Source organism: Anoxynatronum sibiricum (genome assembly GCF_039414295.1).
In the GTDB taxonomy this organism is placed as follows: Bacteria; Bacillota; Clostridia; order Peptostreptococcales; family Tindalliaceae; genus Anoxynatronum; species Anoxynatronum sibiricum.
This window is the reverse complement of sequence record NZ_JBCITM010000021.1, coordinates 1-57,671: the sequence shown is the minus strand read 5'-3', so window position 1 is coordinate 57,671 and position 57,671 is coordinate 1. Positions and strand designations below refer to the sequence as shown.

The following is a 57,671-nucleotide window of genomic DNA, read 5'->3' as shown; positions in this document are numbered from 1 at the left end:
CAATGGCAAGCATGGAGAGGTTTCCAAACATTTCTCTTATGATGAACACACCATGATTCCTGATATTCTTGTGGTCAGCGCCAGAGTATGGGACAGCCTGACAGATGCTCAAAGAGCCATTATTGAAGAAGCGGCAGTTGAATCCACTGAGTTTCATAAGCCGCTATGGGACGAGGCCATTGCCGAAGCTGTCAAAGAAGCCACAGAAGAAATGGGAGTCACCTTCCATGAAGTTGAAAAAGGCCCATTCCGTGATGCCGTGGCATCGATGCTGGACGATTACGGTGCCCAGTATCCTGAAGTGAGAACTCTGCTGGACAGCTTCAAGGCATTGGAGTAACCATCACTATCCCCGCCAGCTCCACAAGCTCCAAAAGCTCCAAAAGCTTCACAAGCTTCAACAGCTGCTTGCGGTCGCTTTGTCGGGAAGCGTCAGTACGGTTGAAAAAGTCCTGGCTCAAAGCACTTCAGCTTTGAGCTGGGACTTTTACTGAAAAAAACACATGCAAGATGACATAATGGAATCCATGGGAGTGATAGGACATGCTGTATCCTCAATTAACAAGTTCAAGAAACCTCATCAGCTTATCGGGCATTTGGAATTTTAAAGCGGATTACAAGGAAGAAGGCTATGTAAATCAGTGGTACTTGAAGGGATTAAAGGAATATGACCTGATGCCGGTACCAGCCAGCTACAATGATATTGCAGTTGATGCAGCGTTGAGAGATTTTGTGGGCGATGTCTGGTACGAGAGAAAAGTGGTTATTCCAAAACAGTGGGAAACTGAAAACGTGATGATCAGGGTGGGAAGTGCCAGCCATCATTCCAAGATATGGGTGAATGGTGTTTTGGTGAAGGAATACACCGGTGGATTTTTGCCCTTTGAAAGCACTATTAATGAAGCCATTCAATTTGGCGAAGAAAACCACATTGTGATTGGTGTTAACAATGAACTCACCTGGCAAACCTTACCTCCTGGAGAAGCTTATTACGTGGAAGATGCCGACGGCAACAGGAAGAAGAAGCTGAAGCAGCAGCATGACTTTTTTAATTACAGCGGCATTCACAGACCCGTTTATCTCTACACAACACCGCGGACTTATATGGAAGATATCACTGTTCAGACAGACTATGAAGGCGATCAGGGGATCATCAGCTACCAGGTGGTCATGAACCAGCCGGATGAAGAAAGCAGAGAAGCGGTAACGGTCAAAATAGAAGTATATGATGAAGAAAACCAGCTGGTAGGGGCGGCAGCAGGCGAAAAGGGCAGCCTTCAAATTGACAGGGTGACCTTATGGCAGCCTCAAAATGCCTACCTGTATAAATTTGTGGCAAAGCTTGTTTCAAAGGAACACACGCTGGATGAATACAGCTTAAACATTGGCATCCGAAAGGTGCAGATCGAAAACGGTCAGTTCCTGATCAATGGAGAACCCTTCTACTTCAAGGGCTTTGGCAAGCATGAAGACATGGATGTGAAAGGCAAAGGGCTGGATGATGCCATGAACATCAGGGACTTCAACTTACTGAAGTGGATTCATGCCAACTCCTTTAGAACCTCCCACTACCCTTATGCGGAAGAAGTGCTGGATCTGGCGGATCGATATGGCATCGTGGTCATTGATGAAGTGCCGGCTGTTGGCATGCTGGGACAGGCTGTTCCGGCCATTGGTGAGCTGGATGGCGTCTTTACGGATGAAAAGATCAATGATGAGACCTTAAAAGAGCATATTCGACTCACCAGAGAGATGATTGCCAGAGACAAAAACCATCCGTCGGTGGTGATGTGGTCCCTGGCCAATGAGGCCTCTGTGATGGAGCCAAGGGCAGAAGCATACTTTAAAGAGCTGGCAGAAGCAGCGCGAAAAATGGATGACAGACCCCTTCTCAATGTGAACTTGATGTTGATTGAACCTGGAAAATGCAAGGTCTCCAAGTATTTTGACGTGATTGGACTCAACCTGTACTTTGGCTGGTACTCTGAAAGAGGCGACATTGACGCTGGAAAACGGCGTCTGAAGCAATGGCTGCAAGAGTGCCATGAAGCTGAGAAAAAACCGATTCTCTTGTCTGAGTACGGGGTGGATACCATCGCAGGACTCCATAAGGAGCCGGCCATTATGTTCAGTGAAGAATTTCAGGTACAGTTTTTAAAGGCATACCACGAAGTGTTTGATCAACTTCCCTTTGTCATTGGAGAGCATGTGTGGAACTTTGCAGACTTTATGACGGGACAGGATCTTGTCAGGATTGACGGGAATAAAAAAGGCGTGTTCACCAGACAGCGGCAGCCTAAAATGGCCGCCCATTATTTAAGAGAACGATGGGGAAGCATCACCAATACCCACAGCAAGTAGGGGCTGAAAAACCCCCGGCGGCAGTCTGTTGCCGGGGGGAGAGCCACAAGAGGTTCAGATCATTTGGAATGGGAGGTAAAAGAATGCACAAGTTCAAAAGCGGTATGAATACCGTGCTGTCTTACCTGACGGCCTTCATGCTCATCGTGATGACGATTCTTGTCATCTGGCAGGTGTTTACCAGGTATGTACTCAATAACCCAAGCGCCTTCACAGAAGAGCTGGTTAGAATCATTCTAATCTGGTCATCCTTTTTCGGGGCCGCCTATGCATTTGGAACAAGACAGCACATGGCTTTGGTGTTCTTCAAGGAAAAAACTGCCGGCCTTAAAAGAAAGTTCATTTATGTGTTTATCGATGTGGTGATTTTGTGCTTTGCAATCCTGGTGTTAATCCGGGGAGGATACCAGCTGGCATCAGGAGTGATGACCATTAAGACGCCCATTTTAGGCATCTCCAGGGGCCTCATCTATATGATTGCTCCTTTTTCTGGGATCATCATATCCATTTATCAGTTAATGAACATCAAAGAGGATGTTGAAATGGCCGGTTAGTGACCAGCAGGCTTGGTGGGCTTTTTTGAAGAGGCGTCATTTTCATCGAATTTAAAGGAGTGGAGCAAAATGGAGGTAGCCTTACAGGCAGCATTGGTACTCTTTATCACATTTATCATTCAACTTGGCATTGGTATTCCCATCTCCATCAGTATTGTTATTTCGACCCTCATTACAGCACTCACGGCCATTCCGCTGGATATTGTCCTGTTTACGGCGGCGCAAAAAATGGTGACAGGAATTGACAGCTTTTCATTACTGGCGGTGCCCCTGTTTATCCTTTCTGGCAATATTATGAACAACGGCGGCATTGCCAGGCGACTGGTTAATTTTGCACAGGTGATCGGTGGCCGGTTGCCAGGCTCCCTGGCCCAAGCGAATGTTCTTGGAAACATGCTCTTTGGGTCGCTGTCCGGGTCTGCAGTGGCGTCTGCAGCGGCTATTGGCGGCACCATGATTCCCATTCAAAAAAGTGAAGGCTATGACGTGCCCTTTTCAGCGGCGGTAAACATTGCATCATCGCCAACGGGCATGCTGATTCCACCCAGCGGCAGTCTGATCCTATATTCTTTGGTGGCTGGCGGCGTTTCCATTTCTGCCCTGTTTATTGCGGGGTACATACCAGGATTCTTAATGGGACTGGCAACCATGGTGGTCGCCTATATTTATGCTAAAAAGAATAAATATCCGGTTTCTGCCAAAGTGACCTTTGCAGAAGGGTTTAAAATATTTTTGAAAGCGATCCCCAGCCTGATGCTGATTGTCATTGTGATTGGCGGTATTGTCTTTGGTGTTTTTACCGCCACTGAAGGGGCAGGGGTTGCCGTCGTCTATACCCTTGGCTTATCCCTCATCTATAAGAGCATCAATTGGCAGGACATGCGTGACATTTTGCTGAAAACGGGTGTGACCACAGGTGTGATTATGTTTTTGGTGTCGGCCTCTTCAGCCATGTCATGGGTGATGGCTTATACAGGCATCCCCCAGGCCATCAGCCAGGCGATCATGTCCATATCAGAAAACCCGATTATTATTTTGCTCATCATGAACATTACCCTGCTGATTGTAGGCACATTTATGGATTTAACCCCGGCAATTCTTATTTTTACGCCCATCTTTTTGCCCATTGCCACTCAAATTGGATTACATCCGGTTCATTTTGGGATTATCCTGGTATTCAATCTGTGTATCGGGATCATGACACCCCCTGTGGGCAGTGTCTTGTTTGTCGGATGCAGCGTGGCTGAAATTCCCATTGAAAAGGTGATTAAACCCTTGCTGCCTTTCTTTGCAGCGCTGGTGGCAGTCCTGCTGTTGGTGACCTATATACCGGCAATCAGTTTGTTTTTGCCCAGGCTGTTTGGCTTAATCTAACGATGTGAGGAGTGCGGAAATGATACTCAGGAAATATCCTTTTCACTTGGTGAAGGAAGAAAACAATGTGTTGACGTTTCAGCTGAACCATGAAGAGACCTTTGTGAAGGTGTTTGTGCTGGAAGAAAACATCATTCGCGTCATGCTCATCGAAAAAGAGCTGTCACTGGACAAAAGCTGGCTGGTGGCACCGGGGATGGACGACATCGCCAAAGAAGGCCGGGACAGACTTGATCTTTCCCCCTTTTCACTTCCGGCTTTCACCCATGAGCTGACAGATGATCAGTACACCATCACCACGGCGAAGCTGAAGGTGGTATTTGACTTAAACGGCATGAAGGCAACCTGGTATGCCAGGCTGGAAGGCGGCGACATTGAGTTTGCGAAAGACAGAAGAACACAGGCATACAACCTGAACCATTCCCTTGGGAAAGGCCCCTGCCATTACCTGGCCCGCAACCTGAATGAGCAGTATTTTGGCCTGGGTGAAAAGTGTGGCGGCAATGACCGGCACGGCAGGCGGTATCGAATGATGAGCGTTGACCCCATGGGATACGATGCAGAACTGACAGACCCACTCTACAAGCACATTCCCTTCTACATCACCCGAAACACGGAAACCGGGATTTCTTTCGGCCTGTTCTATGATAACTTATCCACCGCCATTTTTGACATGGGCAATGAGCTGGACAACTATCACGGTTATTACCGCTATTATCAGGCAGAAGACGGCGACTTGGACTACTACGTGATTCTGGGACCCCAGTTAAAAGCAGTGACCGAAACATTTTCATGGCTGACAGGGAAAACCAGCTTTTTTCCCAAGTGGAGCATTGGCTATTCTGGTTCCACCATGTCGTATACCGATGCCCCCAATGCCCAGGAGCAGCTGCAGCAGTTCATTGAAGACTGCGAAAAGCATGATATTCCCTGTGATTCCTTTCAGCTGTCTTCAGGGTACACCTCCATTGGTGCCAAACGGTATGTTTTCAACTGGAACTATGACAAAGTGCCCACACCCCAAAAAATGGCAGATAATTTCCATGAAAAAGGCATACGGCTGTGTGCCAATATAAAACCGGCCCTCTTGGTGGATCACCCCATGTTTGAAACACTGAAAAACAATCACATGTTTGTGCGGGATCAGGAAGGAAAAGAACCCGAAATTGTGCAGTTCTGGGATGAGCTGGGAGCGTATGTTGATTTTACAAACCCACAATCCTATGACTGGTGGAAACAGCAGGTCACAGAAAAGCTGCTGGAATACGGCATCGATTCCACCTGGAACGACAACAACGAATACGAAGTCTGGGAAGCAGATGCCAAAGCCCATGGATTTGGAAAAGAAATCAACATCTCTCAAATCAGACCCCTGCAGCCTCTGCTCATGATGAAAGCCTCCTATGAAGCCCAAAAGGAGTATGCGCCTGCGCTGAGACCTTATTTGATTTCCCGGTCCGGCTGCCCGGGAATGCAGCGATACGTTCAAACCTGGTCGGGGGATAACCGAACCAGCTGGAAAACGCTGAAGTACAACATTAAAATGGGCATCGGACTGAGCCTGTCAGGCATTTACAACATTGGCCACGATGTGGGCGGCTTTGCAGGGCCGGCACCAGAGCCGGAGCTTTTCGTCAGATGGGTGCAAAATGGCATCTTTCATCCCAGGTTCACCATTCATTCCTGGAATGATGACGCCACGGTGAACGAACCCTGGATGTACCCCTCAGTGACCCACTACATTCGAAATTTGATTAAGTTCAGAACGAAAATCACCCCCTATCTTTACAACCTGCTGTATCGCTCATGGAAACACTACGAGCCCATGGTCAGACCCACCTTCTATGATTTTGAAGAAGATGCCAACACCTTTGAAGAAAATGACGACTTTATGCTGGGTCAAGATCTGCTGGTGGCTTCAGTGGTTGAAAAAGGCGTCTTTGAGAGACAGGTATACTTACCCAGAAACCAGGAAGGCTGGTACGACTATCACACCGGATTCTGGTATGAAGGCGGCCAAAAAGTGACGATTCCCGCCCCCCTGGATTACACCCCCCTGCTGGTAAAAGCGGGTGCGGTTATTCCCACCAACGAGGCAACGGTTCATTTTGCAACAAAAGAGAAGGATGAGCGGGGATTCCATTTGTTCCCCCACCGGGAAAATGGGGAGCGTGTCTATGAGCTGTATGAAGACGACGGCATCAGCAATGACTATCTCGATCATATCCATGCCCTGGTAAAGGTGCGCATGATTTCCTCCAGCGAAGCGATTCATGTGGAACTGCGGAAAGAAGGCACCTATCAGCTGCCTTATCAGGAAGTCAGGCTGTACCTGCCCAAGGGTGAGACAAGAAGTCTGACCATCAACGGAAAACCCTGCCCGCTGAACAACGATCATGTGTATACCGTATCAATAGACTAAACCTGAAGGTGATGGAATTGAAAACATTCATGGACGAAGATTTTTTACTCACCAACGAAGTGGCAAGACAGCTCTATCATGAATATGCCAAAGAAATGCCGATTTACGATTATCACTGCCATCTGTCACCAGGGGAAATCAGTGAGAATAAGCCATACAGCAACATGACGGCGTTATGGTTGAAGGGTGATCATTACAAATGGCGAGCCATGAGAAGCAATGGCATCGACGAAAAATTCATCACAGGTCAGGCAGATGATTTTGAAAAAATGATGGCCTGGGCCAAAACCGTCTCCATGTGCATGGGAAACCCGCTGTTTCACTGGACTCATCTGGAGCTGCAGCGTTATTTCGGTATTCATGAGGTGCTCAGTGAAAAAACCGGAGAGGCCATCTGGCACAGATGCAACGAACGCTTGAAGGAAAGCGATTTTCGGGCCAGAGGGTTCATCGAAAAATCAAATGTCAAAGTCATCTGCACCACAGATGATCCCGTGGACTCTTTGGAGGAGCATCGCACAATCAAAGAAGACAGCACTTTTCACACCAAGGTGCTGCCCACATTCAGGCCCGATAAAGGCCTGAGCATCGAGAAAGACACCTTTCCCCAGTGGCTGCAGGCACTTTCAGAAGCATGTCACATGAATATCGAAACGTATCATGAGTTTCTAAGTGCGCTGGATCAACGGATTCATTATTTTCATGAAGCAGGCTGCCGAATTTCTGATCACTCGCTGGAAGAAGTGGTTTATGTGGAGACCACACCAGAAGAAGTCGAAAAGATCTTCCGAAAAAAGCTGCAAAAAGAAGACCTGAGTCCGGAAGAAGTGCAGAAATTTAAAACCCAGACCCTCCATTATCTGGGAGGAAAGTATCATGAATACAATTGGGTGATGCAGCTTCACATAGGGGCGCTTAGAAACAATAATTCGCGAATGTTCACCCTCCTTGGGGCAGATGCAGGCTTTGACTCCATGAATGACCAGTGCATTGCAGTGCCCCTGTCGAAAATACTGGATGCCTTGGATCGGGAGAACCGGCTGCCAAAGACAATCCTCTATTGCCTGAACCCAAAGGATAATGATGTCATAGGCACCATGATTGGCAATTTCCAGGGGGGGACGATTCCTGGTAAAATTCAGTTTGGTTCCGGTTGGTGGTTCAATGATCAAAAGGATGGGATGATCAGGCAAATGACCTCCCTGGCCAATCTGGGCTTGCTGGGCAGATTTGTGGGCATGCTGACGGATTCAAGAAGCTTTCTTTCGTATACGAGGCATGAATATTTCAGAAGAATCCTCTGCAATATGATTGGGCAGTGGGTCGTGGATGGAGAAGCCCCCAATTGTTCGGAATCGCTGGAGCGCTTGGTGAAGAACGTCTGTTACAACAATGCGGTTAACTACTTTGAAATAGAATGATTTTGAAATAGAATGATGAGGGGCTGATAACTGTGGAAATGACCTTTCGGTGGTATGGGGACAGTGATCCCATTCCACTTCAATACATTAAGCAAATACCCAAAATGGCAGGCGTTGTTTCGGCCATCTACGATATTCCCGTGGGCGAAGCCTGGCCGCTGGAAAAGATCATGGAGCTGAAGCAGAAAGTGGAGGCTGCAGGGCTAAAGCTGTCTGTGATTGAAAGTGTGCCGGTGCATGAAGATATTAAGCTGGGGAAACCAACGAGAGATCAGTATATCGCAAACTACCAGACAACCATCAGAAGGCTGGGGGAAGCCGGCATCAAAGTGGTGTGTTATAACTTCATGCCGGTGTTTGACTGGACAAGAACAGATTTGGAGCACCAGCTGCCCGATGGTTCCACTGCCTTAATTTTTGATGAGGAACTGGCAGGAAAAATGGACCCGTCAACGGGGGAGCTGAGCCTTCCGGGGTGGGATTCCAGCTACACAAAGGAATCCATGAAGGCACTGCTGGCAGAATATCAAACAGTGAATGAAGAAAAACTTTGGGAAAACCTGGCATACTTTTTAAAGGCTATTATTCCTGTGGCAGAGGCGTCAGATGTGAAAATGGCCATTCATCCCGATGATCCGCCATGGTGTATTTTTGGACTACCCAGAATCATCACCAAGGAAGAGAATCTGGAACGGCTGCTGAACCTGGTGGATAACCCCTATAATGGCCTGACCCTTTGCAGTGGTTCTCTTGGTGTTGCGAAAGATAACGACATGGTTCGACTGGTCAAAAAGTTTGGCAAGCGGATTCACTTTGCCCATATGCGAAATGTGAAAATCACAGGACCCCGTTCCTTTGAAGAAGCAGCACACCCTTCGGAGTATGGTTCTTTGGATATGGTGGAGATCTTAAAAGCCTATCATCAGGCGGGTTTTGACGGGCCCATGAGACCGGATCACGGCAGAATGATCTGGGGAGAGCGGGGAAAACCGGGGTATGGCTTGTATGACAGGGCCCTGGGTGCCATGTATCTCACGGGAATTTGGGAAACACTGGAGAAAACCGGACTGTAAGGAAAGTCAGATTGCAAAAAAAACAGACAGTAAGGGGTGAACACATGAGATTAAACGAAGAAACACTTAAAAAGACTTCTCTTTGGGAAGCGGCGGGATTCGATCTGCCTCAGTTTGATCGGGATCAAGTGAGAAAAAACACGGCGAAAAATCCCGGGTGGATTCACTTTGGAGCAGGGAATATCTTTAGAGCACTGATCGCACATGCCCAGCAAACCATGCTGAACAAAGGAGCCGACGACAAGGGCATCATTGTCGTGGGCGGAGAAGTCATCGACAAACTTTACCAGCCCCGGGACAACCTAACAGCCCTTGTGACCATAAAAGCAGATGGCAGCATTAACAAAACAGTGATTGGGAGTATTGTGGAGTCCCTGAACATGGATGATCAGCAGGAAGAAATCTGGGACCGGCTCAAAGCCATTTTCACCAGTGAAAGCCTGCAGATGGTCAGCTTCACCATTACAGAAAAAGGATACAGCTTACAGGATGCCAAGGGGGAATACCTGCCCAGTGTGGCCAACGACTTTCAAAAAGGCCCGAAAAGCCCGGAAAGCTATCTGGGAAAAGTGGCAGCGCTCCTGTACCAGCGCTATGAAAAAGGACAACAACCCGTGAGTCTGGTGAGCATGGATAACTGCTCCCATAACGGCACCAAACTTTATCACGCCATCAGCGCCTTCGTCGCCCAGTGGGTGAAGAACGGCCTTGTGGAAGCAGGGTTTGAAGAATACATCAGTAATCCAGCCCTTGTGGCATTTCCATGGACCATGATCGATAAAATCACCCCCCGGCCAGACCCTAAAATCAAAGCGATGTTAAAGAAGGATGGCTTTGAAGACCTGGAAGATATTGTCACCGCCAGAAACAGCTTTGCATCCTCTTTTGTCAATGCTGAAGAGCCGGAGTATTTGATCATCGAAGATGCCTTTCCCAATGGAAGACCCAAGCTGGAAGAAGCAGGCGTTATTTTCACACAGCGGGAGACCGTCGATAAAGTGGAAAAAATGAAAGTATGCACCTGCCTGAATCCCCTGCATACAGCCCTTGCCATATTTGGCTGCCTGTTGGGGCACACGCGCATCTCTGAGGAAATGAAAGATCCCGAGCTGAAAAGGCTGGTGGAAAGAATCGGGTATGAAGAAGGCTTGCCAGTGGTGGTTGATCCGAAGATCGTCAATCCCAAAAGCTTTATTGATGAAGTGCTGCAGGTACGTTTTCCCAACCCCTTTATGCCTGACACCCCGCAACGAATCGCCACTGACACCTCGCAAAAACTATCCATCCGTTTTGGCGAAACCATCAAAGCCTATGCATCAAGAAACGATCTTGATGTGACAGCACTTCAAATGATCCCCCTGGTATTGGCGGGATGGTGCCGATACCTGATGGGAGTGGATGATGAAGGCAATGCCATGGAGCTGAGCCCAGACCCCCTGCTGGAAGAAGTCACAGCCCATGTGGCATCGGTTCAACTGGGGGACAAGGGCGATTTTCATCAACAGCTGCAGCCCATTCTCTCCAACAAGGCTATTTTCGGTGTGAATCTGTATGAGGTGGGACTGGGCAGCAAGGTGGAAGAATACTTTGCAAAACTGGTGGCTCATCGGGGTGCTGTACGTGCCACTTTAACAAAATATGTGTCTTAAGGCAGTAACCTGCCGAAAGCTGCTGAAGGCAACAGAAAGAGGGACGGCTCACGCCGTCCCTCTTTCCGTGCTTTAAAAAGGACGATGAAGCATGAAGAAGGCATTCGAGAGTTAATTTTTCAGAACATTAAGGAGGAAATGGCGGAAAGCCGGTGTATGATGAACGGGGGATTTTGGTGTTGCAGCTTGCGAATATATTGCATACCGCAATACAAAGTGATAAAATGAACATATCAAGAAGGAGGCGATATGTATGGCTAAGACCGCAAGTATTTTTGCTCGCGTTGAGCCGGAAATAAAAGATCAGGCAGAGGCGGTACTAAACAAACTGGGCATACCCATGTCAAATGCGGTTAACATTTTTTTAAGACAGGTTGTTCTGCATAACGGACTGCCTTTTGAGGTTAAAATGACAAACAATAAACCCCTTGGGTACGGGGATTTAACAACGGAAGAGTTTAACACAGAAATTGAAAAAGGGTTTAATGATTTACGGGCAGGCAGGGTTGTACCTGCAGATAAGGTAGCTGAGCGCATCACGAAGGAATACGGGCATGAGCTATAAAGTCATTTATACGGAAAAATCAGAGTGGGATCTCGTAAATGTCTACAGGTATATTGCAATGGACTTATTAGTGCCAGAAACTGCCAGAAATCAAGTCAATAAAATCATGAAAGCAATTAAAGACTTAGATACACTACCCTTTCGACATAAACGATACAAAGATGAACCATGGCACAGCAAGGGGTTGAGAGTTCTTCCAGTTGATAACTACCTTGTGTTTTACACAGTTATTGAAGAAGAAAGTACGGTGGCAATCATAAGAATAATGTATGCTGGACGAAACATAGATTTGCAATTGTCAACGACACAGAAAGTGGATTGATCATGACACTCTTGAAGGCACCTTTAACCGGGTGCTTTTTTCATGCCTATTTTAGGAAGTGATAATCGTTGAGAATACCCCTGTTATCTGCGGTGTTTGAGCAATGTGAGAAGTTAAAAGATGATCTCGGTAGTTGGATAAAATCACAGAAACGACAATGCTGCAAAATAGGCTTGACTTTTTGTCCTTAATACATTACGATATACAGAAATAGAGTTACTGCGAAATGAATTGAGGTGTCTTGTGAAAAAAGCGATCAAACACATAGCTACTGTTCAGATGGGGTACTCCTTCAGATCTCGGCTGGAAGCCTCTGCGGATGGAAGGGTTTCGGTCATTCAAATGAAGGATCTTCAGGATGACAATATAGTCAGCTGTAATGATCTGGTCAAAATTGAGCTGGATGATGTCAAAGAGCATCATATCGCCCGAAAGAATGACCTTGTTTTCAGATCGAGAGGCCTTGTGACTACTTCGGCGATGCTACACGAAGATCCAGGTAAAGCAGTGATAGCCGCTCCGTTATTGCGGATTAGAATAACCATGCCGGATAAAGTGTTGCCTGAGTATCTGAATTGGTATATCAGCCAGCGGGAAGCACAGATATACTTGACCAGCAGAGCCAAGGGTACAGTTCAGAAGATGATCAGTAAACAGGCCATTGAAGAGATGGAAGTGACGCTGCCAACACTGGAAAAACAGAAAAGCATTGCAGCCTTGGCGAAGCTGTCAGCCCGTGAACAAACCCTGCTGAAGCTGTTGGCTGATAAACGGGAACAATACGTGAGCGCGATACTCATGCAAATGGCCAAAGGAAAACACGAATGAAGGCTGCAAAGAATGCCAATGGAGCCGAAATACATGGTCTCTCCCAGGGGGATGAAAATCATTCCATTGGAAAACCCGATGTTCCCTCACTGGAAAGTCCGGCGAACAAAAAAACGACAGGAAATGGGAGATAAAAATGAATAAGATTGAGCAGAAAGACATCAACAATGCGGCATGGGCGGCGTGTGACACCTTCCGGGGTGTTGTTGATCCGGCGCAATACAAAGACTACATCCTTGTGATGCTGTTTTTGAAATACATCTCTGATGTATGGCAGGATCACTATGAAGAATATCAGCAGCAGTATGGCGATGACGATGCTCGAATTCGCCGCAAGCTGGAGCGTGAGCGTTTTGTTCTCCCCCAGGTGTTGCTCACCAAAAGGAATGACGATACCGGTGAGGAAACGGTGCTGGATGAATTTCCCGCCACCTATTACAGCCTCTACGAACGCCGATCTGCTGCCAACATCGGTGAACTGATCAATATTGTACTCGATCATATTGAGGAGAGCAACAAGAGTAAACTCGAAGGGGTCTTCCGCAATATCGACTTCAACAGCGAGGCCAACCTGGGGCGGACAAAGGATCGAAACAAACGGCTTAAAACATTGCTGGAAGACTTCAACAAGCCACAACTCAGCATGAAGCCCAGCCTCGTGTCTGAAGATGTGATCGGTAATACCTATATCTACCTGATTGAGCGCTTTGCCTCCGATTCCGGAAAGAAGGCCGGAGAGTTTTTTACCCCGCTGAAGGTAACCGAGCTGGTGGCAAAGCTGGCTGGCCCGAAACCGGGGGACCGTATCTGTGACCCAGCCTGCGGATCGGGCGGTCTTTTGATACAGGCGGCCAAAGAAGTGGGCGACCGCAACTTTGCCCTCTTCGGGCAGGAGTCCAACGGCAGCACATGGGCGCTTTGCCGGATGAACATGTTCCTGCACAGCTTTGACAGCGCCCGAGTGGAGTGGTGCGACACCCTAAACAGCCCGCTGCTGGTGGAAAATGACCGGTTGATGAAATTCAACTGCGTGGTGGCCAACCCGCCATTCTCTCTGGACAAATGGGGTGCCGAAAATGCCGAGAGCGATCAGTATAACCGCTTCTGGCGTGGGGTGCCGCCCAAGAGCAAAGGCGACTGGGCCTTTATCAGCCACATGGTGGAAACCGCCCTTGAAAAACAGGGCCGGGTTGCCGTGGTGGTTCCCCATGGCGTGTTGTTCCGGGGCGCAGCTGAAGGCCGTATCCGCCAGAAAATGATCGAGGAAAACCTGCTGGATGCCGTGATTGGCCTGCCGGGCAACCTGTTCCCCACCACTAACATTCCGGTGGCGATTCTGGTCTTTGACCGCTCCCGTGAAAAAGGCGGCACCCGTGAAGATTGCAAAAACGTCTTCTTTGTCGACGCCAGCCGAGAGTTTATCTCCGGTAAAAATAGGAACACCCTCTCAGAAGCGCATATCGGAAAGATCATGGAGACCTGCAGGAAGCGCACAGAAATAGAGAAGTATGCCCATGTGGCCGAGTTCGCTGAGATCAAAGAAAACGACTTTAACCTCAATATCCCCCGTTATGTGGACACCTTTGAAGAGGAAGAGGAAATCGACATCGATGCGGTACAGGCGGAGATTGACCAGCTTGAAAAAGAGTTGGCAGAAGTCCGCAAGCAGATGGCCGTTAAATTACAGCAACTCAACCGAGGGGGCGCATAATGGATAAGAATACGATTAAAAAACTCACAGGCTCCTTCGATGCGATTGTGCAGCAAATTCCAGATGGCACAACGGAGTTTTGGTACGCAAGAGATTTGCAGGAGCTTTTGGGCTATACCGAATGGCGAAATTTTCTAAAGGTAATCGAGAAAGCCAAAGATTCAGTACAAAATGTTGGAGCATCAGTTCAAAACCATTTTGTTGACGTCAACAAAATGGTTTCCATAGGCTCCGGTGCAGAGCGTTCAATTGAAGACATCATGCTCACCCGATACGCCTGTTACCTGATCGCCCAGAACGGCGACCCACGCAAGGAACCCATTGCCTTTGCCCAAACCTATTTCGCGGTGCAGACCCGCAAGCAGGAGCTCATCGAAGAACGGCTGCGTCTTCAAGAGCGACTTCAGGCAAGGCAAAAGCTCACTGAGTCAGAAACCGAGCTCTCCCGCAATCTTTACCAGCGTGGCGTGGATGATCAGGGGTTTGGTCGAATCCGTTCCAAAGGAGATGCCGCCCTCTTTGGCGGAAACACCACCGCCCAGATGAAAAAGAAACTGACCATGCCGTCAAATCGCCCCCTTGCCGATTTTCTGCCCACAGTAACCCTTGCCGCTAAAAACCTGGCAACAGAAATAACCAATCACAATGTCCGGCAAAACGAACTGCAGGGTGAGGACCCGATTACCAATGAGCATGTTCAAAACAATACAAGCGTCCGCAATATGCTGGGTGAACGAGGCATTAAACCCGAAGAACTTCCCCCAGAAGAAGACATCACATTTACCAGGAGATTCGGCGATGAGTAAACAGAATAAGCTGCCAACTGATTGGAAAAGAAAACGCCTTGAGGAAGTAGCAATTATACAAACAGGAATTGCTAAAAATCAAAATTCAAAAGAAGAGTGTATAGAACTTCCTTATCTTCGAGTAGCCAATGTCCAAGATGGCTATTTGGATTTGTCGGAAATAAAAACCATTAATATTCACAAGAATAAAGTAAATCGTTATAGGCTTGAAAAGGGTGACGTTCTGCTAACGGAGGGAGGCGATTTTGATAAACTCGGAAGAGGAGCTGTGTGGGAAGGTCAAATCCCAAACTGCCTACATCAAAATCATGTATTTGCAGTACGGCCATATAATCATGAATTGATATCAAGTTTTTTGTCAGCTCAAACAGGCAGTTCATATGGGAAAAGATACTTTCTCAGCTGTTCAAAACAAAGCACAAACTTGGCTAGCATTAACTCATCTCAGCTGAAAGCATTCCCTGTTCTGCTTCCTCCACTTCCTGAGCAAAAGGCCATTGCTGACTTGCTGACCACCTGGGATGAGGCTATCGAAAAAACCGAACGGTTGATTCAGGCGAAGGAAGCCAGTTTAAAGGATCGGATTCAAAGAATAATGGGAAAAGAGGCTATTGTTGCAAATGGCTGGCCAATGGTTCGCTTGGGTGATATTTTTTCCGAAGTATCACGTAAGGTTGGCGAAAAAGAACTAACGCCTTACAGCATTTCCGCTGGGATTGGTTTTGTGTCTCAGCGCGATAAATGGGGTAAAGATATCTCTGGTTCTCAGCATAAAAATTACACACACCTTAAAGCGGGTGAGTTTTCTTATAACAAGGGAAATTCAAAGCGTTATCAACAAGGGTGCATATATCTGCTTAAAGAGGGCGAAATCTGCGTCCCCAATGTATTTATCAGCTTTAAGCCTAAAGCAAGTATTGTTGTTTCCGAATTCTTCGAACACTACTTCATTGCCGATTATCACGCCCGAGAGTTGAAGCGATATATCACAAGTGGTGCCCGTTCAGATGGGCTCCTCAATTTGAACAAGAAGGACTTTTTCAAAATAATGGTTCCATGCCCATCATCAGATGAGCAAAAAGCCATTGCTGAAGCGCTGGACGTATCGCAACAGGAAATCGATTTTCTGAAACAGCTTGCAGACAAGTACAAAACCCAGAAGCTCGGGCTGATGCAGAAGGTGCTCACCGGCGAATGGCGGGTTAAACCGGAAATTGTTATGAAATTTGATGAGTGACCGCTTATGGACACGCATTTACACCAATACTTTTTTGTCACAGCGAAAAGCAATTAACTAACGACAGTAAGGATTGATCCAAATGTCAATGGATAAGACTCGTAAATTTATTATAAATCTTACTGCCTCGGAAGCTCGTAAATTTCTGTTGAAGGCGGAAACTTATTGTGGTGTTGATCTACCACCGTATTTCGTGTTTGAGAAATTGATTCAAGAAGTAAATAATGAACTTGAAGGTAAGAATCTCAGTGATTTGATTAAGAGTCCACGGGACTACGAGGATGTCAACTATACAATCTTAAACAATAAGGATGGAAAGTATGCTTGGCGCCCTTTTCAACTCATCCATCCAGTTCTTTATGTGTCCCTTGCTCGCCAGATCACAGAAGAAAGCAATTGGATGTTAATCTTCAAAAGATTTCAGAAGTTTTCTCAAAACGACAAAATTCGGTGCCTAAGTATTCCTGTGATTTCTCTATCCGAAGAGAAGGATAACGCTGAGCAAGTTTCGCATTGGTGGCACCAGGTTGAGCAACGCTCTATTGAACTTGCGTTGGAGTATGATTACCTGTTTGAAACGGATATTACGGACTGTTACGGATCTATCTATACTCATTCAATCGCATGGGCTCTCCACACGAAAACAGAGGCTAAGAAAAAAGAGAATCGTAATAACCTTAGCCTGATAGGCAATCAGATTGACAAACACATTCAAGACATGCGCCATGGACAAACGAATGGAATACCGCAAGGATCCCCATTGATGGATTTCATTGCCGAAATGGTTCTAGGTTATGCTGATTTAAAATTGTCCGAAAAAATACAATCAGCAGGAATTACCGAATATCTCATTCTCCGATACCGCGATGACTACCGTATTTTCTGCAATAATCCCCGTGAGGGTGAAGAAATTATTAAGTTCCTGACAGAAATCACTATTTCACTTGGTTTGAAGTTGAATCCTTCGAAAACCCAAGCAAGTAATGATGTTATCAGAGCATCCATTAAAACGGATAAGATCGCATGGTTTAGCCGCAAAAAAACCGAAAAGAGCTTTCAAAAACACTTGCTGATTATCCATGATCATTCATTGGAGTATCCCAACACTGGGAGCTTAGCAGTTGCGCTACAGGACTATTACCATCGGATTAAGCGAGTAAATATACCAATTACGGAGCCGCTACCTATCATAAGTATCGTTGTTGATATTGCATACCGAAATCCTAGAACCTATGCAGTTTGCTCGGCAATACTAAGCGTGCTTCTTAATCTACTGGAAGATCAGAACAAAAGAAGCGTAATCGAAAAAATTCAACGAAAGTTCACGAAAATTCCTAACACAGGCTATCTTCAAATTTGGTTGCAGCGGATTACACTGCCAGCATTTAGTGATATTGCATTTGAAGAGCCACTATGTAAACTAGTTATAGGCGAAAGCTCAACGATCTGGAATTCTGACTGGATTAGTTCAAAAGATATAAAGAAAGCGATGAACACAGCGATTATCGACAGTAATAAAGCGAAGGAACTGGGGCCGATTATTCCTGCTGAGGAGTTTGCGCTATTTATTGAGGGTTACGGTTGATTGACACCATTCTGTTCCATTTCGTGTTATACGTGGATTAAACAACGGCTTTGCCGAATGATGAGGGATAACGATGAATGATAAAGCAAAGAGCAGCTCGGTATTGAATACCCAACACTCGGCACTCGTCAAAGGCGAATCCCAAAACATCGAGTGGAAGCAGTCCTGGCACGACGACTACCTGAAATGGATTTGCGGATTTGCCAATGCACAGGGTGGGCGGATCTACATCGGCAAGGATGATGCAGGAACTGTCACGGGATTGCCGAAAGCCAAAAAACTGGTGGAAGACTTGCCGAATAAGATTCGCGATCAGCTGGGGTTAATGCCCCATATCAATTTACTCGAAGAAGACGACAAACCTTATCTGGAAGTCATTGTCGAGGCTTCGACGGTGCCCATTTCACTGCGTGGCTCCTACTACTGGCGTTCCGGCTCAGTGAAGCAGGAGATGAAAGGCCATGCGCTGACGGAATTTTTGCTGAAAAAGATGGGCATGACCTGGGATCGGGCGATTGTGGAGAATGCCTCGTTGGATGACATTTACAACCCAACCATAGAGCTGTTCAAAAAAGAAGCGGTAACCGCCGGTCGCCTGCCGGATATTTCCGGTCTTTCCACCAAAGAGCTGCTGAAAAAGCTCCATCTGCTCACAGAAAAAGGCCTGACCAACGCAGCGATCGTTCTTTTTGGTAAAGATCCGGGCAGGTTTTACCCCTACACTTATGTGAAAATTGGCCGATTTGGACTCAATATGGTGGATATGCGTTTTCAGGAGGTGTGCGAGGGCAACCTCTTCCAACTTCTTCGTAGTGTGATGGAACAGCTGGAACGAAAGTTCTTAATTAAGCCGATACGCTTTGAAGGGCTTCGCCGCATTGAAGAGCTGGAATATCCCGTTCCGGCATTGCGTGAAATGCTGCTCAATGCGCTGGTACATCGCAATTACATGGGGAGCATGACCCAGCTTCGGGTCATGGATGATCGGCTTTCGTTATGGAACGCCGGTACCCTGCCCCTCGAATTAAGTGTTGAAAAGCTTTTTCAGGTGCACCGGTCCATTCCCCGCAACCCTCTTATTGCCGAGGTGTGCTATCGGGTGGGCTATATTGACTCTTGGGGGCGTGGCATAGAAAAGATCACCGATGCCTGTAAAATGGCCGGACTGCCGGAACCCATCATTGAAGAAAACTCCGGCGGTGTTGCCGTTGAACTGTTGAAATCACAGACTTCCGAAATGTTGGGTAATCAGTTGGGTAATCAGTTGGGTAATCAGTTGGGTAGTACCAAACAACGGATTCTCGCTGAGATGAAAGTTAATCCAAAGATTTCAGGTGCTCAGCTGGCTACATTACTGGGCATTAGTACAACAGCGGTTGAAAAGAACATAAAGCAATTACGGGAAGATGGCTTGATCAATCGCATTGGCGGAACACGGGGTTATTGGGAGGTGAAAAAATAGTATGTGTGATTTTGCGACGAACGAAAAACTGACAAGTCAGATACCGGCGCTTCAATTACTGATTGCGATGGGATATGTATATCTTTCCCCTAAAGAAGTTTTAGCGGAGCGGCAGGGGCGACTTTCCAATGTGTTACTGGAGAATATTCTGAGAGGCCAGCTTAAAGAGATCAACCGCATTCGTTACAAAGGCAGGGACTATCTTTTCAGTGAGGAGAATGTGCAGTCGGCGATCCAGAAGCTGAAAAACATCAAATACGACGGTCTGCTGAAGACCAACGAGGCCATTTATGATCTGATAACCCTGGGCACGGCCATGGAGCAAACCATAGAGGGCGATTCAAAAAGTTTCAATATGAACTATATCGACTGGCGTAATCCTGATCGCAACCAATTTCATGTGACGGTGGAATACAAAGTTGAACGTTCGCGGTCAACAGAAACCGCCCGGCCGGATATGGTTCTTTTTGTCAACGGTATTCCTTTTTGTGTGATTGAGTGTAAATCGCCGCAGGTTGAAGTGGAACAGGCTGTTTCCCAGTCCATCAGAAACCAGCATGATGACTATATCCCAAAGCTCTTCATCTACACCCAGCTGCTGCTGGCTCTGAATAAGAACAGCGCCATGTATGCAACAACGGGAACCGCTGCAAAATTCTGGGGGGGATGGAAAGAGCCTCAGATGGACAAGGGTGAGCGTGGGTTTGAAAAACTGGCAGCACTGGTCAGCCAGCCACTTTCAGAAGAGGTTGTCGCCAGCATTTCGGCCACCTTTGATGTTAAACCGGAAGCGTTTATCGGTAACAGGCTGGTGACCCAACAGGATAAGTCGCTGTTTTCCCTTTGCCGACCGGAAAGGCTCCTGGAACTGGCGTGGAAGTTTACGGTGTTTGACGGGGGAATCAAAAAGATTGCCCGCTATCAGCAGTATTTCGTCATCAAGTCTACCCTGAACCGGGTGAAGCATTTTGACAGCACCAACTCGCGTAAAGGCGGGATTATCTGGCACACCCAGGGATCAGGAAAGTCGCTGACCATGGTGATGCTGGCTCGTAACCTGGCCTTGGATCCCGAGATTTTGAACCCGCGGATTGTGCTTGTGACAGACCGTGACGATCTGGACAAGCAGCTGGGGAACACCTTTGCTGCCTGTGGTCTTGAAGCAAACCGGGCAACATCAGGCAGAAACCTGCTGGAACTGGTTGCTGAAAAGAAGTCGGGCATTATTACGACCCTGATTCACAAGTTTGACAAGGCATATGCGGTCAAGAAATATCAGGATGAATCACCCGACATTTTCATTTTGGTGGATGAGAGTCATCGTACCCAGTTTGGGTCTTTTTCAGCACGGATGAGACAGATGTTTCCCCATGCCTGTTATTTGGGATTCACCGGCACGCCTTTGTTAAAGAAGGAAAAGAACAACTTCAGCAAATTCGGTGAGTTGGTGGAGCCCCATTATTCCATCACACAGGCCGTTGAAGATGGCGCAGTGGTTCCTCTTCTGTATGAGGGGCGGCATGTGGAGATGACACAGAATAAGACTGCTGTTGATGTGTGGTTTGAGCGGCACACACAGGGTTTGACCAAGGAGCAGCAGGCAGACCTGAAACGGAAATACGCACGGGCTGAAATGCTGAACAAAGCCGATCAGGTCATCTACATGAGAGCTTTTGACATCAGCGAGCACTTTCGCTCCAACTGGCAGGGAACAGGTTTCAAGGCTCAACTGGTGGCCCCGAACAAAGTTTCTGCCCTCAAGTATGATGCGTATCTTAATGAGCTTGGGATGGTCAGTTCTGATGTGGTGATCTCGCCGCCGGATATGCGAGAAGGCTACGAAGAGACCGATGATGAAGCAACAGACGAGGTCGTCAAATTCTGGCAAAAGATGATGAAACGCTATGGCAGTGAAGAAGAATACACCAAGCAGCTCATCAACCAGTTTAAACACGGCAGTGAACCTGAAATCCTCATTGTGGTTGACAAGCTGCTCACAGGCTTTGATGCGCCACGAAACGCGGTGCTTTATTTGTGCAGGGTTTTAAGGGAGCACACGCTGCTTCAGGCAATTGCCCGGGTCAACCGTCTTCATGAGGGGAAGGAGTTCGGGTTTATCGTCGACTATGCAAGTGTTCTGGGTGAGCTGGACAAGGCACTTACCATGTACAGCGCATTTGAAGGGTTTGATGAATCCGATCTGGTGGGCACTTTGACATCCATTAACAGTGAGATCGAAAAACTACCCACCCGGTATTCTGATCTTTGGGATCTGTTCAAAACAGTTAAGCATTCCTATGATGAAGAAGCTTATGAAGTGTTGCTGGCAGATGATGAGCTTCGAGAATCGTTTTACGGCCGGCTTTCAGAGTTTGGTAAAACCCTGGGCATCGCACTCTCTTCTGAGAAGTTTTTGGCCGAAACCGATGATAAAACGTTGTCCAGATACAAGGCAGACCTTCGGAAATTCCAGTCACTCAAAGTGGCTGTCAAGCTCCGGTATGCAGAGGCAATTGATTACCGGGATTACGAGCCCAAAATTAAAAAGCTGCTGGATACACATATTCAAGCCAATGAAGTGGTTCAGCTGAATGAGCCGGTGAATATCTTTGATGACAAAATGTTCAATCAGGTCAAGGAGGAGCAAGGCGTTTACCAAACAAAGAAAGGAACGGCTTCGAAGGCTGATACCATTGCCCACGCCACGAAGAAAGCCATTACCGAAAGAATGGATGAAGACCCTGCGTTTTACGAGAAGTTCTCTAAACTGATTCAGCAGGCGATTGAAGATTTCAGAGCGAAGCGGATATCCGATCTGGACTACCTGAACCAAGTGGTGGATATCCGAAATAAGGTGGTCGGCAAGGTGCGTGACGATATGCCGGATAAGCTTTCTGGCAATGAAGATGCCATGGCCTATTTCGGGGTGCTTAAGCCTTTCCTTGAAAAACATGAATTAAGTGAAGAAGCCCTTGAATCAGCTGCGGCTGATACGGCAATGGCGATTCATGGCATATTGGAAAAACACAAGAAGGTTCACTTTTGGGATGATGAAGACGCACAGAAGCAGGCGATTAATGAGATTGACGATTACCTCTATGATGAGATCAAGCGGTCAAGAGGGATCCAACTGTCCCTTGATCAGATGGATGACATCATCGGGAAGGTCTTGCAGGTGGCAAAGCACAGGAGCTATCACTGATGAGGACATTCATCCATCACAACAAAGGTGCGGTTGTTTACGGTCAAAAGACCATTGAGTACAGTCTGTTGTACTGTGACAGAAAAACCATGGAAATGGCTGTGCATCCAGACGGCGCGGTTATCGTTAAAGTGCCCGTGGGGTCTGATATCACACTGATAGAAAAGAAAATCATCAAACGGGCTCGCTGGATTCTCAGGCAGCTGAACTATTTCAAACAGTTTAATCCCAAAACGCCTGATCGCTGTTATGTGAACGGTGAGACCCACTTGTACCTAGGAAAGCAATACCGCTTAAAAATAGCTGAAGGAACGGAAAACTCAGTGAAATTGTCCCGGGGTTTCTTTCACATCACTTGCCGAAACGAACCGACTCCAGATGTTGTCAAGAAGCTGTTGAACCAATGGTATTTGGAAAAGGCACAACTTCAATTTGTAGAAAGCATGGATCGCTGTTGGCAGAAATTCAATGGTCTCGAGTTTGACCAGCCAAAACTATCCATTAAGCGAATGAAAAAAAGATGGGGCAGTCTTTCAGACAAGGGCACTGTAACCCTCAATACAGACCTGATCAGAGCACCCAAAGAATGCATTGACTATGTTGTGACGCATGAGCTGTGTCACCTGAAATATCACAATCATAGTCCAGCGTTTTACCAGCTTCTCGACGCTGTCATCCCGGGATGGGAAAAGATAAAACACAAACTGGAAGTCAGTATGGTTTAGAAATAGTCATCACATGAAAAGGAAAAAATAAAACTGGCAACAACAATAAAAACTGGCAAAACCAATGGAAAGAGGGACGGCTCAGGCCGTCCCTCTTTCCATTTTCTTTACCTCTTTTGCAGGTAGAAATCACATACCTATCGGCTGAACTGGTTCCCGGCACCCTGCATAAATCCTTTTTCATTGGTTCTGCCAAATCCAACGCCCATTGGTTCGTGCATCCGCTCACCGGTAGCGTCACCGGTACAAAGACTCATTCGCTCGTTGATCAGGGCCTTGAACTCTTCGGCTTCAGTTTCAGTCAATCGTCCCAGATTCACCAGCTCGTCAATGCGGGCCAGCTTAAACTCCAGACGTTCTTCCACCGAAGCAGTCATGTCTCGAAGCTGTGCACCATTGGCATTACCTCTGCCGGGGGTGTCTGCAAAGGCCATGGAAGCACTGAGTCCCACCACTAATAAACTGACAGCTGCCACTTTTAAGATTTTTTTCATTTCATCACATCTCCTTAAATGATTTTTTAATGCTACAAGTTCATTGTAGTGGGAAGATGTGATGGTTTTATGATGGAAAAATGAAGAAAGTATAAAAATCAATCAGGGAGCAAAAAACAAATCAATGGCGGGGATAATTGTACCCATACAAATGAAATAAAAAAGTGAAGTGTGCCCGTTGTGTATTGATTATTGGTGCCATATTTAGTACCCTTAGCATATCGTCAGTAAGAATGGCGTGTTTGATTTCATAAAACGAAGCTGGAGGGAAAGCATATGAAGCGCTTAAAGAATGCAAAGCACTTGGAGTTTGTGAAGGATGTGAAGGATATGAAGGGTATGAAGCAAATGACAATGGTGTTACTGGTGATCATGGCCATGCTGGTTTTATCAGCCTGCGGAGGAACCAAAGAAGAAGTGATCACCATGGGATTTGTTCCCATGAGAGACGGAGATACCCTCATTGAATCGGTGGAGCCCTTGACGGAGATGCTTTCAGAAGCCCTGGGAGTGCAGGTGAAAGGATTTACAGCCACCAACTACGTGGGGGTGGTGGAAGGCTTGGGATCAGGGCAGGTGGATTTCGGTTTCATACCGCCCCTGGCTTATGTGCTGGCCCATCAGGAAAGTGATGCGGAAGTCATTCTCACATCCCTGAATCGAAGCGGAGAGGCCTTTTACCGCTCCCAGTTTCTGGTGGGGGAAGAAAGCGATATCAACAGCTTCCAGGATGTGCGGGGAAAAATCGTCGGGTTTGTGGATCCTTCGTCCACCTCGGGGTATTTGTTCCCGGGAGCCTTTCTGGTGACCGAAGGCATTGATCTTGAGCGGGACATGCAATATGTTTACAGCGGAGGCCATGACAAATCACTGCAGCTTCTTTTGAACGGCGATATTGACGTGGCGGTCACCTTTGTGGATGCCAGGGAACGCTACAGCCAGGACTTTCCCGATGCAATGGAGCGAACCAGGCTGCTGGGCTATACAGATCACATCCCCAATATCAGCGTCACGGTGAGCGGCTCCATGGAAGAGGAGATGCGGGATCGGATTCAACAGGCCCTTCTGGCCATTGCCGAAGATGAAGAGGGCAAAGCGCTTTTACAGGAACTGTTTAATATGCACGGGTTTGTTCCGGCAACAGATGAAGATTATCAGGTCATCAGAACCACAGCAGAAATCATGAACATTGACTTAAGGGCGCAGGACTAACAAAGGCAGGATGCGCAATCAGGATTCACAATCAAGAGACGGAACCGGGAGTGGGAGTAATGCTAAAGGCGGAAAACCTGCAGGTGATTTATGACAACAAAACACTGGCCCTTGACGATGTGAGCCTGACGGTGGCACCGGGGGAATTTGTCGGGATTATTGGCTCCAGCGGAAGTGGCAAGTCCACCCTGCTCAAGTGCATGAATTTGCTGGTACGGCCAACCAGGGGAACAGTTTATTTGGATGAGCGGGATCTGATGACCCTCAACGGTCAGTCTCTAAGAAAAGTAAGAAGGGAAATGGGCTTTATCTTTCAGGACTACAACTTGATTGACCGCTCCACCGTCATCGATAACGTTCTCATAGGCAGACTTTCCTACAAGACGTCTCTTCAGTCACTTTTCAGGATTTTCAGCCAGGAAGACTACGCAAGAGCTAAAAAAGCCCTGTCGTATGTGGCGCTGGAAGAAAAAATGTATGAACGGGCCGATCGCCTCAGCGGCGGCCAGAAGCAGCGGGTAGCCATCGCCAAAACCCTGTGCCAGCGGCCCAAAGTCATACTGGCAGATGAGCCGGTGGCCAGCCTGGACCAAGCCACGGCCCACCTGATCATGGAATACTTCCGAAGGGCCAATATCAAAAAGAACATCACTATTCTGATTAACCTGCATGATGTGGCGCTGGCAAAAGCCTACTGCTCCAGAATTGTGGGGCTGAAAAAGGGGAAGGTGGTTTACGACGGGAAAGCAGGTGACCTGACAGATGATGTCCTTAAAAGACTATATGAGTAAGCGGAATCGTCACCGATGCCTTGGGCTGGTTTTCGCCATGATCCTTTTGTTTTTCATGGGGGTAGGGGTGGAGTTCAGCCTTGGAAGAATTGTTGCCGGGCTTCCGGACATGGCAGATCTTTTTCGACGCATGGCGCATCCCAATTTCTCTTATATGGGAGAAGTCTTTGAAAAAATCATGGAAACCCTGGAAATTGCCATTCTGTCATCGATGACAGGGGTGATGCTGGCCATTCCGGTTTCATTGCTGACTGCAGAAAACATCAGCCCCAATCGGTATGTGAGCAAGATGCTCAATGGGGTGTTTGCCTTTTTCAGAACCATTCCCAGTTTGATCTGGGCGGCGCTCCTGGTTTCTGTCTTCAGCATTGGAAAGTTTTCCGGCACCCTGGCCCTTGCCATCATTGCCTTTTTAATGGCGCTGAAGCTTTTTCGGGAATATATCGAGTCCATTAACGAAAATCAACTGAATTCCACCCGATCGGTGGGAGCCAGTTCCCTGGAGGTGCTTCGATACTGCGTGCTTCCCAACATGCTGGGGATGGCAGTGTCTGTGTTTTTTATCGTCTTAGAAACCAACATCAGAAGTGCCACGGTTCTTGGTCTGGTGGGGGCAGGGGGAGTTGGGCAATTGATGTGGCGAGACTTGAACCATCTTCGCTACGATAACCTGGCAACCATGATCCTGATGCTGTTTGCCACCATTCTTCTCATCGATCTTCTCAGTTATCAGATGCGAAAGTTTCTAAAGGAATATGCACCGGCCTACAAAAATCTTCAACACTACAGAAAGCATCAGATAGTCAAGTCAGTGCTCATCCCTGCTCTTTTGGCAGTGATGCTGGTGGGCATCATCAACAGCCTCAACATCAGCCTGGAAAGGCTGGCTGTCGGCTATGGGCAGGGGAGGCAAATGGTCTTGCGCATGCTGCAGGTGGACTTTTCTTATTATCCGAAGCTGCTGGAAGGCATTGTTGAGAGTTTTTTGATTGCCGTATTTGCAACGATCACAGGGGGATTCCTTGCCATTCTGCTTTCCTACTTTGCCGCCGGCAATCTTTCGCCGGCGAAGCCGATTTCGCTGGTAACGAAGGGGTTGATCAACATCATGCGCACGTTTCCGCCCATTATCATGGCCATCATTTTTTTCAGGGGCGTTGGTCCCGGGCCCCTGGCAGGGGCGTTGGCCCTGAGTATCTACACCACGGGAGTTCTGACAAAAATGTACAGTGAAGTGCTGGAAAACATGCAGGGCAATGTGAAAGAGAGTGTTTTGGTAACGGGAGCCACCCGGTTTGAGGCATACCGCCATGGTGCCTTTCCCCACACCTTCCCCCATTTTACCAGCCTGCTGTTATACCGGATGGAGTCCAACATCAGAAACGCCACAGTGCTGGGCATCATTGGTGCCGGGGGCATCGGCACAGCCCTGACCATGAACATCAACTGGCGAAACTGGGAGCGGGTAGGGCTGTTGCTGCTGGGAGTAGCTGTCATGATCATCCTCATCGACAGGCTTTCCAACTACATACGCCAAAAAGTAACATGAAAAACAAACAACCGAGACAAGGGGACGTTTCCCCTGTCCCGGTTGTGGGATGGTCTATCAATGGCTGGACTGACTTGCGGGCAACCAGCGCAGTTGCGGCACCAGCTTCCAGGCCAGCAGGGTGGCGATCACCAGCTTGATGATGGCGCCAGGGAGAAAAGGCATAAAGCCCACGGCAAAGGCTTGAGGCAAGTCCATGCCAGTGGCCCAGGCCAGCCAGGGCACTCCCGCCAGGTTTACCACCACCAGGCTGCCTATGGCGTTCACCAGCCCATAACGCCACAGGCTGGGTTGGTCACCTTTGGTGAGGCTGATGAAAACAGCGGCTAACAGAAACCCGAAGAGAAAGCCACCAGTGGGCCCCATGATAATGCCCAAGCCAGAGCCTCCTCCGGCGAAAATCGGCAGGCCGATGGTACCCAGCAGCAGGTACACGGAGAGGGTGTAAAAAGATTGCCGTACCGTCAGCAACATGCCGCAGAGCATAATCGCCAAGGTCTGGGCGGTAACGGGTACCGGCGAAAAGGGTAAAGGAACGGCGATATAACTGGAAATGCTGATGAGTGCGGCCATGAGGGCGATGCGCGTGTAGTCATGAATCGTCATTTTGCTGGTCAAGGGAACGCCTCCTTCAATGAATGTACTACCCGCATTATAAAGGGCGCAAAATGTTTTGTCAACTACAAAAATCAAATGGTTAACAAAAAAGAAAGAGAGAAATGCCAACGGCCGTTTGGTGTGGTATAATACCGATTACAAGCGGATTGAAAGACGTATGTCCCCAGTCCGTTTGAAAGGAGGCGGTGTGATGACCATTCAACGACTGGCCGTCTGCGACGATGATCCCACCATGGTGGCGGCCATCTGTCAGGTGCTGAAAACATACCCTTCGACAGCCCAGGCCCAGGTGATGACCGCCAACAGCGGCGAGGAGTTGCTGGCACATCCAGGGCTGGAAAACCTGCAGGCAGTTTTGCTGGATATGGAAATGAAAACCCTCAACGGCATCGAAACCGGTCGCCGTTTAAAAGCACTGAACCCGGAAGTACTGCTGATCTTCATCACCGGTCACGGCGACTACGCCCTGCAGGCCTATGAAATTGATGGCTTTCAATACCTGCTGAAGCCAGTGACGGCAGAACGGTTGCGCCTGGTCATGGATCAGGTGACCAGAAGACTGGAAGAAAGACGGCTTTTCAAAGCCAGGCAAAGGCGGATCGTGCTGCACACCAAAGAGCAGCTGGTACAGGTGCCTTATGAGGAAGTGCTGTTTATTGAAAAGAAGCTGCGCAAGCTGACGGTGTATACCCTGACAGAATCGTATGAATGCTACGGCACCCTGAAAAAGCTCCAGGAAAATCTGGACTCCCACTGGTTTCTCCAGTGCCACCAGGGATTTCTGGTGAATCGGTTTCGCATACGGCGTCTGACTTCAGAAGGGCTTCATGTGGAAGGGTATGAAGCGATTATTCCCGTCAGCCGACGATATCGACCCGCTGTCAAAGCGGCACTGGAAGAGCAGCTTTTTGATTAGACAATCTGGTCGAAAAAATGAAATCATACTGAGCCACAGGCGTCGGAAGCAGGCGTCAAGAGTAAGTGAGAGTAGATAAGACATAATCGGCGGTACAGAAGGCGTCAATGGAAGTGACGGAATAGAAGAGGGTAGATGCAAGTGTTAGCATACGGGGCATGAAACGTAAGGCTGAAGAGATAAGGTACGTGATGGTAAATGAGGTGATAGTGGTGGCAGAAATAGTTCGTTGGATCGTCAGCATGGTCGATCTTTCATTAATCTTCTGGCTGGTGAGTCCTTTTCTGAAGCACCGGGGCGGTTCAAAAGCAAAAACAGTGGCGTTGCTGTTGGCGGCCGGCAGCATTAACGCCCTCACGAACCGTTATTTCGGCTCTGCCAGTACACCAGGATTGCTGCTGATGATGCTGGTCAGTGGCCTTTTTTTCACGCAAATTTTCACCAGTCGGCTGCGGCGCATTTTGGGATGCATGATTGTCGCGGTGATTGCCATCTCTATTGTAGAGCTGCTGGTGATCGTGGTACTGTTGGCGTTGACCAGCTTGCCGCCGGAAACCTTTAATGAATGGGGCTTTTACCGCATGTTGGGCATTGTCAGCTCGAAGGGATTGTCGCTGGTACTGGTGCTGGGCCTTTATCCCAAATTAAACTTGTTTCACCCGGCTGACATTGAGGGGGAAGGCATAGCTCCCACAGTGGTGCTGGCAGGTATTTTCAACGTCGCTGTTATTTTTATCAGCTTTTCCATTTATATGCATTCAGAGGCTGTATCAGGAATCGATCGGCTTGCCCTCGTGGCGTTTTTGTTGGTGGTGATGTTCTTCAGTGTGACGGTACTCATCTTTCTCAACAAACGGACGGTACTTCATCAACAGCAACGGGAATGGCAAATCAAAGAAGAAGCCTACCGCCAGCAGGTGTTTTTCACCGAAAGCATGCAAGAGGCCCTGGTTTCTGTCAGAACCCAGCGCCATGACTTCAACCATCACCTGAACTGTCTATATGGTCTGATGGAAATGAACCGGCCCCAGGAGGCACGCCAGTACGTGCAGAAACTCATCAAAGAGGTGGAGACCGTCAACGACCTCATCGGCATTGAGCATCCCGAAATGGCGGCACTACTGAATGTGAAGCGCATGACCGCCCGGGAAAAACAGATTCCCATGGAACTGGAAGCACTGATTCCCGCCGCCTTGCCCATCGCCCCCCTTGACTTGTGCATCATCATGGGTAATCTGGTGACCAATGCTATTGAAGCCTGTGAACAGCTGCCGGTGGAAGACCGCCACATGGCTGTTCGCGTTCACGTGAAGCAGGAGCACCTGGTGATTCAGGTGATTAACCAAAAAAAGGCAACGGTGCAGATTACCGAAGCAATGATAAGGGAGGGTTACTCCCATAAAAGCATTGCCGGAGAAGCTAAAGAAGCCGGAGAAGCTGAAGAAAAAAGCAACGGCAGAATGAACACCGGTGAGCATGGTTTAGGATTACTTAGCGTTCGCCAGATCATCCAACGCTATGAGGGAATCCTGAAGATTGAAGATGAAGGCCGCCGGTTTAACGTCAATGTGGCCATTCCGCTGGTTATTTCTGACCATTGACCGACCACTTTTGCATCTCCCATTGAAACACGCCCCCTCCCCCGTCATAATAAGGAGACGAAGATGTCATCACAAGGTGCATAAAAAAGAGCACCAGCGAAGGATGGCATGAATGGTATGAACGACTTGAAGGGAAAAAAGTGGGTCAAGTGGGAGAAGGAGTGGAAAAGGTGGGTATGGTGAACCGAACGCTGCAGGCTTCCTGGCAGGCACTGAAATATATTTTGATCTTTTGCATCATCCAGGGTCTATATGGCTTTATGGTGAAAGTAACGGGCATGGCCGCCCCCAAACTGGTGGTCAGCATGGGGCGGCTGCCCCTGGAAGAGTTGATGGCCCTCAGCCGCTACGCAGTGGCACCCGTCGTAGCCTTGGGCCTGTGTTATCAGCTCTTTCGTGACCGGCAGCAACGCTTGCAGGCAATCAGTTTCTTTACAAGACCGTCGTTGAGAGATGCGGGGCTTTCTCTGTTGGCAGGGCTGGTGATGGGAGCAGCTTTGTTGATGGCAAGAAGTGCCGCAAGCATGGAAGTGATTGTACCGCAACTTATCGTCGACCCCCGGGGACTGTGGCAGCTGGGTCTGCTGTTGTTGGTTGCCCGCCCACTGGCAGAAGAAATCCTTTTTCGTGGTTTCGTGTTGGGAGAACTGAAACAACACCTTTCCGGCAAAAAAGCTTTGCTGATTCAGGCGGCCATTTATGGGCTGCTGCAGGTACCGCTATTGTCCCTGGCCCCCTTGCAAACTTATCCGGTAACGGCGCAGCTCTCCCAGGGGCTGGTGGCAACGGGAGAAGGACTGGTTTATGGGCTGGCGGCTCTCTGGTCCGGTTCTCTGTGGGTACCTGTGCTCATGCGTGTGGTCAGCCGAATCATCTGCTTTTTCCTGTAAGTGACTGACAAGTGACTGACAAGCGACTGGTAAAGTTGCTGTAAAAAAATTGAATAATGGCTTCAAAAAGACAAGGCCCAGAGACGCATATAAACGTCCTGGGCTTCTTTTGTGTGCTGGAGGTGTGCTTATTCCTTTTGGGGTGTCAGCTCCCCGTGGGAGAGAATGCGGGCGAAGGCTACCTTGATCACCACCAGCCATAGGATGCAGGCGGCCAGTGCCCAGAGGGGACGGTTTTTAACAAGGAGAAAATGGAGGCCGCTCATGCCTCCCACAACCATGCTGAACAGGATGGTTTCGCCAATGTCCCGGTTGCCGGCTTCTCTGACTTCCAGGGAGAAGGGAAGAAAAGGCTGCAGAATAATGCCCCGAAGCCCCAACAGAGCAAAGGCAGCCAGCAGAATCACTCCCAGACCGGGGAGAATGGCGGGGCCCATGAGTCCGGTATAAATCGCGCCCATGATCAGCAGTGCCGGCAACATATAAATCACCCCATAGGCCTTCAGCGCCGCCCGGAAGATCACCAGACGATTTTTGGCAGGAAAGGTGTCGTAAATAAAGGACGCCGGGGCACATTCACTGAACTGTAGAAAGCTGAAATTGGTGGCAAGAAACAGGAGCATCAGGTACAGTGACAGGTACCCCATGCCGCCCCGCAGCTCCTGGAGGGAAACCGCCAGACTGTCAAAACGCTGCAGGTAAGGCAGCAGCATGAGCAGGGGAAAAAACATGCCCAACGCATGATTGGGGTACATCATCAGTTTCAGCTTTCGGTCACGCCGCATGTTGGCAGCTGAGAACCGCATAAAAGCCAGCTCCACAGGGTCTTTGGACAGCCAGCGGAAGAGGCCTTCCTGCACCCGGCGGGGCAGGGAATCAGCAGGCACCCGCAAGCCGTCCTCCACCTGGAGTTTGGTCAGGTAGTATTCGTACCGGGGCAGCAGCCGTCGAATGAGCCAGTAACCCAGCACCACAGGCAACACCATCCCCAAAACCATCAGCAGCCGGTAAGCCGGGTCGGGGTCACCCTCCACCACCACTTTAAAAAGGCCGGCATACCAGGCGGGGGGCAACAGGTAGGTCCACCATTTCAGGGAAAAGGTGATGTGGAGATCCACCAGGCTGAAAATGCGAATGGCCACCTGATACCCCACCACCGTCATAATGGAAAAAAACACCTGAAACACATTCAGAATGTCTTTCAGCTTTTCGCCGGTGAACCGGCGAATGAGAAAACCATAGAGCAGTGTGGTGACAAAAATAACCAGCAGGGGCAGAAACAGCCATGCCAAAAGAAAAGCGGGAATCATCCGAAACCCATGGCGGTAAATCCCCATGGCCAGGGGGGCCAGGTTCAGGGCGGCAAACATGCTGCTCATGTAATAAATCACATGAATGATGCGGGCAGCATTCATGGTGCGGGGGTCCACCGGCCGGGTCATAATCACGGCAGTATCCCGGGTGTCCAGCAGTACCTGGGAAAAGTCCGTCACCATATACATCACCATCATCACCACATTCATGCTCATGATGATCATGGCCGGGTAAAAAAGATCGGCTGGCTGGAGCATCACCAACCCCATAAACAGGCCGATGAAGGCCTGCATCAGCAGGTTGGCTTTCATCCCTTTCAGCATTCCTGGTTTGCCCCCCATGCTTTCGTTCACGGTGGTTTTCCGGTCTTCCAGGGTCAGTTTTAAAGTAAGAATATGAGTCAGCTGTACCGGGTGCACCTTCAGCCGGCGCATCAGGGGATGCAGCCGGTTCAACAGGCGTATCAACAGAAAGGAGGATGTCATTTCAACATCCCTTCCTCCGGCATCGTCCCTGCTGCCATTGCATTCCCTGTCACCACCTGGGCGAAGGAGGCGGCGATGGCCTCGTGGGAATGGAACCCGGTGAGCTGGTTAAACACTTCCTGCAAGGTGCCTTCATGGTTCTTTTCCTGTAACATTTCAAAGGAACCATCGGCCACCACCTGCCCCTGGTGCAGCACCACAATGCGGTCACTGATTTTTTCCACCACCTCCATGATATGGGAGGAATAGAAGATGGTCTTTCCCTGGTGGGCCAGCTGCTGCATCAGGGCCTTGAAAATCATCACACTGTTGGCATCCAGCCCGCTGATAGGCTCATCAAAGAACAAAATATCCGGATTGTGAATGAGGCTGGCGATGATCATCAGTTTTTGCTTCATCCCTTTGGAATAAGAGGAAATGCGGTGGTGCAGGGCGTCGCCAATGCCGAAAAGCTCATAAAGCTGTTCCGCTTTGGAGGTGATGTCATCTGCTTCCATGTCGTAGAGGTCACCGATAAAACGCAGGTATTCAGAGCCTGAGAGGCTGTCATACAGTACTGCAGCCTCTGGAACATAGCCAATGCGCCGTTTGTAGGCCACCGGGTTTTCTCGGATGTTTTCGCCAAAAATCAACACATCCCCTTCATATTCCTGCACCATGCCCAGCATGATCTTTACCGTGGTGCTTTTGCCCGCCCCGTTGGGTCCGATGTATCCAATAATGGTGCCGGGGGTAACGGTAAGGTCAATGCCGTTGAGCACATAGGGGCCATCACTGCCATAGCGCATACGCAAGCCTTTCATTTCAATAACGGGTGTCATGTGAACGCCTCCCAAGTCAGTCAATTAATTGATTAGTCTGGTGTTTCAGTCTGGTTAGATAACCCATCACATAAGACGGGGAGCAGACGGAAATGTCTGGCATTTGACAAAGTGGAATTCGACAGAAGCACCAGCGGAAGATCAAAAGATGAAACAGTCACCAGTTTACCAGCATGGGCAGCGGTAACCGCAGGGCAGCGGTAAGCTGATTGACTTTTGGGAATCGGAACACATATAATGGCGGAGGCACCTTGCTTCATTGTCAAAACTGGAAAAGGATAAGGGAGGCACTTGAGAAATGGACAACTATGTGGACAACCATCAGGAAAAAGCAAAAAAATCGAAAAGAAGAGGCCTGATCATTCAGCTGGTGCTGGGAATTGTATTGGGATTTACACTGGGTTTTACAAGTGCTGGGTTTTTGAGAACGGCGATTTCAGAAGGCCAGTTGAGCTGGAAAACAGCTATCCTTCATGGAGTCACGGTGTTAGTGGCTTTTTTCATGACTGTTAATATTCATGAACTGGGTCACCTTGTTGCTGGAAAATTAGCGGGATATCAGCTCCTTTCATATAGAATCAGCATTTTTAGCTGGGATAATGAGAATGGCAAAATGAAATTTTCCGTGAGTACCAATAAGGGCTACAGTGGACTGTGTGCTATGATGCCGCCCCGTGAAGCCGTGTCGAAGCACAAGCAGCTGCTCTATTATGCAGGGGGTATTATGCTGAATTGCCTAATGGGAGTCGTTTTTTTTATAAGTGCACTTCTTTTTCCCGGTTTACCAGAACGCCTCACTTGGCTGTTGGTCTTTTTAGGTGGTATCGGATGTTTCATGGGGATGGTAAACGCATTTCCCTTTATTTCTGGCAGCAGCCCCACTGACGGTAAGATTATCTGGAGTATGCTTTTGAAAAAACCATTCTCGGAAACCCTGATTCGCGTTAATCGCATGATCGCCCAGCTCTCTGCCGGTGTTCGTCCCAGAGATATGCAGCTAAACGAGAAGATGAACATGAGCAATGAAATGGAAGCTGAAATGCCCACAAGCTTTGACATGCTGGCAATGATCTATCAGTATTACAAGGCGTTAGATGAAAGAAATCTTCAGGAAATGAAATTATATGTCACCGTTTTCGAAAACTATCTCCAATTGTTCCCGTCATATCTGTTGCCGAGCGTTTATTATGAGCTGTGCTACAGCAGCTGTGTAACTGGCGAAATAGATAAAGCCATCCGTTATTATGAACTGAGTGGAAAGAAACTGCAAAAGGATCAGGATGTGAACGGAATGCGTGTCAAAGCGTACTACGAATATTATGTGAATCGACAGCACGAAGCAGCCAGACTAATTTGCCAACGGGGCAAAGCAGTGGTGGATCAGTACCCCATTCGAGGCCTGGCGCTGATGGAAAAAGAGCTGCTGCAAGAACTGGAAAGCCTCATGAGCCAACAGGAAAACCGCATAAGCTAAGTGGAAAACCTCATGAGCTGAACGGAAGCTGACAACATGAAGCTGGCCTCGGGGAAAGTGCCCTTGGAAGTGACTGCTGGGCAATGAATCTCTTGCACGTTATTTTCTCCGGAATAAAGGAGCTAAACCAATGAAAAACACCTCAAAAGAAGCATTCATAAAGGAGAAGGGCAGCAAGACGAGAATCGGCAAGGCGAGCACCAGCAGAAAGTTTCTGACAAAAAGGCGCATCTCTGCAGTGCTCTTGCTTCTTTTGGTGGCTTTCTTCTGGTGGCAGAATAACAGCCTGGTCATCACCCATATCGATTATGAAAACCCCAAAATACCATCAGATTTTCATGGATTCACGATTGTCCACATTTCAGACCTTCATAACAAGGCCTTTGGAAAAGAGCAAACAACGCTGCTGAACCGAGTGGCATCTCAATCGCCTGATGTCATTGTGGTTACTGGCGATCTCATCGATCGGCGCAGATATAACCTGGAAACTGCCATGGACTTTATCCATGGTGCGGTGGCCATTGCCCCCACCTACTTTGTCTCCGGCAATCACGAAGCCTGGTCGGGACAATACGATGTCATTAAAGGGCAGTTAATGGAAGCGGGGGTGCATGTGCTGGAGGATGATACCCGGCTGATCACCAGAGAAGACAGTGCCCTTCGAATGGTGGGGCTGTCTGATCCGGCGTTTCTCACTGCCAGCTATCTGGAAGGCACCCCCATTGGAAAGATGGAAGACCAGCTGAGAAAGTGGGCAGGTAGTGATACGGCGGCCCAAAGCAATGCAACGAATGGCGGGGAAGCAGAGCTGTTCACCATTTTGCTGTCCCATCGTCCCGAAATGTTCCATCTGTATCATGAAAATAACATGGACCTCATCTTCTCCGGCCACGCCCATGGCGGTCAGTTCAGACTCCCTTTACTGGGCGGACTGGTGGCGCCCGACCAGGGGCTTTTTCCCAAATACACCAGCGGCAGTCACATCCACGGGGAATCCACCATGGTGGTGAGCCGAGGCCTGGGGAACAGCATTATCCCCCTAAGAATTTTCAACCGCCCAGAGATAGTGGTGGTGACGTTGAAAAGCATCAGCCCATAGTTGACCCGGTCGCTCCATATGTGATATGCTGTTTCCAGCAACTGAATACGGCATCCTTTAATTTAGTCCCGAGAGGCTAAGAAGGCACAGAACAACATGACGACAACCCCCGCGGCAGAGAAGTCTCACCGCCGGCGAGGCGAGAGTCTGTCGTTTGTTATCACCGGCATCTGCGCCCTTTCATCCTTTTCGGGATAAGAGGGCGTTTTTTAATTGGAGGGGGAATGCACATGAATCTGGAAAGTTTGAAAGGCCGACACCTCATTGATCCGGAAGACTTCACCATGGAAGAACTGCAGACATTGTTGGAGCTGGGGCTGAAAATGGAAGCCCGGCCGGAGGAGTATGCCGATTGTTGCAAGGGAAAAATCATGGGCACCCTGTTTTATGAACCCAGCACCCGCACCCGCCTCAGCTTTGAGTCGGCCATGCTGCGTCTGGGGGGGCAGGTATTGGGATTCTCCGATGCCGCCGTCAGCTCTGCAGCCAAGGGCGAGAGTCTGGCAGACACCGTTCGGGTAATGGACGATTACGCCCACGCCTTGGTGATGCGCCACCCCCGGGAGGGCGCTCCCAAGCTGGCGGCTCAGTACGCCACTGTTCCGGTGATTAATGCCGGGGACGGCGGGCATCAGCATCCCACCCAAACCCTCACCGACCTGCTGACCCTTCAAAAATACCGGGGAGCCATCGAAAACCTGCAAGTGGCCTTTTGCGGCGATCTTCTTTTTGGCCGTACCGTACACTCGTTGCTGAAAACCCTGTGCCGTTTTCCGGGAATGACCTTCTACCTGGTGTCTCCCACAGAGCTGCGCATTCCGGGACACCTGCGGGACGAACTGCAGCACCGCTACCACATCACCCTCCACGAAACCAGCCGTTTGGAAGACTGTATTGAAGACATTGATCTTCTCTACATGACCCGCATTCAAAAAGAACGTTTTTTCAACGAGGAAGAGTATGTGAAGCTGAAAGACAGCTTTATTCTCACCCGTGACAAGCTGAAAACGGCCAAAGAAGACTTGATGGTGCTCCATCCGCTGCCCCGGGTGAACGAAATTCAGTATGAGGTGGACGACGACCCCCGGGCCCGTTATTTTGAACAGGCAACCATGGGCGTGTATATCCGGATGGCCCTGCTGTCCGCTGTGATGGGAGTGAACCTGGCATGATTGAAGTCACCGCCATTCAAAAAGGAATTGTCATCGACCATATTCCTGCGGGGAAAGGCTTGAAGGTTTTTGAAAAACTGCGCCTTGACCGGAGAAAATCACCCTCGGTGCTGCTGATGCATGTTTCCAGCCGCAAACGGGGCACCAAAGACATCATCAAAATTCAGGATGATCTCACCGTCGATCTGCGCATTCTGGGGCTCATCGACCCAGGCATTACAGTGAACTACATCGAAAATGAACAGATCATCGACAAAAAAGAAGCCACCCTTCCGGAAAAGGTGAGCGGCCTCTTTGCCTGCAAAAATCCCCGGTGTATCACTGCTGTCGACGAATGCGCCCAGCCGGAGTTTACCCTGGTGCCCAACGGGAAAATTCAGTACCGGTGCAGCTATTGCGAAGAACTGACGGAATACCGCCTGTAGGACTATTCTTTCCATCCTGCCCCTGATATACTGAAAAGAAAAGGGGGCTGGCAGATGCAATTTCATGACAAACTGAATTTTCTCATGAATCTCACCAACGTGAGCAACAGTGCCCTGGCGCGGCATACCCTGCTGGATGCTTCCTATATCAGCCGGCTGCGCCGGGGTGCCCGCAAACCCGCCCAGCAGGAAAACTACCTGCTGGCCATGGCGGGTTATTTTGCTGCCCACTGTGCAGTTGTGTATCAACAGGAGGCTCTGGCAAAGGCCATGGAGCAACCCCTGGCCCAGATGGGTGACAAGGCATCGCTGACAGATATGATCCATCAATGGCTGCAAACCGACAGCCAGGAAACGGCAGACCCGGTGGCTGGATTTTTGGAAGGCTTTTCCAGTTTTCGCTTTAAAAAACCTCCCGGCTCAGAAGGCATCGCAGCCAAAGAAGGGGAGGGGAACTTGTCGGACACAGCTGATGACAACACCGGTTCAATGACCGACACCCAGCTGCTTTATGGTACCGAAGGAAAACGAAGGGCAGTGCTGGCATTTCTTGATCTGGTGCTGGCAGAGGCCGTTCCCCAGACACTGCTCCTTTTCAGCGATGAAAACCTGGACTGGCTGAAAGACCAGCCCGCCTTCACGGCCCAGTGGGCACAGCGGTTGGCACAGGTGGTGTTGAAGGGCAACCGGATCAAAATCATTCACACCATCAGCCGGGACATCGACGAAATGCTGTCAGCCATCGGTGAATGGTTGCCCATTTACATGACCGGAGCCATTGAACCCTACTACTATCCCCGGATTCGGGACGGCATTTTCCGCCGCACCCTCTTCATTGCACCCAAGACAGCGGCGGTGTGCGCCACTTCGGTGGGGGAGGGTACCAGGGGAGCCGTGAATTTTCTGGTGCAGGAACCCCAGGCAGTGGCAGGTCTTGTGGCGGAGTTTCAGGACTATGCGGCGCTGTGCCGTCCACTGATGCGGATTTTCACGCCGGGGTCAGGTGATGCCTATGAGGCCACCCTCAACGAGTTTGAAGCTGAAACCGCCCACGCCTTGATCAAAACCGACTCTCTTTCACTCACCACTATGCCTCAGGAGGCGGCAGCCTTGATCTGCACCCGGCTGGCCCTTCCCGAAAGGAAAAAGCTGCTGGCGGATCATGCCATAAGAACTCGTCATTTTAGCCGTCAGCTGGAAACCAACACCTTTCATGAGCTCATCAACCTGCCCCGGGTGGAAGACTTGGCGACGGGAAAAATTCGCATTGGTGCCATCGACCTCACCGGCGGCCTGGAAGCTTTCTACACCCCTGAAGAATACCGGCTGCACCTGATACAGATCATTGAACTGCTGAAAACCCATGAACGGTATCATGTCTCTTTGGGATACCAGCGCCGGGCGGGGGGGTACACCCTCTATGCCCGGGAAGATGTGGGGGTGCTGGTGATGAAGCCTTCTCAGCCACCGGCGGTGTTTGCCATCAATGAAAGCCAGATGACGGCTTCTTTCTGGGACTACCTGATTCACGAAGCTTCCCGGGCCGATGAACCCCATATCCGGCGTCAGCAAGTGGTGGAAGCTTTGAAAACCATGATTCACCAGATCGAATCTTCACCAGCCAACCGGTAAAGAACAGCAAACAGAGGCCGTACACTACCGGGCCCCGCAGCAGGTTGGAAAGACTGCCGGCTGTGGGAAAATCCCGATAAAAGAACACCACCAGACGGCCTCCGGAAAAAAGCAACCCAAAGAGGGCAGTGCCAAACCCAGACCCGGCAGGGTGCCGGCGCTGGCATCGCCAGGTAACTCCCGAAGCCAGCAGGGCGGCCCCCATCTCATAAAGCTGGGTGGGGTGGCGCATGACGGCGGTGGCTCCCAGCAGACCGGCGGTGACGGCGTTAAACCCCACCAGCCGGGTGACCGGATTGGGGTTGGCCAGGGGAAAGTGCATGCCCCAGGGCATTTGGGTGGGAAGACCGAAGCAGCAGCCGTTGAAGAAACAGCCCAGGCGCATGATGGCAATGGCAATGCCCACATGCACCACCAGAGAATCTGTCAGGGCGGGAAGAGAAAACCCCCAGCGCCGGCTCCAGTGAAACCACAGCAGGAGTACGGCCGCCAGACCGCCGTGAAGGCTGAAGTTTCGCAGTTTCAGTTCCACCAGCCGGGCAGGGGCTGCCATCACCTGGGGAAGATACAGGAGCACATAAAGAAGCCGTGCCCCTGCAAAAAAAGCGGCAATACTGAGAAAACAGACGGCCAGCAGCTGACCGGTGGAAAAGCCGGTGAAAATGGACAGCGGCACCAGGCCATGAAGCCCCACAGCCTGGCGGCGGGATTCCCGCCGCCATTGCCATGCCACTGTCACCAGCAGGTACAGGGCTGCCAGCATGCCGAAAAAACGGTAAGACGGCACGGAGACAGTCTGGTTCATCCATTTCATGTAAAACAGTATGGGGCGCATGGTCATCACCTTCCCGGTTATTGCTTACTGACTTCCCAGGTGCCGGTGAGCATGTTGTCGGTGCCCACATATTCCCGGTACTCCGTTTCGTTGGTATATAACCGCAGGTTCCCGGAGATCATGCCACCGGGAGCAATGGTGCCCTCGTAAGACCAGTGGCCGGCGCCATCTTCAAGGGTGTGAGTAAGGGTGAGCGTGTCTTTGTCGGTGCGCACCTGGAAGGTGGTGGGGCCGCTGATATCTTCACAACCCATGCTGGGCAGGGCACTGGCAAAATCGGCGGTGAGAACCGCGGTGAAACTGTTTTCACCTGATCCCTGGGAGATTTCAACCTGCAGGGGTACCACGGTGCCATTGACGGTGTCCAGGTTGTCGATGGCCTCTCGAACACTTGCCTGCACGTCCGCTTCCCACAGATCAATTTCTTCACACATCTCCTCATTGGGACCGGAATATTCCGGAACTGACCCGGGATCTTCCATGGCCTGCTCCAGGGCTTTTTTAATGGGCACACCGGTGATCACCAGGTCCCCCACATAGGTGCCCGGCTCCAGCTTCAGGGTGATGTAGCCGAATTCCAGCAGTTTTTTCTGGTAGGCTTCCTCCCCTTCCACATAACGGGTGCTGATGAGTTCTGCCAGATGAGGTACCAGCAGCTCGCTTTTCTTCAGCTCGCCGATGTTGTCCAGCCCCCGGCGCTGGTCATGCAGGTCGCCCCTGCGAATCACCAGGTCATACCGGCCCGTCTCCCGCATAATCCGCTCCATCTGGCCATGCAGGCGGTGAAGCATCTGTTCCACAGGGGTGTCATAGGGGTACCAGCTGCTGCCTTCCCTTAACAAGCCCCATTCTTCAAACTGGCGGATGATCTCCCGCTGGTCTTCCTCCAGAAGGCGCAGCTCTTCCTCCTGTTTGGAACGTTTCTCAAACTGGTCTTTCAGACTGGTTTTCACCTCAGCCAGGATCTGCCGCCGCTGCTCAGTAGTGATCTCTCCGGTGCTGATACCCCGGGCGTTGGCATATCGTTCCACTGCTTCCAGCTCCAGCTGGCGGCTGACGCCCCGCATCTGGCTGTAAAGGGATTCAAAGTCGCCGGCATCTACGCTGTACCCCCAGGGAGAACGGCTCTGGGCACCGTTGATATAAATCTGATAGGCCTTTTCCACTTCGTCATTTTTCCAGTTGCTGATGCGGGTATCCACCACATCAATCCATACTTTGGCCACCCTGTAAACCGGAGAAGATGCGGCGATGGTTTCGGCAATCTTCATGCCCGCTCCGCTGTAATCACCTTCCCATAAATGGCCGGCAGCAGCGGCGGCGGTACCGGCCTGGCCAAAGAGGGTTTCCAGTGTGCCCGACTCCAGGCTGCTGGCCAGGGTGCTGCCCAGCCTATCGGTTACGCTTCCCACCAGGCCCTCATAATCCCCGTCCTTTAGCTGAAGAGCCATTTTGCCGTAATCAAGGGCATCCGATTCAATTTCACCGATGACAGCATCGGCAATTTTCATGATTTCAGACTCGTTGGTGGCATTAAACTGCTGAATCATAATCTCCCGGATCATTTCCCGGGTCACGTTTTCCACTTCATTGCCCATTTGCTGGGCACCCCAGGCATCCAGGGCCTTTTCTTTGGCAAACTGCTCCACACGTTCTTCCCGGGTGAGCTTGGCGGGAGCAAAGAGCCAGTTGTGATACGTGTTAAAGAGCAGGTAGCCTTCGGTTTCATTGACCTCCACCAGATCCACATAGGTCCAGCCAAAGGTTTCGTCAAAATGGCCCCCCCGGAAACCGCCGGTTTCCTGAAGATCTGCCAGTTGCTGGGCATCCACCTTCAGCTTCACGGTCATGGGAAGATCTGAACGCAGTTGATCACCCTCAATGCGAAAGGCGGCGGGAACGCCGGCAGGATCCATGGCGGCCTGGTTGTATCGAACCCCTTCTTCTGGCTGCGACAGAGTGAGGGTCACTGCCGATTCGAAGGCGCTCTCCGGCACACTGATTTCAATGCCATGGGTGGCAAAGTTCCCCAGGGAAACCGGTGAACCGTCGTAAGTGAGTTCAATGGGTTCGGGGATGGTGCGTTCAAATTGCCAGGTGTCTGGAAGGGCAGTGGCAGACGGTGTGGTGGATGCATTGCCCGATGCTGCCGCCGGCGCGCCTCCCCCGCCTTCGCCGCCCCCGCCACAGGCGGTGAGAAACAGACACAGAATGAGAACGATGATGAGGAAAGTTTTTTTTCTCATGGAAAATGCCGTTAACATAGGAGACACTCCTTTCGATGATTGCAGATGGTCTTTAGAAGGTGTTTCAACTGGCAGTGCAGATGGTGTTGCAGAGAAGTATTTCAGATAAGCGGTCATCAGCTTATTCAAAAGTTTCGATTTTAAGAGAGGGACCTCCAAAAAAACGGAACTCTTTGTTGATTTCCTCTTGTGGAATACCCGGAGGAAAAAGAACAGAATAGGTTTGCTGATGCGTGAATAAGTCGCAGACTGCATGATGTTGATTGGCAGACAGCACCACGGCCTCCAGCTCATCCCGCAGAATCAGAAAGCGCATCTGAAAGGGTGACTGACAGGGAAGCAGTAATAGCTGCTCCCGCTGGGCATCAATGATCAAATAGCAGGGAGTGGTTTCAAAAAAACCGGAACGGTGACGGACGGTGTAGATCAATAAGAAGCACCCCTTTCGTTTTGTAACGACAGGCTTAAAAATGACACTTTCAGAACAAATGACACTTTCAGTATAGCAGGAAGCCTTGAAAAAAAGCGGCATTTGCAGCCTTTGTCAATGACAAAGCCTGACACAGTTTGTGACAAGTGATGCGAAGCGGGGAGAATACATATGCCATGCACATTAAAAGCATATTCAATCGATATGATAGTTTGGTGGGAAATTAACGCAAAGAGCGGTCTGATGGCATCAGACCGCTCTTTGCGGGCGTGAACTCGAATTTCTTTGTGGAGCCCGTAAACCTAAAAGAACACGTTAAAAGGTATATGTTTCAGATACGTGTTTCATTTCCTTGATTTCTTCTTCGTTCATGTTATCATAACGGCCAATTCCCATAAAAATACTGACAATCATCACCGCCAGCAAGGCAAATGCGTAAAGAACAAAAGGGGTGACTTCTGAGGCACTAAGAGGGTGAATGCCATCTCTGGTAAAGCCGATTGTAAAAATAATGGCGGGAGTCCATGGCAGGGAATAAACCAATGTGCATGAGGTGGCATCCAAAAGATTTGCGGTTCGATAGGGGCTGATGCCATGTTTGCGTGATAATGGTTTTGCGAAAGAAGCACCAACGGCTAAGATGGCAATTGTGCAACGGTGTCTACCAACTCCAAGATGCGTTGCATGCAAGGACTTTGTGTCTGCTCAATATATAGTTTAGATCCTGCTGAGCGGCTGGAAATATTTTAAAGGGTAGAAAATCGAACCATTTTAATAGCTTTCTCAATTTCCACCAGCAACTCCTCAATATTTCTGCTCTTAATGAAATACCCAGCAGCGCCATCCTTCATTGCTTTAACAGCACTTTCGATGCTGCCAAAACCTGTGACAATAATGACTTGAACAGCATCCCATATCGTTTTTTGATCTCTAATAAAAGGGCAAAGCCAGTATCTCCAGGCATGATAATGTCTGAAATTACAATGGGGTAGTACTCTTGTTCCAATGATTCCAAGGCAGCTTTGGTACTGCAAACATCACTTACAAGATAGCCTTCTGACTCCAGTAGCATTCGGGACGTGGCTCTATAGTCGCTTTCATCATCCACGAGCAGTACTTTATAAGGAGTTATCATGTGGAGGTCCGCCTTTCTCAAGTGGTATTGATAGATTAAACTGCGTACCTTTTCCAGGCTCTTTGGTCGTGTAAAATGGATTAAAGATTCTTTTGATCTCGTGTTCAGGAATTCTGCAGCCATCATCTTCAATTGAAATTGATAGCAGATGATGGTCGGCGGAGGCCGATAGTGTAATGGCACCTGTTTCGTCGATGGCATCAACAGCGTTGGCAATCAGATTAACGAGAATGTGCTTTAAAGAAGCTGCATTAATCAAACACATGCTGTCATGAACGGCGTTTAAGGTCAAGTGAATCTTTCTTTGCTGAAGGCTTTTTTGAAAGAGCGCGACAACTTCTTCAAGAAAATGCTGCAAATGAACGTTTTCGATTGAATCGTTGCTGATTCGGGAAAAGCCTAAGAGATTATCGATGATCCCGCTCGCCCGATTAATTGCGTTATCAATAAACTCAAACGAACGCTGTGCTTTTTCACCAGAATACATTCCCTTTAACAAATAAACATGAGTTCGAATAATGCCGATGGGGTTTCTGATTTCATGGGCAACACCAGGGGCTGGAGGTTGATCTCAATCCCCAGTTCAAGTGATAGTAAGTTGATGTAATCGACGACCACGCCCTTATACTGCTGATCAGCTGGATCAACAAAGCGTAGGGGTGGTGCATTTCGGTCAGCTGCATAAACAAGGGGACCGTTTTCTTGAAGCCATTGCTTTTCTTCGTACGTCAACAATGCCGACTCTTGACCTGGAAGAGTTAACAGATTTGTTACGGAATCATTGGACATGGAATCTTTCCATAAGTGCTGGTACAACAAAATAAGGGTGATTAGAGCCAATGCGGTTGCAACTGGAACCACATACCAATAAGGAAAACTCTTTTTCATAACGATACAATCCTCTCGAAAAATCTCCTGCAATTGGTATCATGCCATTCAAAGATATTTACTTGCAAAGATCTTTTGTCTCAATACGTATTCCAACTCACCTCACCCAAGAAAAAGTGGAAAACAACAATTGATTAAATGGTGGGCGCGGGAGAATCAGGATTCTTTTACTGATTGATACTTGTTATTTAAGAAGGTCCATGCTATAATCCCGTCTTTGACACTTTTGAAATAAAAAAAGCTTGAGACCCTTTGAAAAACAAGGGTTTCAGGCTTTTTTATGTGTTCAAAAATCGCGTAATATGTTTAGCTTCTGGTGTCTTGAAAGATTTTTTTCATCTGCTTGTTCTTGATGATCTGATAGTCGGTTCTGAAACCAAAGGTTTCATGCAAGGCATCAGTAAAATCAGTTCGTGTATAAGCAGGCACATAACCTTCGCCTGGGAGTTCAAGAAAATTCAGGGAGCGTAACCCCTGGATGATTTCAGAACAGGTGAACCGGTTCTGAAATCTTTTTTCCAAGTAACGGTACATCACCATGGTGATGAAGCAGGTGATGAAATGAGCTTCAATGCGGTCGTCCCTGGATAAATACACCGGCCTGGCCTTGAATTCACTTTTCATGATTCGGAAACATTCTTCAATTTCCCATCGACGATGATTCACCTTGATAATTTCAGCAGCTTCATCCTCTAAGTTGGTACAAACGGCGTAAAACCCATCGTACCGTTCTTCCTCCTCAATGTCCTTCTCATCAAGCCTGTAAAGGTGTTGATCCGCCACCTCGCCATGGGGAGTGACGCTGGTCTTCTCAATAAAGCGCTTGTAGTCATTGGAGTGACTTTTTTTCATTTTTGCCGGATTTGTTTCAATGGTCTCAAGCGCTCTTTCGATTTGCCCATTTCTGATTTTTCGCTGATAATCCCTGTACTTCAGCGAAAAGGTGACAATGAGCTTTTGTTCCAACCCGTTCTCATTGATCCACCGCTCCTTGTAGAAAGTGTGATCCCAATGTGCTTCATCAAGAGCCGATAAATCATAGGATTTGATATCGCCAGACAAATGCCACCCGGTGGTGGAAAGCGCCCACTCCTTCAAGTGCTTTTTAAGCTTTTTGACAGATTGGGTCGTGATGAAAGCACGGCCCCCCTGATCATTGAATTTTCGATTCTGTGCTGAAGACAAACCGGCATCCGTGCAGACGACAAATTTCGATAACTGAAAGTCCTTCAGAATCATTTGCTCCAAGGGCTTTAAGATCAGCTGTTCATTGGTGTTGCCCTTAGACATACTGAAAGCCAGCGGAATCCCGTCACCATCCATGAAAAGCCCCATTTGAACAATGGAATTAGGCCTATGCTCCTTCGAATAACCGTACTGTTTCAAACCCGCTTCCTGTTCAATCTCAAAGAAATAGTTGGTGCAGTCGTAATAAAGAACACCCGTGTTTCTTTTGGAAACCTTCAGGCTGTTATGATAAAGCTCAGATTGAATAAAATCCGATTCCTTGGCAATCACCTCAAGAGACCGATAAATATGCTGTATCTCAAAGACGGGTGGTTCCAGAAAAGTGGAAGCCAACTGAAAAGTAGACCGCTTCGAACCCGGAAAAAGAATCCTCCCATAAAGCAGCCGGGAAAGAATCGAATCAAGAGAATAACCAAAATGGTGACGCTCAGCAATTGCCTGACAGACAGCATCAAGACCAAGCTCGTGATAAATCTTTTGCAGGAATAAATAACCCCCATTAAAAGAACGCTGCTTTTCCCGGGGAATGAGCTTCGTGGGAGAGTACTTCACCATCACATGACTCGAGACTTCCTTCTCCATCTCATTCAGCTCTTTAATATATGCCTTCGCCCACACGTAAGGATCCTGCCCATTCAGTTTTTCCCGAAGCTCTGTTTCCGTACCCAGCTTTTCAACAATGACAGAAGAGTTGGACTGGGTTTTAGGATTGTAAACCGATTTGATCACGTAAAGAGACGCTGAATTTTTGGACTTGCTAATATGAAGCCTCATCAAAATACCTCCCATATACTCTAATTATAATATATTACGATATGTTGCGCTACTATTGTTTCGAAAAGAGCTAAAAAAAATAAGCCATACCAGGCCTTAGAGGATGATTCCCGCTATTAAAGTGTCAAACTCCCGAACCGTATTCTTCAACACATCGATGTGCTAAAGAGTACCTGTGGTATACTGGTGGAAGTATAAGATGGACGAAGTAACGCTTGAATGATACGCTATATAGGTAACGATGTACCAGGTGACATCTATTCGCTGCAGCCAATCCTGTAACTGGGTTGCCCGGGAAGACAACATCGTAGATTTTCCGAATATGGTGGAGTTGGCTGAAGCCCATGGCATCCAGGGGCTCGTGATCCTGGAAACGAAGCCCGACGCCACAATGGCCTTACAGGCACCTGTCAGCCGGGAGAACCTGTTGCACTTGGCTGCTTTTCTTAAAGCCCATCGCCGAAAGCCAGGGGTCATACCTCTCATTGTCGAACCTTGCATTTCGCCCCTTCGGGCCGAAATGGGAAAAGCTTTTTTATGAACCATAACCAAGGAGTGGAGAAAGGATGCGGTGCCGGAAGAAATGGCGCAGTCCTTGATGTGAATGGCAGATGGATTCCATGTCGTCACCTGATGACCCCGGAAGAATATCCAACTCCGGAGGCATACTGGTGGCATTCACACCTGTTGCAACACTTGCGGCAACATGAAGACGAGCGTGACACCGCCTGCCAGGCATGTTCGTTTCAGGCACACTGTCTTCTTTGTCGTGCAGCGGGGCATGACTACCTATGTTCGCTGGTGTAAACAGGTTATTTGTCTAACGGCATGGAGAAAAAAGGAACCTTGGTGCACTACACATTCAACGATGAAAGGGGAATGGACAAATGGAAGAAAAAATGAAGCGGTTTGGAGAGTTGATGGCGTCAAACGAGGGGATGGCTGAAGAAGTGTATGGTTTGGAAACAGCCGAAGAGGTACAAAAACTATTAACTGAAAAAGGATTGGACCTCACACTGGAAGAAATTCATCAGATGCAGCAGTTGTTGGTTAAAATGGCTGAAGAAAGCCTCGAAGGAAAAGAGATGTCGGAAGAAGACTTGGAAACAGTAGCAGGTGGCATACGGGCAAGCATTCTCCCAGACCTCCCGCCTGGGACTCTTTCCGGAGATATTAATAAATGGTAAGTGCTTAGCCAGTACCTGAAGGTGAACGCATTTTGTTGTTTTTCATTCCGGACACCGGTTGTCAGAAGGCAGCAGGTGTCTGGAACGATTTTTATGGATAAGGAAATAGCATGCGCAAAAGAAATGTTGGTTAACCGCACATTCAACGATGAAAGGGGAATGGACAAATGGAAGAAAAAATGAAGCGGTTTGGGGAGTTGATGGCGTCAAACGAGGGGATGGCTGAAGAAGTGTATGGTTTGGAAACAGCCGAAGACGTACAAAACTTACTCGCAGAAAAGGGACTGGACCTCACATTGGAAGAAATTGATGAGATGAAGCAGCGATTGACCAAAATGGCGGAGGAAGGCATGGAAGGAAAAGAGATGGCAGACGGTGGGCTAGAATCGGTGGCAGGTGGAATGCCCCATCACTACCCTGGGACTCCAAACCCTCCAGGTCCGGCGCCACTCCCGCCTTGGGATCGGCCTAAGACACCGCCAACATGGTAAGTGCCCTCCAGGCACGCTGTTTTCCTTCTCTGAAATAGCTCGCATCTTCAACACCAACAGGCCCAAAGCAGAACGGCTTATCAAGAAAGCCCTGGAGCTTGGCGTGATTGCAGCCTTGGACGATCTTCGCCGAACCGGAAAACCCAGAAGGGCTGCCAAAGGCCCGAAGCTCCCGGAACACTTCTTCCTGAGAAACACCTCTTTACTTTTTTGGGGTTTTTAGGGTTTTTGACTTGTCATCCACATAAGTCCATGCTATAATTACATGTTGTGTAGAGAAACAATAATTGAATCACTGAGAATAACTTCTCTGCCCTGCGTAAAGCAGGGCCGTTTAGTCCAGAGGGAGGTGAAATGACGATGAACAAGTACGAATTAATGTACATTCTGAACCCCAATACTGAAGAATCACAACGTGAAGCTCTCTTGGAGAAGTTCAAAGGCATTATTGATGCCGACGGTACCGTTGACTCTGTTGAGCAATGGGGCCTGCGGAAGCTTGCCTATGAAATTCAGAAGGAAAAAGAGGGCTTTTATGTATTGGTAAATTTCCAGGCTGGCCCAGACCTGAACAAAGAACTGGATCGTAACCTGAAAATTGCTGATGAAGTGATCCGTCACATGATCGTAAAAATCGAAGAATAGGGTGGTGTGAGGATGAATACCGTCATTTTGATCGGAAGACTGACCAAAGACCCTGAACTGAGATTTACCGGCACAGGCAAGGCGGTGGCCACCTTCACCGTAGCGGTGAACCGTAGTTTCGGAAAAGACAGCGAAGCAGACTTTATTCCCGTTGTTGTCTGGGAAAAGCAGGCGGAAAATTGCGCCAACTACCTTGCAAAAGGCCGGGAAGTAGGTATTCAGGGCCGTATGCAGACCCGTTCCTACGAAACACAGAATGGTGAAAAGCGCTATGTGACAGAAGTGGTTGCCAACACCGTTGAGTTCATCGGAAGCGGCGGAGGCGGCGGAAGATCAGGCGGCGACTATCAACAGCCTTCAAGACCCCAGCCACCACAACGAAACACACAGCAACAGCAACAGTCTGATGGGGGATTTAACCCTGATGACATCGACCTGACAGAATTTGAAACCATGGAAGACGACGATGACCTGCCCTTCTAAGGTGGGAAGCCGTATGTTGTGGGTATGCATCATTTTATAGCACTGCAGGAAACAAGTATCACATGAATGAAGGAGGGAAGATTCCCATGATGAACCGAAGAAAACGCAAATCCCGCAAAAAAATCTGTACTTTTTGTGCCGATAAAAAAGCGGTGATTGATTACAAAGAAATTGGCCGTCTGAAAAAATACCTCACTGAGCGCGGTAAGATTTTGCCCCGTCGAATCACAGGCAACTGCGCCATTCACCAGCGTGACGTGACACAGGCTATCAAACGTTCCAGACATATGGCTTTGCTGCCTTACACAGTTGAATAGCATTCTGTGGATAGTCTGGCGGGTAACCTTCAGGCTATTTTTGCCTGTGGCCGTGAAGCAGGCAGTCTGATCACCACCACTAAGGCAAAGGAGTGTCCCCATGAAAAAAAAGGGAACCCCCTGCAGCAAACCGACATGGCTGGTAATGCTGGCCGTGATGTTATGGATGCTGCCGGCAACAATGCTGGTATCGGCTGAGACAACTTTGCCCCGCATCATCAAAAATGGCGAACCGGTGCAACATCAACAGGAGCAGCAGGATCACCAGTGGCATCACTGGGAAGATGTGCAGCAACTGAAAGAGGCAGCCCCCGGGTGGATGACCTTCATCAACCACTCACGGGGATATCAGCTGACGGTCCCCGACACCTGGGAAGCAGACATGTCCCTTTCTGCTGTGAGGGCCGTACTGGAAGATTCTGAAACCCGGCTGGAAATCTACTATGACAACTTCAACAGAACTGTTCATTCCGCTTCCAGTTACATTGCCTACAGCCGTGGTTTTCTTAACAATCGGCAGGACCACCAGGTGGAAAGTCGGGAAACCATCAGCGTGGATGGCATGAAAGTTGACTTTCTCCAATGGCGGCGCACCCCGATGACGGCCATGGACGCCGACAGGCCCTATTACGCCAAGGCGGTTTATGTGAAAAACAGCCAGGAGGTTTACACCCTGCTGTTCAAATCTGCCAAGCCCCTGGAGAATCACCGGGAGATCATCGACAGTTTTCGGCTCACGGAAACAACGGCAACTCCTGGAATGCACGTGAAGTACCAGCCAGTGGAAAGACGATGGAATGAGGCGACCCAGCGGTTTTATGACCACTACTTCATCAACAATGAAGAAATGGCCTGGGGCATCTTTGAATCATCAGCCCCCCGCAACTTTTCGCCCCTGACCCAGCTGGAAAATCAGCTGAATCATCAGTTCCGCTTTCTCCTGCTCTACAAAAATCTGGGAAGCGACTTTCCAAGGCAGGAACTGATCAATGCCCGGGAGCGGGACCGCCATGTGGTGCTCACCCTGCAAACCGAGTATCTGGATAAATCCCTGAACAACCGCAGTTTGTATGCGCTGTTGGAAGGGGAACATGATCAGCTGCTGGAAGCCTTTGCCCAGGGACTGAAAGACTTCGGCGACCCGGTGCTCTTTCGCCTGAACAACGAAATGAACGGCGACTGGTGCTCCTATTCTGCCTACTGGGCTTCCATGGACACTGAGGTGTACCTGGCGTCCTGGCGGTATGTGTATGAGTACTTTGAAAAAGCCGGTGTCAACAATGTCATTTGGGTCTGGAACCCTCACGACGACTCTTTTCCAGGCTTTGCCTGGAACCATTACCTAACTTACTATCCGGGGGATGACTATGTGGATCTCATCGGCCTGACAGGTTATAATCCGGGCACCTATTTTCCGGGAGAACCCTGGCGGCCTTTCCATGAGATTTACCCGCCCCTGTATGACGAATACATGCGATTGTTCCAACATCCCTTTATCATCACCGAATTTGGCAGCAACTCCCATGGTGGCGACAAAACCCAGTGGATTCACGCCATGTTCTACCACATGCCCCGATTTGAAAATATTCGTGTGGCCATCTGGTGGAACGGCATCGACTGGGATGCAGCAGGAAACCCCGGCCGCATCTACAAACTGGATGAAGCCCCGGAATACGTAGCGGCCTTCCGAGAGGGCCTGAGCCGTTACAAAACACCCCCGCTGCCGCCGATACCGGGAGAAGAAGCAGATGAAGAAGCAGATGAAGAAGCAGATGAAGAAGCAGATGAAGAAGCAGATGAAGAAGCAGATGAAGAAGCAGATGAAGAAGGAACAACCGGCGACACCGAATCAGAATAAAGAGCGGTTGCTTCACGGCAATCACCATTTCAAATGAAAATTCCTGAAAACAGGAAAGGAGAGTGAACCCATGGCAACTCCAGTACTGACACTGGTAACCCGGGATAAAATCCAGGGAATGACCGTCAAAGCTGCCCGTAAGGCAGGTAATATTCCTGGCGTGGTATACAGCAAAAGCATGGAGCCGAAATCCGTTTATGCCGATGAGCGTGAATTGAGACGCCTGATCGCAGAGTTCGGTACCAACCGTAAAATCACCCTGAATATTGGCGGAGAAAAAAGCTTCGGCATTATCAAGGAAATCCAGAAGGAATACATGAAGAACCAGTTCATTCATTTGGATCTTCAAGCCCTGGATGAAAACGAAAAACTGAAAATGACTTTCAACATCACTGTTCTGAACCGTGACGCCGTTGAACGCGGTGACCACGTGCTTCAGATTCAGGCCAATGAAGTTGACCTGCAAATGTTCCCCCGCCACATGCCCGAACACGTGGAAGTGGATGCGGCCCTGCTGCAGGAGCAAGACAACATTACATTTGCCGATCTGAACGTGGCCAGCGACGAGAACATTGAAATTCTTGGTGAGATGGAAACGGTTATCGGGACTTTGGTTTACATTCAGCAGGCAGCTGAAGAAACCGAAGAAGGTGAAGAAGTGGATGCAGCGGCCGTTCCGGTTGTTGGCGAAGCTGATTCAGACGAACAATAAAACCAATCCTTCCAGTTTGCAAAGCATTATCCAGCCTTTCCGACGCGATTGATCCGACGGAAAGGTTTTTTTACAAAAATACCAAAAAAACGACCCCAAAAAAAAGGGTTTTTAACGTTGCATCGCGAAAAGAGTATTCATGTGAACCTTCATCTTTGAAGCAAAGAAGGATGTGTGAACATGAAACGAAAAGTGATTCCCTTCAAAAAAAATGGCACATGCACCCGGCAAAACCATTCATCAACACCTAAAATCAGCCACGAAGCCATTTCTTCTGTTGAGCAGAGAGTATCCGGTGACAACCGGGGATGTTTGGCCAGCTATCTCAAAGAAGAGGCTGAAAGAGTCCGCACCATGGCGCTGTTGATGGAGGTGGCAGAAACCATTTGCCGGGAAGAAAAAGAAGATGACAATTGAAAACGATGGGAAGAAAAAGAAAAGCAGTTTCAGAGCAATGGTTCTGAAGCTGCTTTTCTGGATGAGACAGCTCAATTCCCAAGAATCGGTTACCGGCAGGGCAAAAAAATAAACAGATTGAAAAGAGGGCTCCAAATGCAATTTTCCATCGGTCAGGTTTCCCGCATGTTTGGCTTTACCAGACAGGCAGTGCGGTTTTATGAAGAAAAAGGATTGATTAAGCCCGTCAAAGATGCCGCTGGACGGCGCTCCTATGATGAAAACGCCATTGCCCGCCTGATCAGTGCCCGCAAATATCTGGCCATGGGCTACCAAATCAGTGAAGTGGTGAAACAGTTTTCTGCCTCCACGCCGGAAAGTATCGCAGAAACCCTGGATCGAAAATACGCTGAAACAAGTGATAAAATCAAACACTTAATGATGGTCGCCGCCATCATTGATGAATACCGGGGAAAAATAAGAGCGTTGCCGGAGCTCGTGGGAAAGTTTGTGATGCGTCAGTCACCACCCCTGGCGTTTTTCTACAGCCAGCCTGATAATGTGCTGCAGGAAGAACTGGTGCCCGATACCATGGTCTGGGTAGACGCGCTGCCGGTTTCAAAAATCACTGCTTTTTATGACGGACAGCAGATGCAGGCGCATCAAACCATGAAGCGGAAACACAAAGGGTTTTCCATCGACCTGCACCAGGCCGATGGGTATGGACTATTGGCGCTGAAGACCACCCGCTGCATTCCTGAAAGACTCTGTGCCCATACCGTGCTCGCAGTAAGAAGCGAAGAAATTGCCTCATTAAACGTTGCTGATGAAACCCTCTCTTTCCTTTCCAATGCAGGCTTGGAAATGGATGGTGACCCCTGGGGGCAGATCATTTTTTCAGACAGCAATCAGGATAAACCCCATGAAGTGAAACCGTACAGACAGTACATTGATCTCTGGCTGCCGGTGAAGAAAGCCCGGTAAAATATTTTCCTCCGGAGGGTTGCAGGTAAAGTTGCTTGATAGCTTATAATGTTAAATGATTAACAAAACACTGAAGCAATGGAGTGGATCGAACGGGCAACACGATGCTCCGTGTTTCAGCAGCAGGCGATCAAGCACTTGAATGGCCCAATGACAAAGGAGGAGCAAGGAATGAAACGATTCAAGAAAACGATTACTTTTTTACTGATGTTGTGTCTTTTAGGATCTTTGGCGGGTTGTGGTTCAACAGCGGGTAGCCAGACAGCAGCGCCGGCAGACCCGGGAGAAGAAGCTGGAAATATGATCACACCCATGACTCCGGGAGAGTATATGGTGGAAGTCACCGGGATGAAACCCATGACGGTGAAAGTCACTCTGGGGGAAAAAGAAATTCAGGCAGTGGAAGTGGTCGCACATGAAGAAACACCGGGTGTTTCTGATGCCGCACTGGAAGAAATTCCAGCAGCTATTGTATCTGAGCAGAACATTCATGTCGACACCATCTCAGGTGCCACCATCACCAGTCAGGCCATCATCGATGCAGTTCAGCAGGCCATCGAAGAAGCCGGTGGTGTAGCAGATGAATTTATGGCGGCAGCATCAGGAAGTGAAACGGCACCAGTGGGTCGCCAGGGCATGAGCAGCAGTCAGATGCCGGAAAGCTGGGACATGACCTATGACGTGGTGGTGATTGGCGGCGGATTTGCCGGCCTGGCAGCCGCTTACAGTGCAGTTGAAAATGGAGCTGAAACCCTGCTCATCGACAAAATGCCGGTATTGGGAGGCAACTCTCAAATCAATGGAGGCGTATATGCCTCTTACACCAGCAATATTGCCGACGATATGTATACCAAGCTGGGACTGGAACCTGACACGGCTGAAAAACATATTGAAGATACCATTATTGGCGGCGATTATATGGGTGACGTGAAGTTGGTACGCAACTTCGTTTACGGGGCTCCTTTCTTTCTCAATATGATGCTGGACAACGGCCTGGAAGTGCGGGAGTCCATCACGCGTCCCGGCGGCCATTACGGTTACCGCACTTACACCACCATAAATGGCGTTGGCGCGGATATTGTACAGGTACAGAAAAAAATGCTGGAAGCCACCGATGCCACGGTGATGTTAAATACAAAGATGACCCGTATTTTCCGTGAAGGCGGAGAAACCGGAAGGGTTGTAGGCATTGAAGTGGAAACTAAAGACGGCGCTAAATACGTAAAGGCAGAGAAGGGCGTGATTCTGGCCACCGGTGGTTTCGGCGGCAATGTGGAAATGCGTTCCAAGCATGTGCCGGCCCTGACAGCTGACATTCCCACCACCAACCATGTGGGCGCCACTGGTGAAGGTATTATCATGGCCCAGGAAGTGGGTGCCAACACCACTCAAATGTCCTATATTCAATTATATCCCTTCGCCAATCCCAATAATGGTGTACTGGATGCAACTGCGGTGATTCCCTTCAGCGGCCCCAGTTCCGGAATTGTATATGTGGATGAAAATGGACAGCGTTACGTGAACGAAGGAGAGCGCAGAGATGTGTGCTCCAGGGCAGCCCAGGAAAGCGGCGGATTCCCCACTTTCTCCATCTTTGGTCAGGAAATTGTTGACAAAGGTGGTTTTATCGCCGAAACTCAGTTATCCAACGGCATGAAAGATGACCGCATCTTTAAAGCCGACAGCCTTGAAGAACTGGCACAGATCATTAGTGATCATCAATACGCCGGCAACACCATCAATATGACGGGCGAAACCCTGAAAGAAACCATTGAGCGTCACAATGAGTTTGTGGAAAATGGCAGTGACCCAGAGTTCGGCAAAGTCATCGATAAAGGTGTGATGCTGAAAATCGACAAAGGCCCCTACTATGCCATTCCCCAATGGCCATCTGTGCACCATACCATGGGCGGCTTGACCATCACAGAACGAACAGAGGTGCAAGATATCTGGGGTGAAGTAATTCCCGGCCTCTATGCTGCCGGAGAAGTCACCGGTGGGGTTCATGGCACCAACCGCCTGGGCTCCAATGCGATTCCAGATGCAGCTGTCCACGGCTATATTGCCGGTCAGGTGGCTGTCACAGGAACTGTACCTGATTTTGTTCCGGAGCAATAAAAGTATAAGAGCAAAGGCTAAAAACACACAAACAGCCCGTCGGGAAAATCCGGTGGGCTGTTTGTGTGTTGCAGCCATGTTAACCTATTTTAACAGGCACTTTTCATGATAAACAAAAATCTTGTCCGATTAACCTCACAACTCTCTATTTTTACTGCGCTCCAATCAAGTGATTGGATTTATTATACGGGTTTCGTCAGTTTCCATCAAAAGTTTGTATAATACCAGCAGATTGCATGGGGGGGATCGGGAATCATTGTGATGGAGATTAAAGGCATCATGAAATGCACCGGTAGTTTCACGGGAGAGTATAATTGTACCACAGCCAAATGCTGTATAAGCAGGCTGTGATTATTCTCAAAACAGGGCTGTAGAGCATAGAATGAGAACAGCGTACAATGTGAAACAAGATTTAAGCTGGGAGAAGTCAGCATTGTTTATTGAGTATACTGATTTATTAAAAAAATGATTGACAAAGAGCTGGGCAAGAAGTATTATAAAACAAACATACTTAATAAACTATATTAAATAAGTCCAACGACAAGGCGGGTGGATCTAATTGAAGGAGATCATGACGAGTAAAACCGAAAAACCGCAAAACATTCGAGAAAACAATCAGAAGGTACTCGCTCACTATTTGTACAAAAATGGACCGACTTCAAGGGCTAAACTGTCCAGTGTCTTTAACCTGAGTCTTCCAAGTGTGTACAAAAATATCAACCAGCTTGTTGAGCAGAATGTCGTATTAGAGCTTGGCGAGGGTGATTCGGAAGGTGGAAGAAAACCCATGCTGGTAGGTTTCAATTACAACATGGGCTATATGGTGAGTGTCGACTTAAAAGGCGAACATTTAAAGATTGCCCTGGCCAACCTGGCCCTTGACATCATTGGAAAAGAAGAAATGTTCACCTTGAATTATGAAAACAGCTTGGCCTTGTTCGATGCAATCATCGAATCCATTAAAAACCTGCTGAATCAAAATGAGATACATCACCATTACTTGAAGTGAATTACCATGGGTGTGCCAGGATCAGTGAATCAAAAAACCCGAAAAATGCTGATGACACAGAGCTGGTTTAATGTGGAAGAAGTTGAAAACATTGAGAAGCTTGTGGAAGCTTCATTTCCTTGCTG

The 57,671-nt window shown here is 48.8% G+C and carries 55 protein-coding genes (1 of these 55 running past the window's edge); 43 read left to right on the top strand and 12 right to left on the bottom strand.

The window, feature by feature from the left end:
* The 19 genes from AAIG11_RS15245 to AAIG11_RS15155 all read left to right on the top strand — a co-directional run.
* Positions 1-340, top strand: the 3' end of a protein-coding gene (locus AAIG11_RS15245) for a TRAP transporter substrate-binding protein (protein ID WP_343187092.1). It extends 716 nt beyond the left edge of the window; 340 of the gene's 1,056 nt are visible here — the last part of the coding sequence; its start codon lies beyond the left edge, outside the window; its stop codon occupies positions 338-340.
* A 203-nt stretch (positions 341-543) separates the two neighbouring features.
* Positions 544-2,361, top strand: coding sequence for a beta-glucuronidase (gene uidA, locus AAIG11_RS15240; protein WP_343187091.1), 1,818 nt, complete (start codon positions 544-546; stop codon positions 2,359-2,361).
* An 83-nt stretch (positions 2,362-2,444) separates the two neighbouring features.
* Entirely contained in the window at positions 2,445-2,915 is a 471-nt protein-coding gene (locus AAIG11_RS15235) for a TRAP transporter small permease (protein WP_343187090.1), read from the top strand.
* A gap of 69 nt (positions 2,916-2,984) precedes the next feature.
* Positions 2,985-4,289, top strand: coding sequence for a TRAP transporter large permease (locus AAIG11_RS15230; protein WP_343187089.1), 1,305 nt, complete (start codon positions 2,985-2,987; stop codon positions 4,287-4,289).
* 19 nt (positions 4,290-4,308) lie between these two features.
* Positions 4,309-6,711 (top strand): glycoside hydrolase family 31 protein, encoded by a 2,403-nt coding sequence (locus AAIG11_RS15225; protein ID WP_343187088.1) that lies wholly within the window; start codon positions 4,309-4,311, stop codon positions 6,709-6,711.
* 17 nt (positions 6,712-6,728) lie between these two features.
* The gene (gene uxaC, locus AAIG11_RS15220) at positions 6,729-8,132 is read left to right on the top strand and encodes a glucuronate isomerase (protein ID WP_343187087.1); all 1,404 of its coding nucleotides are present in this window, start codon (positions 6,729-6,731) and stop codon (positions 8,130-8,132) included.
* 32 nt (positions 8,133-8,164) lie between these two features.
* Positions 8,165-9,205: a mannonate dehydratase gene (gene uxuA, locus AAIG11_RS15215; protein WP_343187086.1), complete on the top strand. Its 1,041-nt coding sequence runs from the start codon at positions 8,165-8,167 to the stop codon at positions 9,203-9,205.
* 44 nt (positions 9,206-9,249) lie between these two features.
* Positions 9,250-10,854: a mannitol dehydrogenase family protein gene (locus tag AAIG11_RS15210; protein WP_343187085.1), complete on the top strand. Its 1,605-nt coding sequence runs from the start codon at positions 9,250-9,252 to the stop codon at positions 10,852-10,854.
* Between the two features lie 253 nt (positions 10,855-11,107).
* Positions 11,108-11,419, top strand: a complete 312-nt coding sequence (locus tag AAIG11_RS15205) for a type II toxin-antitoxin system RelB/DinJ family antitoxin (RefSeq protein WP_343187084.1) — start codon at positions 11,108-11,110, stop codon at positions 11,417-11,419.
* Positions 11,409-11,741, top strand: coding sequence for a type II toxin-antitoxin system RelE/ParE family toxin (locus AAIG11_RS15200; protein WP_343187083.1), 333 nt, complete (start codon positions 11,409-11,411; stop codon positions 11,739-11,741). The genes AAIG11_RS15205 and AAIG11_RS15200 overlap by 11 nt, the downstream gene beginning before the upstream one ends.
* A gap of 243 nt (positions 11,742-11,984) precedes the next feature.
* The gene (locus AAIG11_RS15195; RefSeq protein WP_343187082.1) at positions 11,985-12,569 is read left to right on the top strand and encodes a restriction endonuclease subunit S; all 585 of its coding nucleotides are present in this window, start codon (positions 11,985-11,987) and stop codon (positions 12,567-12,569) included.
* Positions 12,566-12,703, top strand: coding sequence for a hypothetical protein (locus AAIG11_RS15190; RefSeq protein WP_343187081.1), 138 nt, complete (start codon positions 12,566-12,568; stop codon positions 12,701-12,703). Before AAIG11_RS15195 ends, AAIG11_RS15190 begins: the two co-directional genes overlap by 4 nt.
* 2 nt (positions 12,704-12,705) lie before the next feature.
* Positions 12,706-14,280: a type I restriction-modification system subunit M gene (locus AAIG11_RS15185; protein ID WP_343187080.1), complete on the top strand. Its 1,575-nt coding sequence runs from the start codon at positions 12,706-12,708 to the stop codon at positions 14,278-14,280.
* Complete coding sequence (gene dinD, locus AAIG11_RS15180) at positions 14,280-15,086, top strand: DNA damage-inducible protein D (protein ID WP_343187079.1); 807 nt, start codon at positions 14,280-14,282, stop codon at positions 15,084-15,086. Before AAIG11_RS15185 ends, dinD begins: the two co-directional genes overlap by 1 nt.
* Positions 15,079-16,323 carry a restriction endonuclease subunit S gene (locus AAIG11_RS15175; RefSeq protein ID WP_343187078.1) on the top strand — a complete coding sequence of 415 codons (1,245 nt, stop codon included), beginning with the start codon at positions 15,079-15,081 and terminating at the stop codon, positions 16,321-16,323. Before dinD ends, AAIG11_RS15175 begins: the two co-directional genes overlap by 8 nt.
* An 82-nt stretch (positions 16,324-16,405) precedes the next feature.
* A complete protein-coding gene (locus AAIG11_RS15170; RefSeq protein WP_343187077.1) occupies positions 16,406-17,908 on the top strand; it encodes an RNA-directed DNA polymerase in 1,503 nt (500 codons plus the stop codon).
* Between the two features lie 73 nt (positions 17,909-17,981).
* Positions 17,982-19,370, top strand: coding sequence for an ATP-binding protein (locus AAIG11_RS15165; RefSeq protein ID WP_343187076.1), 1,389 nt, complete (start codon positions 17,982-17,984; stop codon positions 19,368-19,370).
* 1 nt (position 19,371) lies between these two features.
* Positions 19,372-22,572, top strand: coding sequence for a type I restriction endonuclease subunit R (locus AAIG11_RS15160; protein WP_343187075.1), 3,201 nt, complete (start codon positions 19,372-19,374; stop codon positions 22,570-22,572).
* Complete coding sequence (locus AAIG11_RS15155; RefSeq protein ID WP_343187074.1) at positions 22,572-23,297, top strand: M48 family metallopeptidase; 726 nt, start codon at positions 22,572-22,574, stop codon at positions 23,295-23,297. Before AAIG11_RS15160 ends, AAIG11_RS15155 begins: the two co-directional genes overlap by 1 nt.
* A 137-nt stretch (positions 23,298-23,434) precedes the next feature.
* Here the strand turns inward: AAIG11_RS15155 and AAIG11_RS15150 are convergent, their stop codons facing one another.
* Positions 23,435-23,791 (bottom strand): hypothetical protein, encoded by a 357-nt coding sequence (locus tag AAIG11_RS15150; protein ID WP_343187073.1) that lies wholly within the window; start codon positions 23,789-23,791, stop codon positions 23,435-23,437.
* A gap of 276 nt (positions 23,792-24,067) precedes the next feature.
* Between AAIG11_RS15150 and AAIG11_RS15145 the strand changes: the two genes are divergently transcribed.
* From AAIG11_RS15145 to phnE, 3 genes are read left to right on the top strand one after another with little or no spacing between them, the layout of a single operon-like run.
* Complete coding sequence (locus AAIG11_RS15145; protein WP_343187072.1) at positions 24,068-25,003, top strand: phosphate/phosphite/phosphonate ABC transporter substrate-binding protein; 936 nt, start codon at positions 24,068-24,070, stop codon at positions 25,001-25,003.
* Positions 25,004-25,062: 59 nt separating this feature from the next.
* Entirely contained in the window at positions 25,063-25,794 is a 732-nt protein-coding gene (phnC, locus tag AAIG11_RS15140) for a phosphonate ABC transporter ATP-binding protein (protein WP_343187071.1), read from the top strand.
* Entirely contained in the window at positions 25,787-27,343 is a 1,557-nt protein-coding gene (gene phnE / locus AAIG11_RS15135; RefSeq protein WP_343187070.1) for a phosphonate ABC transporter, permease protein PhnE, read from the top strand. The genes phnC and phnE overlap by 8 nt, the downstream gene beginning before the upstream one ends.
* Before the next feature lie 57 nt (positions 27,344-27,400).
* On the opposite strand, the gene AAIG11_RS15130 is transcribed toward phnE, so the two are convergent.
* Positions 27,401-27,961 (bottom strand): biotin transporter BioY, encoded by a 561-nt coding sequence (locus AAIG11_RS15130; RefSeq protein ID WP_343187069.1) that lies wholly within the window; start codon positions 27,959-27,961, stop codon positions 27,401-27,403.
* 190 nt (positions 27,962-28,151) lie between these two features.
* Here AAIG11_RS15130 and AAIG11_RS15125 point away from each other — a divergent pair, with 190 nt between their 5' ends.
* The 3 genes from AAIG11_RS15125 to AAIG11_RS15115 all read left to right on the top strand — a co-directional run bounded on the left by AAIG11_RS15125 (position 28,152) and on the right by AAIG11_RS15115 (position 31,368).
* On the top strand, positions 28,152-28,877 hold the full coding sequence (locus AAIG11_RS15125) for a LytR/AlgR family response regulator transcription factor (RefSeq protein ID WP_343187068.1): 726 nt from the start codon (positions 28,152-28,154) through the stop codon (positions 28,875-28,877).
* Positions 28,878-29,035: 158 nt separating this feature from the next.
* Complete coding sequence (locus tag AAIG11_RS15120; protein ID WP_343187067.1) at positions 29,036-30,478, top strand: sensor histidine kinase; 1,443 nt, start codon at positions 29,036-29,038, stop codon at positions 30,476-30,478.
* A gap of 140 nt (positions 30,479-30,618) precedes the next feature.
* Positions 30,619-31,368, top strand: coding sequence for a CPBP family intramembrane glutamic endopeptidase (locus AAIG11_RS15115; protein ID WP_343187066.1), 750 nt, complete (start codon positions 30,619-30,621; stop codon positions 31,366-31,368).
* A gap of 128 nt (positions 31,369-31,496) precedes the next feature.
* On the opposite strand, the gene AAIG11_RS15110 is transcribed toward AAIG11_RS15115, so the two are convergent.
* Both AAIG11_RS15110 and AAIG11_RS15105 read right to left on the bottom strand, forming a co-directional pair.
* Entirely contained in the window at positions 31,497-33,167 is a 1,671-nt protein-coding gene (locus AAIG11_RS15110) for a hypothetical protein (protein ID WP_343187065.1), read from the bottom strand.
* A complete protein-coding gene (locus AAIG11_RS15105) occupies positions 33,164-33,988 on the bottom strand; it encodes an ABC transporter ATP-binding protein (RefSeq protein ID WP_343187064.1) in 825 nt (274 codons plus the stop codon). The genes AAIG11_RS15110 and AAIG11_RS15105 overlap by 4 nt, the downstream gene beginning before the upstream one ends.
* A 298-nt stretch (positions 33,989-34,286) precedes the next feature.
* Between AAIG11_RS15105 and AAIG11_RS15100 the strand changes: the two genes are divergently transcribed.
* From AAIG11_RS15100 to AAIG11_RS15085, 4 genes are all read left to right on the top strand, one after another.
* On the top strand, positions 34,287-35,462 hold the full coding sequence (locus AAIG11_RS15100; protein ID WP_343187063.1) for a site-2 protease family protein: 1,176 nt from the start codon (positions 34,287-34,289) through the stop codon (positions 35,460-35,462).
* A 130-nt stretch (positions 35,463-35,592) separates the two neighbouring features.
* Positions 35,593-36,561 carry a metallophosphoesterase gene (locus tag AAIG11_RS15095; RefSeq protein ID WP_343187062.1) on the top strand — a complete coding sequence of 323 codons (969 nt, stop codon included), beginning with the start codon at positions 35,593-35,595 and terminating at the stop codon, positions 36,559-36,561.
* Between the two features lie 230 nt (positions 36,562-36,791).
* Positions 36,792-37,733 carry an aspartate carbamoyltransferase gene (gene pyrB, locus AAIG11_RS15090; protein ID WP_343187061.1) on the top strand — a complete coding sequence of 314 codons (942 nt, stop codon included), beginning with the start codon at positions 36,792-36,794 and terminating at the stop codon, positions 37,731-37,733.
* A complete protein-coding gene (locus AAIG11_RS15085) occupies positions 37,730-38,158 on the top strand; it encodes an aspartate carbamoyltransferase regulatory subunit (RefSeq protein WP_283408714.1) in 429 nt (142 codons plus the stop codon). Before pyrB ends, AAIG11_RS15085 begins: the two co-directional genes overlap by 4 nt.
* Positions 38,159-39,641: 1,483 nt before the next feature.
* Here AAIG11_RS15085 and AAIG11_RS15080 read toward each other — a convergent pair.
* The 8 genes from AAIG11_RS15080 to AAIG11_RS15045 all read right to left on the bottom strand — a co-directional run bounded on the left by AAIG11_RS15080 (position 39,642) and on the right by AAIG11_RS15045 (position 47,346).
* The gene (locus tag AAIG11_RS15080) at positions 39,642-40,625 is read right to left on the bottom strand and encodes a prolipoprotein diacylglyceryl transferase (RefSeq protein ID WP_343187060.1); all 984 of its coding nucleotides are present in this window, start codon (positions 40,623-40,625) and stop codon (positions 39,642-39,644) included.
* 17 nt (positions 40,626-40,642) lie between these two features.
* Positions 40,643-42,889 (bottom strand): hypothetical protein, encoded by a 2,247-nt coding sequence (locus tag AAIG11_RS15075; RefSeq protein ID WP_343187059.1) that lies wholly within the window; start codon positions 42,887-42,889, stop codon positions 40,643-40,645.
* 103 nt (positions 42,890-42,992) lie between these two features.
* The gene (locus tag AAIG11_RS15070; RefSeq protein WP_343187058.1) at positions 42,993-43,301 is read right to left on the bottom strand and encodes a hypothetical protein; all 309 of its coding nucleotides are present in this window, start codon (positions 43,299-43,301) and stop codon (positions 42,993-42,995) included.
* Between the two features lie 315 nt (positions 43,302-43,616).
* Positions 43,617-43,865, bottom strand: a complete 249-nt coding sequence (locus AAIG11_RS15065) for a hypothetical protein (protein WP_343187057.1) — start codon at positions 43,863-43,865, stop codon at positions 43,617-43,619.
* A gap of 283 nt (positions 43,866-44,148) precedes the next feature.
* Complete coding sequence (locus tag AAIG11_RS15060) at positions 44,149-44,436, bottom strand: response regulator (RefSeq protein ID WP_343187056.1); 288 nt, start codon at positions 44,434-44,436, stop codon at positions 44,149-44,151.
* Positions 44,420-44,935, bottom strand: a complete 516-nt coding sequence (locus AAIG11_RS15055) for a sensor histidine kinase (protein WP_343187055.1) — start codon at positions 44,933-44,935, stop codon at positions 44,420-44,422. The genes AAIG11_RS15060 and AAIG11_RS15055 overlap by 17 nt, the downstream gene beginning before the upstream one ends.
* Complete coding sequence (locus AAIG11_RS15050) at positions 44,929-45,324, bottom strand: type 2 periplasmic-binding domain-containing protein (protein ID WP_343187054.1); 396 nt, start codon at positions 45,322-45,324, stop codon at positions 44,929-44,931. Before AAIG11_RS15050 ends, AAIG11_RS15055 begins: the two co-directional genes overlap by 7 nt.
* Positions 45,325-45,630: 306 nt before the next feature.
* Positions 45,631-47,346: an IS1634 family transposase gene (locus tag AAIG11_RS15045; RefSeq protein WP_343187053.1), complete on the bottom strand. Its 1,716-nt coding sequence runs from the start codon at positions 47,344-47,346 to the stop codon at positions 45,631-45,633.
* A gap of 241 nt (positions 47,347-47,587) precedes the next feature.
* On the opposite strand from AAIG11_RS15045, the gene AAIG11_RS15040 reads away from it, so the two are divergent.
* The 14 genes from AAIG11_RS15040 to AAIG11_RS14975 all read left to right on the top strand — a co-directional run bounded on the left by AAIG11_RS15040 (position 47,588) and on the right by AAIG11_RS14975 (position 57,546).
* The gene (locus tag AAIG11_RS15040; RefSeq protein WP_343187052.1) at positions 47,588-47,887 is read left to right on the top strand and encodes a hypothetical protein; all 300 of its coding nucleotides are present in this window, start codon (positions 47,588-47,590) and stop codon (positions 47,885-47,887) included.
* Positions 47,884-48,153: an SPASM domain-containing protein gene (locus AAIG11_RS15035; protein ID WP_343187051.1), complete on the top strand. Its 270-nt coding sequence runs from the start codon at positions 47,884-47,886 to the stop codon at positions 48,151-48,153. The genes AAIG11_RS15040 and AAIG11_RS15035 overlap by 4 nt, the downstream gene beginning before the upstream one ends.
* 80 nt (positions 48,154-48,233) lie before the next feature.
* On the top strand, positions 48,234-48,533 hold the full coding sequence (locus tag AAIG11_RS15030) for a Nif11-like leader peptide family RiPP precursor (protein WP_343187050.1): 300 nt from the start codon (positions 48,234-48,236) through the stop codon (positions 48,531-48,533).
* Positions 48,534-48,700: 167 nt separating this feature from the next.
* Complete coding sequence (locus AAIG11_RS15025) at positions 48,701-49,024, top strand: hypothetical protein (protein WP_343187049.1); 324 nt, start codon at positions 48,701-48,703, stop codon at positions 49,022-49,024.
* A gap of 360 nt (positions 49,025-49,384) precedes the next feature.
* Complete coding sequence (gene rpsF, locus AAIG11_RS15020; protein ID WP_343187048.1) at positions 49,385-49,669, top strand: 30S ribosomal protein S6; 285 nt, start codon at positions 49,385-49,387, stop codon at positions 49,667-49,669.
* Between the two features lie 12 nt (positions 49,670-49,681).
* On the top strand, positions 49,682-50,152 hold the full coding sequence (locus AAIG11_RS15015; RefSeq protein ID WP_343187047.1) for a single-stranded DNA-binding protein: 471 nt from the start codon (positions 49,682-49,684) through the stop codon (positions 50,150-50,152).
* An 86-nt stretch (positions 50,153-50,238) separates the two neighbouring features.
* Entirely contained in the window at positions 50,239-50,469 is a 231-nt protein-coding gene (gene rpsR, locus AAIG11_RS15010; protein WP_283408720.1) for a 30S ribosomal protein S18, read from the top strand.
* A gap of 6 nt (positions 50,470-50,475) precedes the next feature.
* Positions 50,476-50,667, top strand: coding sequence for a hypothetical protein (locus tag AAIG11_RS15005; protein ID WP_343187046.1), 192 nt, complete (start codon positions 50,476-50,478; stop codon positions 50,665-50,667).
* Positions 50,615-52,327 (top strand): glycoside hydrolase family 26 protein, encoded by a 1,713-nt coding sequence (locus AAIG11_RS15000; RefSeq protein WP_343187100.1) that lies wholly within the window; start codon positions 50,615-50,617, stop codon positions 52,325-52,327. The genes AAIG11_RS15005 and AAIG11_RS15000 overlap by 53 nt, the downstream gene beginning before the upstream one ends.
* A 70-nt stretch (positions 52,328-52,397) precedes the next feature.
* Positions 52,398-53,039 carry a 50S ribosomal protein L25 gene (locus tag AAIG11_RS14995; protein WP_343187045.1) on the top strand — a complete coding sequence of 214 codons (642 nt, stop codon included), beginning with the start codon at positions 52,398-52,400 and terminating at the stop codon, positions 53,037-53,039.
* 180 nt (positions 53,040-53,219) lie between these two features.
* Positions 53,220-53,456, top strand: a complete 237-nt coding sequence (locus AAIG11_RS14990; protein WP_343187044.1) for a hypothetical protein — start codon at positions 53,220-53,222, stop codon at positions 53,454-53,456.
* A gap of 135 nt (positions 53,457-53,591) precedes the next feature.
* Complete coding sequence (locus tag AAIG11_RS14985; RefSeq protein ID WP_343187043.1) at positions 53,592-54,419, top strand: MerR family transcriptional regulator; 828 nt, start codon at positions 53,592-53,594, stop codon at positions 54,417-54,419.
* Between the two features lie 171 nt (positions 54,420-54,590).
* The gene (locus AAIG11_RS14980; protein WP_343187042.1) at positions 54,591-56,537 is read left to right on the top strand and encodes a flavocytochrome c; all 1,947 of its coding nucleotides are present in this window, start codon (positions 54,591-54,593) and stop codon (positions 56,535-56,537) included.
* Between the two features lie 559 nt (positions 56,538-57,096).
* The gene (locus tag AAIG11_RS14975) at positions 57,097-57,546 is read left to right on the top strand and encodes a hypothetical protein (RefSeq protein WP_343187041.1); all 450 of its coding nucleotides are present in this window, start codon (positions 57,097-57,099) and stop codon (positions 57,544-57,546) included.
* Positions 57,547-57,671: the final 125 nt, after the last annotated feature.

Bases quoted from the DNA above. Each gene is read 5' to 3' on its own strand.
- uidA (WP_343187091.1), top strand. From the start codon at position 544: ATGCTGTATCCTCAATTAACAAGTTCAAGAAACCTCATCAGCTTATCG.
- AAIG11_RS15235 (WP_343187090.1), top strand. From the start codon at position 2,445: ATGCACAAGTTCAAAAGCGGTATGAATACCGTGCTGTCTTACCTGACG.
- AAIG11_RS15230 (WP_343187089.1), top strand. From the start codon at position 2,985: ATGGAGGTAGCCTTACAGGCAGCATTGGTACTCTTTATCACATTTATC.
- AAIG11_RS15225 (WP_343187088.1), top strand. From the start codon at position 4,309: ATGATACTCAGGAAATATCCTTTTCACTTGGTGAAGGAAGAAAACAAT.
- AAIG11_RS15210 (WP_343187085.1), top strand. From the start codon at position 9,250: ATGAGATTAAACGAAGAAACACTTAAAAAGACTTCTCTTTGGGAAGCG.
- AAIG11_RS15205 (WP_343187084.1), top strand. From the start codon at position 11,108: ATGGCTAAGACCGCAAGTATTTTTGCTCGCGTTGAGCCGGAAATAAAA.
- AAIG11_RS15200 (WP_343187083.1), top strand. From the start codon at position 11,409: ATGAGCTATAAAGTCATTTATACGGAAAAATCAGAGTGGGATCTCGTA.
- AAIG11_RS15190 (WP_343187081.1), top strand. From the start codon at position 12,566: ATGAAGGCTGCAAAGAATGCCAATGGAGCCGAAATACATGGTCTCTCC.
- AAIG11_RS15185 (WP_343187080.1), top strand. From the start codon at position 12,706: ATGAATAAGATTGAGCAGAAAGACATCAACAATGCGGCATGGGCGGCG.
- dinD (WP_343187079.1), top strand. From the start codon at position 14,280: ATGGATAAGAATACGATTAAAAAACTCACAGGCTCCTTCGATGCGATT.
- AAIG11_RS15175 (WP_343187078.1), top strand. From the start codon at position 15,079: ATGAGTAAACAGAATAAGCTGCCAACTGATTGGAAAAGAAAACGCCTT.
- AAIG11_RS15170 (WP_343187077.1), top strand. From the start codon at position 16,406: ATGTCAATGGATAAGACTCGTAAATTTATTATAAATCTTACTGCCTCG.
- AAIG11_RS15165 (WP_343187076.1), top strand. From the start codon at position 17,982: ATGAATGATAAAGCAAAGAGCAGCTCGGTATTGAATACCCAACACTCG.
- AAIG11_RS15160 (WP_343187075.1), top strand. From the start codon at position 19,372: ATGTGTGATTTTGCGACGAACGAAAAACTGACAAGTCAGATACCGGCG.
- AAIG11_RS15155 (WP_343187074.1), top strand. From the start codon at position 22,572: ATGAGGACATTCATCCATCACAACAAAGGTGCGGTTGTTTACGGTCAA.
- AAIG11_RS15150 (WP_343187073.1), bottom strand. From the start codon at position 23,791: ATGAAAAAAATCTTAAAAGTGGCAGCTGTCAGTTTATTAGTGGTGGGA.
- AAIG11_RS15145 (WP_343187072.1), top strand. From the start codon at position 24,068: ATGAAGCGCTTAAAGAATGCAAAGCACTTGGAGTTTGTGAAGGATGTG.
- phnC (WP_343187071.1), top strand. From the start codon at position 25,063: ATGCTAAAGGCGGAAAACCTGCAGGTGATTTATGACAACAAAACACTG.
- phnE (WP_343187070.1), top strand. From the start codon at position 25,787: ATGAGTAAGCGGAATCGTCACCGATGCCTTGGGCTGGTTTTCGCCATG.
- AAIG11_RS15125 (WP_343187068.1), top strand. From the start codon at position 28,152: ATGACCATTCAACGACTGGCCGTCTGCGACGATGATCCCACCATGGTG.
- AAIG11_RS15120 (WP_343187067.1), top strand. From the start codon at position 29,036: ATGAAACGTAAGGCTGAAGAGATAAGGTACGTGATGGTAAATGAGGTG.
- AAIG11_RS15110 (WP_343187065.1), bottom strand. From the start codon at position 33,167: ATGACATCCTCCTTTCTGTTGATACGCCTGTTGAACCGGCTGCATCCC.
- AAIG11_RS15105 (WP_343187064.1), bottom strand. From the start codon at position 33,988: ATGACACCCGTTATTGAAATGAAAGGCTTGCGTATGCGCTATGGCAGT.
- AAIG11_RS15100 (WP_343187063.1), top strand. From the start codon at position 34,287: ATGGACAACTATGTGGACAACCATCAGGAAAAAGCAAAAAAATCGAAA.
- AAIG11_RS15095 (WP_343187062.1), top strand. From the start codon at position 35,593: ATGAAAAACACCTCAAAAGAAGCATTCATAAAGGAGAAGGGCAGCAAG.
- pyrB (WP_343187061.1), top strand. From the start codon at position 36,792: ATGAATCTGGAAAGTTTGAAAGGCCGACACCTCATTGATCCGGAAGAC.
- AAIG11_RS15085 (WP_283408714.1), top strand. From the start codon at position 37,730: ATGATTGAAGTCACCGCCATTCAAAAAGGAATTGTCATCGACCATATT.
- AAIG11_RS15080 (WP_343187060.1), bottom strand. From the start codon at position 40,625: ATGCGCCCCATACTGTTTTACATGAAATGGATGAACCAGACTGTCTCC.
- AAIG11_RS15075 (WP_343187059.1), bottom strand. From the start codon at position 42,889: ATGTTAACGGCATTTTCCATGAGAAAAAAAACTTTCCTCATCATCGTT.
- AAIG11_RS15060 (WP_343187056.1), bottom strand. From the start codon at position 44,436: ATGATAACTCCTTATAAAGTACTGCTCGTGGATGATGAAAGCGACTAT.
- AAIG11_RS15050 (WP_343187054.1), bottom strand. From the start codon at position 45,324: ATGAAAAAGAGTTTTCCTTATTGGTATGTGGTTCCAGTTGCAACCGCA.
- AAIG11_RS15045 (WP_343187053.1), bottom strand. From the start codon at position 47,346: ATGAGGCTTCATATTAGCAAGTCCAAAAATTCAGCGTCTCTTTACGTG.
- AAIG11_RS15040 (WP_343187052.1), top strand. From the start codon at position 47,588: ATGTACCAGGTGACATCTATTCGCTGCAGCCAATCCTGTAACTGGGTT.
- AAIG11_RS15035 (WP_343187051.1), top strand. From the start codon at position 47,884: ATGAACCATAACCAAGGAGTGGAGAAAGGATGCGGTGCCGGAAGAAAT.
- AAIG11_RS15030 (WP_343187050.1), top strand. From the start codon at position 48,234: ATGGAAGAAAAAATGAAGCGGTTTGGAGAGTTGATGGCGTCAAACGAG.
- AAIG11_RS15025 (WP_343187049.1), top strand. From the start codon at position 48,701: ATGGAAGAAAAAATGAAGCGGTTTGGGGAGTTGATGGCGTCAAACGAG.
- rpsF (WP_343187048.1), top strand. From the start codon at position 49,385: ATGAACAAGTACGAATTAATGTACATTCTGAACCCCAATACTGAAGAA.
- AAIG11_RS15015 (WP_343187047.1), top strand. From the start codon at position 49,682: ATGAATACCGTCATTTTGATCGGAAGACTGACCAAAGACCCTGAACTG.
- rpsR (WP_283408720.1), top strand. From the start codon at position 50,239: ATGATGAACCGAAGAAAACGCAAATCCCGCAAAAAAATCTGTACTTTT.
- AAIG11_RS15000 (WP_343187100.1), top strand. From the start codon at position 50,615: ATGCTGGCCGTGATGTTATGGATGCTGCCGGCAACAATGCTGGTATCG.
- AAIG11_RS14995 (WP_343187045.1), top strand. From the start codon at position 52,398: ATGGCAACTCCAGTACTGACACTGGTAACCCGGGATAAAATCCAGGGA.
- AAIG11_RS14990 (WP_343187044.1), top strand. From the start codon at position 53,220: ATGAAACGAAAAGTGATTCCCTTCAAAAAAAATGGCACATGCACCCGG.
- AAIG11_RS14985 (WP_343187043.1), top strand. From the start codon at position 53,592: ATGCAATTTTCCATCGGTCAGGTTTCCCGCATGTTTGGCTTTACCAGA.
- AAIG11_RS14980 (WP_343187042.1), top strand. From the start codon at position 54,591: ATGAAACGATTCAAGAAAACGATTACTTTTTTACTGATGTTGTGTCTT.